Origin of the sequence: Microbacterium sp. 8M (assembly GCF_902506375.1) — a bacterium.
In the GTDB taxonomy this organism is placed as follows: Bacteria; Actinomycetota; Actinomycetes; order Actinomycetales; family Microbacteriaceae; genus Microbacterium.
In genome coordinates this window covers 2,565,814-2,621,377 of the sequence record NZ_LR733284.1, presented here as the reverse complement: position 1 = coordinate 2,621,377, position 55,564 = coordinate 2,565,814, and the positions used below count along the sequence as shown (strand labels likewise).

At 70.7% G+C, this 55,564-nt stretch carries 52 protein-coding genes and 1 tRNA gene (2 of these 53 running past the window's edge); 28 read left to right on the top strand and 25 right to left on the bottom strand.

What is annotated here, in order from left to right; all coding sequences use genetic code 11:
- On the top strand, window positions 1-76 hold the 3' portion of the coding sequence (locus tag AERO9AM_RS12555; RefSeq protein ID WP_159576440.1) for a hemolysin family protein. The gene continues 986 nt to the left of window position 1, outside the view; 76 of the gene's 1,062 nt are visible here — the last part of the coding sequence; its start codon lies off the left edge, out of view; its stop codon occupies window positions 74-76.
- Between the two features lie 90 nt (window positions 77-166).
- Here AERO9AM_RS12555 and AERO9AM_RS12550 read toward each other — a convergent pair whose 3' ends face one another.
- Entirely contained in the window at window positions 167-1,234 is a 1,068-nt protein-coding gene (locus AERO9AM_RS12550; protein ID WP_159576439.1) for an NADH:flavin oxidoreductase/NADH oxidase, read from the bottom strand.
- A 102-nt stretch (window positions 1,235-1,336) separates the two neighbouring features.
- On the opposite strand from AERO9AM_RS12550, the gene AERO9AM_RS12545 reads away from it, so the two are divergent.
- The 5 genes from AERO9AM_RS12545 to AERO9AM_RS12525 are packed head-to-tail and all read left to right on the top strand — an operon-like array spanning window position 1,337 to window position 5,964.
- Complete coding sequence (locus tag AERO9AM_RS12545) at window positions 1,337-2,332, top strand: ADP-dependent NAD(P)H-hydrate dehydratase (RefSeq protein WP_159576438.1); 996 nt, start codon at window positions 1,337-1,339, stop codon at window positions 2,330-2,332.
- Window positions 2,329-3,681, top strand: coding sequence for a hypothetical protein (locus tag AERO9AM_RS12540; protein WP_236602610.1), 1,353 nt, complete (start codon window positions 2,329-2,331; stop codon window positions 3,679-3,681). Before AERO9AM_RS12545 ends, AERO9AM_RS12540 begins: the two co-directional genes overlap by 4 nt.
- The gene (locus tag AERO9AM_RS12535; RefSeq protein WP_159576437.1) at window positions 3,681-4,013 is read left to right on the top strand and encodes a thiamine-binding protein; all 333 of its coding nucleotides are present in this window, start codon (window positions 3,681-3,683) and stop codon (window positions 4,011-4,013) included. The genes AERO9AM_RS12540 and AERO9AM_RS12535 overlap by 1 nt, the downstream gene beginning before the upstream one ends.
- Window positions 4,014-4,022: 9 nt before the next feature.
- On the top strand, window positions 4,023-5,264 hold the full coding sequence (locus tag AERO9AM_RS12530) for an MFS transporter (RefSeq protein ID WP_159576436.1): 1,242 nt from the start codon (window positions 4,023-4,025) through the stop codon (window positions 5,262-5,264).
- A 52-nt stretch (window positions 5,265-5,316) separates the two neighbouring features.
- A complete protein-coding gene (locus AERO9AM_RS12525; RefSeq protein ID WP_159576435.1) occupies window positions 5,317-5,964 on the top strand; it encodes an NUDIX hydrolase in 648 nt (215 codons plus the stop codon).
- A 67-nt stretch (window positions 5,965-6,031) separates the two neighbouring features.
- Here AERO9AM_RS12525 and metX read toward each other — a convergent pair whose 3' ends face one another.
- Complete coding sequence (gene metX, locus AERO9AM_RS12520) at window positions 6,032-7,240, bottom strand: homoserine O-acetyltransferase MetX (RefSeq protein WP_159576434.1); 1,209 nt, start codon at window positions 7,238-7,240, stop codon at window positions 6,032-6,034.
- Between the two features lie 204 nt (window positions 7,241-7,444).
- Here metX and AERO9AM_RS12515 point away from each other — a divergent pair, with 204 nt between their 5' ends.
- Both AERO9AM_RS12515 and AERO9AM_RS12510 read left to right on the top strand, forming a co-directional pair.
- Window positions 7,445-8,941, top strand: a complete 1,497-nt coding sequence (locus tag AERO9AM_RS12515) for an alkaline phosphatase (RefSeq protein WP_159576433.1) — start codon at window positions 7,445-7,447, stop codon at window positions 8,939-8,941.
- Window positions 8,942-9,003: 62 nt separating this feature from the next.
- Window positions 9,004-9,513 (top strand): hypothetical protein, encoded by a 510-nt coding sequence (locus tag AERO9AM_RS12510; RefSeq protein WP_159576432.1) that lies wholly within the window; start codon window positions 9,004-9,006, stop codon window positions 9,511-9,513.
- Window positions 9,514-9,675: 162 nt separating this feature from the next.
- On the opposite strand, the gene AERO9AM_RS12505 is transcribed toward AERO9AM_RS12510, so the two are convergent.
- Together AERO9AM_RS12505 and AERO9AM_RS12500 are read right to left on the bottom strand one after the other, a co-directional pair.
- A complete protein-coding gene (locus tag AERO9AM_RS12505) occupies window positions 9,676-10,536 on the bottom strand; it encodes a hypothetical protein (protein WP_159576431.1) in 861 nt (286 codons plus the stop codon).
- Window positions 10,537-10,944: 408 nt separating this feature from the next.
- Window positions 10,945-12,267 (bottom strand): bifunctional o-acetylhomoserine/o-acetylserine sulfhydrylase, encoded by a 1,323-nt coding sequence (locus tag AERO9AM_RS12500; RefSeq protein WP_159576430.1) that lies wholly within the window; start codon window positions 12,265-12,267, stop codon window positions 10,945-10,947.
- Window positions 12,268-12,434: 167 nt separating this feature from the next.
- On the opposite strand from AERO9AM_RS12500, the gene AERO9AM_RS12495 reads away from it, so the two are divergent.
- From AERO9AM_RS12495 to AERO9AM_RS12480, 4 genes are read left to right on the top strand one after another with little or no spacing between them, the layout of a single operon-like run.
- The gene (locus AERO9AM_RS12495; protein ID WP_201298631.1) at window positions 12,435-13,268 is read left to right on the top strand and encodes an SDR family oxidoreductase; all 834 of its coding nucleotides are present in this window, start codon (window positions 12,435-12,437) and stop codon (window positions 13,266-13,268) included.
- 2 nt (window positions 13,269-13,270) lie between these two features.
- Window positions 13,271-13,990, top strand: coding sequence for a Type 1 glutamine amidotransferase-like domain-containing protein (locus AERO9AM_RS12490; protein ID WP_159576429.1), 720 nt, complete (start codon window positions 13,271-13,273; stop codon window positions 13,988-13,990).
- On the top strand, window positions 13,990-14,679 hold the full coding sequence (locus AERO9AM_RS12485) for a uracil-DNA glycosylase (protein WP_159576428.1): 690 nt from the start codon (window positions 13,990-13,992) through the stop codon (window positions 14,677-14,679). Before AERO9AM_RS12490 ends, AERO9AM_RS12485 begins: the two co-directional genes overlap by 1 nt.
- The gene (locus AERO9AM_RS12480) at window positions 14,676-15,215 is read left to right on the top strand and encodes a GNAT family N-acetyltransferase (RefSeq protein ID WP_159576427.1); all 540 of its coding nucleotides are present in this window, start codon (window positions 14,676-14,678) and stop codon (window positions 15,213-15,215) included. Before AERO9AM_RS12485 ends, AERO9AM_RS12480 begins: the two co-directional genes overlap by 4 nt.
- A 58-nt stretch (window positions 15,216-15,273) precedes the next feature.
- Here AERO9AM_RS12480 and AERO9AM_RS12475 read toward each other — a convergent pair whose 3' ends face one another.
- From AERO9AM_RS12475 to AERO9AM_RS12450, 6 genes are all read right to left on the bottom strand, one after another.
- On the bottom strand, window positions 15,274-16,101 hold the full coding sequence (locus tag AERO9AM_RS12475; protein WP_159576426.1) for an ABC transporter ATP-binding protein: 828 nt from the start codon (window positions 16,099-16,101) through the stop codon (window positions 15,274-15,276).
- Window positions 16,098-16,886 (bottom strand): ABC transporter ATP-binding protein, encoded by a 789-nt coding sequence (locus AERO9AM_RS12470; RefSeq protein WP_159576425.1) that lies wholly within the window; start codon window positions 16,884-16,886, stop codon window positions 16,098-16,100. Before AERO9AM_RS12470 ends, AERO9AM_RS12475 begins: the two co-directional genes overlap by 4 nt.
- Entirely contained in the window at window positions 16,883-17,770 is an 888-nt protein-coding gene (locus AERO9AM_RS12465; protein WP_159576424.1) for an ABC transporter permease, read from the bottom strand. Before AERO9AM_RS12465 ends, AERO9AM_RS12470 begins: the two co-directional genes overlap by 4 nt.
- Window positions 17,767-18,720: an ABC transporter permease gene (locus tag AERO9AM_RS12460; RefSeq protein ID WP_159576423.1), complete on the bottom strand. Its 954-nt coding sequence runs from the start codon at window positions 18,718-18,720 to the stop codon at window positions 17,767-17,769. Before AERO9AM_RS12460 ends, AERO9AM_RS12465 begins: the two co-directional genes overlap by 4 nt.
- Before the next feature lie 10 nt (window positions 18,721-18,730).
- Complete coding sequence (locus AERO9AM_RS12455) at window positions 18,731-20,263, bottom strand: ABC transporter substrate-binding protein (protein WP_159576422.1); 1,533 nt, start codon at window positions 20,261-20,263, stop codon at window positions 18,731-18,733.
- Between the two features lie 114 nt (window positions 20,264-20,377).
- Window positions 20,378-21,319, bottom strand: coding sequence for an alpha/beta fold hydrolase (locus AERO9AM_RS12450; RefSeq protein ID WP_236602609.1), 942 nt, complete (start codon window positions 21,317-21,319; stop codon window positions 20,378-20,380).
- Between the two features lie 243 nt (window positions 21,320-21,562).
- Between AERO9AM_RS12450 and AERO9AM_RS12445 the strand changes: the two genes are divergently transcribed.
- Both AERO9AM_RS12445 and AERO9AM_RS12440 read left to right on the top strand, forming a co-directional pair.
- On the top strand, window positions 21,563-22,267 hold the full coding sequence (locus AERO9AM_RS12445) for a tyrosine-protein phosphatase (RefSeq protein ID WP_159576420.1): 705 nt from the start codon (window positions 21,563-21,565) through the stop codon (window positions 22,265-22,267).
- Between the two features lie 74 nt (window positions 22,268-22,341).
- Complete coding sequence (locus AERO9AM_RS12440; RefSeq protein WP_159576419.1) at window positions 22,342-22,803, top strand: SIP domain-containing protein; 462 nt, start codon at window positions 22,342-22,344, stop codon at window positions 22,801-22,803.
- A 124-nt stretch (window positions 22,804-22,927) separates the two neighbouring features.
- Here AERO9AM_RS12440 and AERO9AM_RS12435 read toward each other — a convergent pair whose 3' ends face one another.
- The 4 genes from AERO9AM_RS12435 to AERO9AM_RS17580 form a co-directional block, all read right to left on the bottom strand.
- On the bottom strand, window positions 22,928-23,383 hold the full coding sequence (locus tag AERO9AM_RS12435) for a Fe-S oxidoreductase (RefSeq protein WP_236602608.1): 456 nt from the start codon (window positions 23,381-23,383) through the stop codon (window positions 22,928-22,930).
- Window positions 23,380-24,192: an arginase family protein gene (locus AERO9AM_RS12430; protein WP_159576418.1), complete on the bottom strand. Its 813-nt coding sequence runs from the start codon at window positions 24,190-24,192 to the stop codon at window positions 23,380-23,382. Before AERO9AM_RS12430 ends, AERO9AM_RS12435 begins: the two co-directional genes overlap by 4 nt.
- Window position 24,193: 1 nt before the next feature.
- The gene (locus AERO9AM_RS12425) at window positions 24,194-24,934 is read right to left on the bottom strand and encodes a PspA/IM30 family protein (protein ID WP_159576417.1); all 741 of its coding nucleotides are present in this window, start codon (window positions 24,932-24,934) and stop codon (window positions 24,194-24,196) included.
- 66 nt (window positions 24,935-25,000) lie between these two features.
- On the bottom strand, window positions 25,001-27,046 hold the full coding sequence (locus AERO9AM_RS17580; protein ID WP_159576416.1) for a TPM domain-containing protein: 2,046 nt from the start codon (window positions 27,044-27,046) through the stop codon (window positions 25,001-25,003).
- A gap of 124 nt (window positions 27,047-27,170) precedes the next feature.
- Here AERO9AM_RS17580 and AERO9AM_RS12415 point away from each other — a divergent pair, with 124 nt between their 5' ends.
- The 3 genes from AERO9AM_RS12415 to AERO9AM_RS12405 all read left to right on the top strand — a co-directional run bounded on the left by AERO9AM_RS12415 (window position 27,171) and on the right by AERO9AM_RS12405 (window position 29,270).
- Entirely contained in the window at window positions 27,171-28,034 is an 864-nt protein-coding gene (locus tag AERO9AM_RS12415) for a DUF3097 domain-containing protein (protein WP_159576415.1), read from the top strand.
- A gap of 95 nt (window positions 28,035-28,129) precedes the next feature.
- A complete protein-coding gene (gene trmB, locus AERO9AM_RS12410) occupies window positions 28,130-28,855 on the top strand; it encodes a tRNA (guanosine(46)-N7)-methyltransferase TrmB (RefSeq protein WP_159576414.1) in 726 nt (241 codons plus the stop codon).
- 28 nt (window positions 28,856-28,883) lie between these two features.
- The gene (locus AERO9AM_RS12405; protein ID WP_159576413.1) at window positions 28,884-29,270 is read left to right on the top strand and encodes a DUF1304 domain-containing protein; all 387 of its coding nucleotides are present in this window, start codon (window positions 28,884-28,886) and stop codon (window positions 29,268-29,270) included.
- Window positions 29,271-29,275: 5 nt separating this feature from the next.
- Here the strand turns inward: AERO9AM_RS12405 and AERO9AM_RS12400 are convergent, their stop codons facing one another.
- A complete protein-coding gene (locus tag AERO9AM_RS12400) occupies window positions 29,276-29,869 on the bottom strand; it encodes a hypothetical protein (RefSeq protein ID WP_159576412.1) in 594 nt (197 codons plus the stop codon).
- Between the two features lie 93 nt (window positions 29,870-29,962).
- Here AERO9AM_RS12400 and AERO9AM_RS12395 point away from each other — a divergent pair.
- A tRNA-Arg gene (locus AERO9AM_RS12395) sits at window positions 29,963-30,035 on the top strand.
- 205 nt (window positions 30,036-30,240) lie between these two features.
- Here the strand turns inward: AERO9AM_RS12395 and AERO9AM_RS12390 are convergent.
- Window positions 30,241-31,344 (bottom strand): LacI family DNA-binding transcriptional regulator, encoded by a 1,104-nt coding sequence (locus AERO9AM_RS12390; protein WP_159576411.1) that lies wholly within the window; start codon window positions 31,342-31,344, stop codon window positions 30,241-30,243.
- A gap of 53 nt (window positions 31,345-31,397) precedes the next feature.
- Window positions 31,398-32,420, bottom strand: a complete 1,023-nt coding sequence (locus tag AERO9AM_RS12385; protein WP_236602607.1) for a hydroxyacid dehydrogenase — start codon at window positions 32,418-32,420, stop codon at window positions 31,398-31,400.
- A 225-nt stretch (window positions 32,421-32,645) separates the two neighbouring features.
- On the opposite strand from AERO9AM_RS12385, the gene AERO9AM_RS12380 reads away from it, so the two are divergent.
- The 6 genes from AERO9AM_RS12380 to AERO9AM_RS12355 all read left to right on the top strand — a co-directional run bounded on the left by AERO9AM_RS12380 (window position 32,646) and on the right by AERO9AM_RS12355 (window position 42,079).
- The gene (locus tag AERO9AM_RS12380; protein ID WP_201298629.1) at window positions 32,646-33,689 is read left to right on the top strand and encodes an ABC transporter permease; all 1,044 of its coding nucleotides are present in this window, start codon (window positions 32,646-32,648) and stop codon (window positions 33,687-33,689) included.
- Window positions 33,679-34,629, top strand: coding sequence for a carbohydrate ABC transporter permease (locus AERO9AM_RS12375; protein WP_236602606.1), 951 nt, complete (start codon window positions 33,679-33,681; stop codon window positions 34,627-34,629). Before AERO9AM_RS12380 ends, AERO9AM_RS12375 begins: the two co-directional genes overlap by 11 nt.
- 53 nt (window positions 34,630-34,682) lie before the next feature.
- Window positions 34,683-36,344, top strand: coding sequence for an extracellular solute-binding protein (locus tag AERO9AM_RS12370; protein WP_159576410.1), 1,662 nt, complete (start codon window positions 34,683-34,685; stop codon window positions 36,342-36,344).
- A gap of 12 nt (window positions 36,345-36,356) precedes the next feature.
- Window positions 36,357-38,405, top strand: coding sequence for a DUF2264 domain-containing protein (locus AERO9AM_RS12365; protein WP_236602605.1), 2,049 nt, complete (start codon window positions 36,357-36,359; stop codon window positions 38,403-38,405).
- On the top strand, window positions 38,402-39,811 hold the full coding sequence (locus AERO9AM_RS12360) for an alpha-L-fucosidase (RefSeq protein ID WP_236602604.1): 1,410 nt from the start codon (window positions 38,402-38,404) through the stop codon (window positions 39,809-39,811). Before AERO9AM_RS12365 ends, AERO9AM_RS12360 begins: the two co-directional genes overlap by 4 nt.
- 102 nt (window positions 39,812-39,913) lie before the next feature.
- A complete protein-coding gene (locus AERO9AM_RS12355; protein ID WP_159576409.1) occupies window positions 39,914-42,079 on the top strand; it encodes a hypothetical protein in 2,166 nt (721 codons plus the stop codon).
- 69 nt (window positions 42,080-42,148) lie between these two features.
- Here AERO9AM_RS12355 and AERO9AM_RS12350 read toward each other — a convergent pair whose 3' ends face one another.
- The 6 genes from AERO9AM_RS12350 to AERO9AM_RS12325 form a co-directional block, all read right to left on the bottom strand.
- Window positions 42,149-43,432 carry an alpha-L-fucosidase gene (locus tag AERO9AM_RS12350; protein WP_236602603.1) on the bottom strand — a complete coding sequence of 428 codons (1,284 nt, stop codon included), beginning with the start codon at window positions 43,430-43,432 and terminating at the stop codon, window positions 42,149-42,151.
- Between the two features lie 90 nt (window positions 43,433-43,522).
- Window positions 43,523-44,425: a carbohydrate ABC transporter permease gene (locus AERO9AM_RS12345; RefSeq protein ID WP_159576408.1), complete on the bottom strand. Its 903-nt coding sequence runs from the start codon at window positions 44,423-44,425 to the stop codon at window positions 43,523-43,525.
- Complete coding sequence (locus AERO9AM_RS12340; RefSeq protein WP_236602602.1) at window positions 44,422-45,396, bottom strand: carbohydrate ABC transporter permease; 975 nt, start codon at window positions 45,394-45,396, stop codon at window positions 44,422-44,424. The genes AERO9AM_RS12345 and AERO9AM_RS12340 overlap by 4 nt, the downstream gene beginning before the upstream one ends.
- Before the next feature lie 50 nt (window positions 45,397-45,446).
- Window positions 45,447-46,865, bottom strand: coding sequence for an N-acetylglucosamine/diacetylchitobiose ABC transporter substrate-binding protein (gene ngcE, locus AERO9AM_RS12335; RefSeq protein ID WP_159576406.1), 1,419 nt, complete (start codon window positions 46,863-46,865; stop codon window positions 45,447-45,449).
- Window positions 46,866-46,923: 58 nt separating this feature from the next.
- Window positions 46,924-47,676, bottom strand: a complete 753-nt coding sequence (locus AERO9AM_RS12330; RefSeq protein ID WP_159576405.1) for a sugar isomerase domain-containing protein — start codon at window positions 47,674-47,676, stop codon at window positions 46,924-46,926.
- Window positions 47,673-48,605 (bottom strand): MurR/RpiR family transcriptional regulator, encoded by a 933-nt coding sequence (locus tag AERO9AM_RS12325; RefSeq protein ID WP_159576404.1) that lies wholly within the window; start codon window positions 48,603-48,605, stop codon window positions 47,673-47,675. The genes AERO9AM_RS12330 and AERO9AM_RS12325 overlap by 4 nt, the downstream gene beginning before the upstream one ends.
- Window positions 48,606-48,715: 110 nt before the next feature.
- On the opposite strand from AERO9AM_RS12325, the gene AERO9AM_RS12320 reads away from it, so the two are divergent.
- The 3 genes from AERO9AM_RS12320 to AERO9AM_RS12310 all read left to right on the top strand — a co-directional run bounded on the left by AERO9AM_RS12320 (window position 48,716) and on the right by AERO9AM_RS12310 (window position 52,354).
- Window positions 48,716-49,699 (top strand): N-acetylglucosamine kinase, encoded by a 984-nt coding sequence (locus tag AERO9AM_RS12320; RefSeq protein WP_159576403.1) that lies wholly within the window; start codon window positions 48,716-48,718, stop codon window positions 49,697-49,699.
- Window positions 49,700-49,764: 65 nt separating this feature from the next.
- On the top strand, window positions 49,765-51,432 hold the full coding sequence (argS, locus tag AERO9AM_RS12315) for an arginine--tRNA ligase (protein WP_159576402.1): 1,668 nt from the start codon (window positions 49,765-49,767) through the stop codon (window positions 51,430-51,432).
- A 1-nt stretch (window position 51,433) separates the two neighbouring features.
- Window positions 51,434-52,354, top strand: a complete 921-nt coding sequence (locus AERO9AM_RS12310; RefSeq protein ID WP_159576401.1) for an LmeA family phospholipid-binding protein — start codon at window positions 51,434-51,436, stop codon at window positions 52,352-52,354.
- Window positions 52,355-52,448: 94 nt separating this feature from the next.
- Here the strand turns inward: AERO9AM_RS12310 and AERO9AM_RS12305 are convergent, their stop codons facing one another.
- Window positions 52,449-53,576, bottom strand: a complete 1,128-nt coding sequence (locus AERO9AM_RS12305; protein WP_159576400.1) for a YihY/virulence factor BrkB family protein — start codon at window positions 53,574-53,576, stop codon at window positions 52,449-52,451.
- Window positions 53,577-53,786: 210 nt separating this feature from the next.
- On the opposite strand from AERO9AM_RS12305, the gene AERO9AM_RS12300 reads away from it, so the two are divergent.
- A complete protein-coding gene (locus AERO9AM_RS12300; RefSeq protein WP_159576399.1) occupies window positions 53,787-55,274 on the top strand; it encodes an HNH endonuclease in 1,488 nt (495 codons plus the stop codon).
- Between the two features lie 35 nt (window positions 55,275-55,309).
- Here the strand turns inward: AERO9AM_RS12300 and AERO9AM_RS12295 are convergent, their stop codons facing one another.
- A protein-coding gene (locus AERO9AM_RS12295; RefSeq protein ID WP_159576398.1) for a VOC family protein crosses the window boundary here: on the bottom strand, window positions 55,310-55,564 show its 3' portion. 138 nt of this gene lie beyond the right edge of the window; only the last 255 of its 393 coding nucleotides appear in the window; its start codon lies off the right edge, out of view — the gene reads right to left on this strand; the stop codon is at window positions 55,310-55,312.

The window sequence follows — 55,564 nt, the reverse complement described above, 5'->3', positions numbered from 1 at the left end:
CCTGTTCCTGGAGGACATCATCGAGGAGCTCGTCGGAGAGGTGCGCGACATCACGCGGCGCGGCTTCGGCCGCTGAACCGGGGCCCTTCGTCCCGCCTTCCGGCTCCTGAGCGAGCCGAAGGCGGGACGAAGGCGGGACGAAGGACGCTCAGGGGCCGGCCGGGACTCAGCGCCAGCGGGCGCGGAGGTACTGGTCGGGCCAGGCGATCACGTCGCCGAGCTCGTGCGCGGCCCGCAGGCCGAAGTGCGGGTCGCGCAGCCACTCCCGTCCGGCGAAGATCGCGTCGGCGGCGCCCTCGGCGAGCACGCTCTCGGCCTGGGCGCCGCTGGTCAGCAGGCCCACCGCGGAGGACGGGATCCGCCCGCCCCGGCGCACGGCCGCGGCGAGCGGCACCTGGTAGCCGGGATGCACGTCGATGCGCTGGTGGGCGACGAGACCGCCGCTGGACACGTCGATGAGGTCCGCACCGCGCGCCACCGCCCACTCGCCGACCTGCGCGGCCTCCTCGGCAGCGAAGCCGCCGGGGGCGTGGTCGGTCGCCGAGATGCGCACGAACAGCGGCACGTCCTCGCCCGCGACCGCGCGCACCGCCTCGGTGACCTCGAGCAGCAGGCGCGCCCGGTTCTCGAGCGAGCCGCCGTAGGCGTCGTCGCGGTGGTTGCTCAGCGGCGAGAGGAACTCGTGCAGCAGGTAGCCGTGCGCGCCGTGGATCTCCAGCACGTCGAATCCCGCGTCCAGGGCGCGGCGGGCGGCGGAGGCGAACCCCTCGACCACGGCGGCGATGCCGGCCGCGTCCAGGGCTGCGGGCTCGGCGAACCCCTCGAACGCGATCGCCGACGGCGCGACCGTGGGCCAGCCGCCCTCCGAGACGGGGACGGAGCCCTGCTCCGGCGCCCAGGGCCACCACGTCGACGCCTTGCGGCCCGCGTGCGCGAGCTGCACGCCGATGTGCGCGCCGCGCGCGTGCACGGCCGCGACGATCGGCGCCCACGCATCGCGCTGCGCGTCGTTCCACAGGCCGGTGTCGCGCGGGCTGATCCGCCCCTCGGGCAGCACCGCCGTGGCTTCGGCGATGATGAGCCCGGCTCCGCCGGACGCGAACTGGGCGAGGTGCGTGTGGTGCCATTCCTGCGGCACGCCGTCGACGGCGCTGTACATGCACATGGGGGAGACCCAGAGCCGGTTGCGCAGGACGAGGGAGCGGAGGGGCAGCGGGGAGAAGAGAAGGCTCACGCCACGACGCTACCGGCCGCGGAGCGCGTGGGGACGCGCGGAGACAGGATCCGGTCTCGCACCGGGCCGCAACCACAGGCTCGGCCCAGTACCGTTGATCCCATGCCTTCTCCGTCCGCCGGTGTGCTCGACGCGCACGGCCGTGTCGCGTGGACGCGCCATGACGTCCGCCGGCTGCTGCGTGTGCCCGGCCGGTCCGACGACAAGCGCACCCGCGGCACCGTCGCCCTGCGCACGGGCTCCCACGCGTACCCCGGAGCCGCGGTGCTGGGCGTGGAGGCGGCCTGGCGCGCCGGCGCGGGGTACGTGCGCTACCTCGGCCCGCGGCGACCCGCCGACCTCGTGCTGGGCCGCCGGCCCGAGACGGTCGTGGCCGAGCCCCTGCCCGCCGCCGAGGTCCGCGCCGACGCCTGGGTGATCGGCTCGGGCACCGATCCGGCGCTGCGCACGCCGGAGGAGACGGACGGGCTGCGGCGCCTGCTCGCGGGCGCGGTGCCGGTCGTCGTCGACGCGGGCGCCCTCGACCTGCTGCCGGCCCGCGCGCCGGTGATCGCCACCCCGCATGCGGGCGAGTTCGCTCGGCTGCGCACGGCGCTCGGACTGACGTCGGTCGGGACCGAGGCGCTGGACGACCCCGCGCGGCGCGCGGCCGCCGCCCTCGAGACCGCGGCGGCGCTCGGCGGGACCGTGCTGCTGAAGGGCGCGACCACGCTCGTCGCGGCACCCGGATCCGCCCACGCGATCGCCGTGGACGCGGGCACCGGCTGGCTCGCCGCGGCGGGCACCGGCGACGTGCTCGCCGGCGTGATCGGCGCCCTCGTGGCGGCCGACCGTGCCGGCGGCGGGGGTGCGCCGCTCTCCGAGCTCGCCGCAGCGGCAGCGTGGCTGCACGGCCGTGCCGGCCGGATCGCCGCCGGCGTCGCCGCCGGAGCGCCGGGGCATCCCGTCGTCGCCCTGGACGTCGCGGAGGCGCTGCCTGCCGCGTTCGCCGAGGCTCTCGCCGAAGGAGGTGCGGTCCCCGACGACCGCGCTCCCGTCCCGGACGGCGCACGCGTCGACGACCCCGAAGACCACCGGATCGAGGAGGACCACGCGTGAGCGGTGCCGAGCCGACGGGCGCGACCCGCGCCGCACAGACCCGGGCCGCCGCCGGACCGACGCCGGTGCGCCGTGCCGGGCTGCCGCTCGCCGTGCTGTGGGCCGCCTTCGTCCTGGCTCACCTCTACGTCGCGACGGTCGGCTGGTGGATGCCGGCGCTGCCGATGGGCGACACCGTGTTCGTGTACGAGCCGTGGTCGCGCAATGCGCTCGGGGGCGGCGCGGTCGTCGGGATCACCGAGAGCTGGGTGTACCCGCAGCTGGCCCTGCTGCCGATGCTCCTCGCCCAGGGGATCTCGCAGCTGCTGCATCCGCTCATCCCGGGCGCGTACGCGGTCGGATCCGCGAGCTACGTCGTCGCCTGGTCGATCCTGATCACGATCCTCGACGCCGTCGGGTTCGCCTTCCTGCTCCGCGGGCGGCGGGCCGCCCGCAGTCGGATCCGCCGCGGCGCGGCCCTGTTCTGGATGGCGGCGCTGGTCGCGCTCGGGCCGATCGCGATGTTCCGGATCGACGCGGTCACGGTGCCGCTGGCGCTGATCGGGGGGCTGTGGCTGTTCTCCCGTCCCGCGGTCGCGAGTGCGCTGTTCACGGTGGGCGCCTGGATCAAGATCTGGCCGGGCGCGCTGTTCGTCGCCGCCCTCGCGCTGCTGCGCGGGCGGATCCGGATGATCGTCTCGGCGGCGATCGTCACCTTCGTCGTGGTGCTCGGACTCGTGCTCCTGGGCGGCGGGAGGAACCTCCTCGGCTTCCTCAGTCAGATGAGCGGGCGCGGACTGCAGATCGAGGCGGTCGGGGCGACTCCGCTGCTGTGGCTCACCCAGACCGGCGTGACGCGCATCGAGTACGACCGGCAGATCCTCACGTTCCAGCTCGCCGGCCCTGGCGTCGATCTCGCAGCGGCCGTGCTCACCCCGCTCATGGCCCTGGCCGTGCTCGCGATCGCCGGGCTCGCGCTGTGGAAGCTGCGGTCCGGGGCGTCCGCGCGCCGGCTGCTGCCGGCGACGGCGCTCGCCCTCGTCGCCGTGCTGATCGCGTGCAACAAGGTCGGATCCCCGCAGTTCCAGGTGTGGATGCTCGCCCCGATCCTGCTGTGGTGGCTGTTCGACGGCCCGCGCGTGCGTGTCCCCGCGGTGCTCGTCCTCGTCGACTACCTGTTCACCCAGGCGGTCTACCCTGTCGTGTACGACGGTCTGCTGCGCGCAGAGGCGTTGCCGATCGCGCTGTTGAGCGTCCGCAACATCCTCGTCGTGGTCATCTGCGTGATCGCGATCCGCGCGATCGTGCGCACGCCGGTGCGCCGCGCTGCGGCCCCCGCCCGTGAAGTCCCCGAAACCCGGAGGTCCTGATGCTCGTCGCCTTCTCCGTCGCTCCCAGCGGATCCGCCCCCGACCGTCCGGAGAGCGCCGACGCCTCAGTGCACGACGCGGTCGCCGCCGCGGTGGCCGTGGTCCGCGCCTCCGGTCTCGCGCATCGCACCACGAGCATGTTCACGGAGGTCGAGGGACCGGACTGGGACACCGTCATGGACGTCGTCAAGCGCGCGACCGAGGCCGTGATGCCGTTCGGCTCCCGGGTGTCGCTCGTGCTGAAGGCCGATATCAGGCCCGGGTACACGGGCGAGATCGACGGCAAGATCGAGCGCCTGGAGCGTGCGATCGGCGAGTCCGGCACCCTCTAGGCTGGAGGGATGAAACCCTCGAGCCTCTCGAGGGGTGCGGCGACGCGGGCGCTCCTCTCTCTCGCCATCGGCAGCTTCGGCATCGGCATGACCGAGTTCGTCGCCATGGGCCTGCTGCCCGACATCGCCCAGGATCTGCTCCCTGGCCTGTGGGCGCAGAACCCCGACGAGGCGATCGGCCGCGCCGGTATCCTCGTCTCGCTGTACGCCCTCGGCGTCGTCCTCGGCGCGCCCACGATCGCGGGTCTCGTGGCGCGCTTCCCGCGGCACCGGGTGATGCTCGGCCTCGCGATCGCGCTCACGCTCGGCAACGGGCTCGCGGTCGTCCTGCCGACCTTCGAGACCGTCGGGCTCGCCCGCTTCATCGCCGGGCTGCCGCACGGGGCCTACTTCGGGATCGGCGCGCTGGTCGCCGCCGACGTGCTCGGCCCCGGCAAGCGCGCGAAGGGCGTCGCCTTCATCCTCACCGGACTCACGATCGCCAACGTGGTCGGCGTCCCGCTCGGCACATTCCTGGGGCAGCACTTCGGCTGGCGCATCGCCTTCCTGCTGGTCACGATCGTCTTCGCGCTCGCGAGCGTGTGCATCGCGTTCTTCGTGCCGCAGCACGCCGGGGATCCCGGGCGCACGTTCCGCGCGGAGCTGCGCGTGTTCCGGCGGCCGCAGGTGTGGTTCGCGCTCGCGACCGGCGCGATCGGGTTCGGCGGGTTCTTCGCCCTGTACAGCTACGTCGCGCCGCTCGTCACCGATCGCGCGGGAGCGCCGCAGTGGATGGTGCCGATCACGCTCGTGGTGTTCGGACTGGGGATGACCCTGGGCAACCTGCTCGCCGGTCACTTCGCCGACCGCAATCTGCGGCTCACCCTGCTCTACGGGATGGGCGGGCTGGCGGTGCTGCTCGCGCTGCTGGCCGTGCTGTCGTTCTCGATCTGGCTGCTCGTCCCGCTGGCGTTCCTGATGGCGGCGCTCTCGTCGGTCCTCGGCGTCTCGATCCAGACCCGGCTGATGGAGGTCGCGGGCGACAACCAGTCCATCGCTGCGGCGCTGAACCACTCCTCGCTCAACATCGGCAACAGCCTCGGCGCCTTCCTCGGCGGCCTGGTGATCGCCTGGGGCTGGGGCTTCGCGGCGCCGTCCTGGGTCGGTGCGGGCCTGGCGGTCATCGGGCTCGGCATCGCGCTCGCGTCCTACGCGGTGCAGCGCCGGTTCCACACCGAGACCGGATCCGTGCGGGTGCGCGACCTGGTCTGAGGTCGCCCGCCGCCTCGACGCGGCGACCGGCCGCGCGCCCTACGATGGGCTGATGAGCTCCGCCGAGTCCGACGACCTGCCCGTCGCGGGCACCGCGGTGGTCCTGCGCGACGCGCCCGGCGGCATCGAGGCGCTGCTGCTGCGCCGACCCGACCGGGGCTCGTTCGCGGGCGCCTGGGTGTTCCCCGGCGGCATGGTCGAACCCGGCGATCGCGTCGACGGCGCCGGGGAGCAGGAGGACGCGGGGCGTGCCGCGGTGCGCGAGACCGCCGAGGAGGCAGGCCTCGAGCTCGAGCGGCTCGTGCCCCTGTCGTGCTGGGTGCCGCCGGCGGGGATCCCGAAGCGCGTGCGCACCTGGTTCTTCCTCGCCGCTGATCCGGGCGGAGCGCTCCGCCCTGCGCCCGACGAGGTGGTCGAGGCGCGGTGGTTCGCACCGGAGTCGGCGCTCGCCGCCCGCGATGCGGGGGAGATCGTGCTCATGCCGCCGACCTGGCGCACGCTGCATGCGCTGCGGGGTGCGGCCGGCGTCGAGGACGCGCTGGCGCGCACCGGGGATCCCGCGGTCTTCCGCACCCGGATGCAGGCCACCACGACGGGCACGCTCTTCTTCTGGGACGGCGACGAGCTGGCGGGAGCCGCAGCCGGCGCCCGGGAGCGCCTGGTCGCCGAGGCTCCGGCCTGGCGGTTCGAGGGCTCCTGACCGCCCGCCCTTGTCGTCGCCGGTGAGGGGCGCCGCGCGCGCCGACGCCGGTGAGGGGCGCGCGGGCTCAGGATCCGAGGAGGCGCTCCAGGTGCATGCCGACGGCGTCGGTCTCGATGAGGAAGCCGTCGTGGCCGAAGTCGCTGGCGAGCACCACGGCCTCGTTCCCGTCGAGGGTGTTCGGGATGCCGCGGGCGATGCGGTGCTGGCCGTCCACCGGGAACAGCCGATCGGTGTCGATCCCGAGCACGAGCGTCGTCGCCGTCACCTGCTTGAGGGCGTCCTCGACGCCGCCGCGATCGCGGCCGATGTCGTGCGAGTTCATCGCCTCCACGAGCGTCAGATAGCTGTTGGCGTCGAAGCGGCGCGTGAACTTGTTGCCGTGGAAGTCGAGGTAGCTCTCCACGGCGTACCGCCCGCCGTGGCCGAGCGGCGACACGTCGGACTGCCAGGAGCGCTGGAAGCGCTGGTTCAGCTCGATCGGGCTGCGGTAGTTCAGCAGCGCCATGCGCCGGGCCAGGGCGAGGCCGCGGTGCGGGCCCTCGCCGACCGGGGCGTCGTAGTACTCCCCGCCCGCGAAGCGCGGATCCATCCGCACCGTCTCCAGCTGCACGAAGTTCAGCGCGAGCTGGTCGGCGGTGGTCACCGGGGGAGAGGACAGCACGGCGAGCCGCTCGACCCGTTCGGGATACCCGACGGCCCACTCCAGGGCGTGCATGCCGCCCATGGATCCGCCGATCACGGCACCCCAGCGCGCGATGCCGAGCGCGTCGGCGAGCAGCACCTGAGCGGCGACCTGGTCGCGGATCGTGAGGTACGGGAAGCGCGACGCCCATTCGTAGCCGTCCGGTGCGATGCTCGCCGGCCCGGTGGAGCCCTGGCAGCCGCCGAGCATGTTCGGGGCGACCACGAACCACCGGTCGGTGTCGATCGCACGGCCGGGGCCGACGATGTCGCCCCACCACCCGCTCGTCGCGTGCCCGCGGCCGGCCTCGCCGACCACGTGGCTGTCGCCGGTGAGGGCGTGCAGGACCAGCACCGCGTTGTCGCGCGCTGCGTTCAGCGTCCCCCAGGACTCGTAGGCGAGGCGGATCAGCGGCAGCTCCTCGCCACCCTCCGTGCGGAACGGCCCGAACGCCTCGAACAGCCGATCGCCGGCCGGATCCCCGTCCCGCCAGGCGCCGGTGGCGGGCGGACGGGCGCGCAGCAGGCGGGCGTCCGCCTCCGAGACGCGCGCCGAGGGCACGGTGTCCTCCGAGGTGGTCTGCCAGTCCATGGATCCATTCTCCCGGGTGGACTGCCGGGGCGGCGGCAGGTTACGGACGGATCCCGTCGACCCCGCTCCGTTCACCGTCCGGTCACCCGTCGTTCGCGTCCTGCTCTCGTCGGACCCATAGTTTCTGTTCATCCGACTCATAGATTCGCGATCGGCGCGCCCCGGTGAAGCCGATCGCCCCTGGACGCCCCTCAAGGAGCACTCATGAAACGCAGCATGGCAGCGCTGGCCTCGGCCGGCGCGATCGCGGCGGTCGTCGCGTCGATGATCGCCGGTGCGGCGGCCCCCGCCGTGGCCGCGCCGAAGTCCGGCGACGAGGGCCGGATCAAGAACGTCATCTACCTGCTCGGCGACGGCATGGGGCGCACGCACGTCACCGCCGGCCGGGAGCGCTTCTACGGCGCGGCGGGACGGCTGAACATGGAGACGATGCCCGCGCAGGGCTACGTGCAGACCTACGCGATCCAGAAGAATTCCGGCCAGCCGGGGCAGCCGGACTTCGTGCCCAACCTGGTCACCGACTCGGCGTCTGCGGCCACCGCGTGGTCGTCGGGCGTGAAGACCTACAACGCGGCCCTCGGCGTCGACGGCAAGGGTCAGGTCGTGCCCACGGTGATGGAGCTGGCCAAGAAGGCGGGCTACCGCACCGGCAACGTCAGCACCGCGGAGATCACGGATGCGACGCCGGCCGGCCAGATGACCCATCTGCTCGCCCGCGGATGCCAGGGCCCGGTGTACTCGGCCAAGTCCTGCCAGGACACGCAGATCACCGGATCCGAGCTTCCCACCAGCGACATTCGCGTGGTCCCCGCGGCCAAGCAGATCGCCCGCAACGGCACCGCCGACGTCATCTTCGGCGGCGGGCTGAGCCGCTTCGACGCCGCCGACGAGCAGGCGCTCAAGGACCAGGGGTACCAGGTGCTCGGATCCGCGGCATCGCAGACGGTCGCCTCGGCCGACGAGCTGCAGGCGGCCTCCGGGGACAAGGTGTTCGGCCTGTTCAACAAGGGCAACCTGACCGTCGAGAAGGCCAAGCAGGACCACCCCGACACTGCCGAGGCGAAGGAGCCGAAGCTCGCCGAGCTCACGCAGAAGGCGATCTCGCTGCTGGACGGCAAGGGCGCGAAGGGCAACGGCTTCTACCTGCAGGTCGAGGGGGCGCTCATCGACAAGCGCTCGCACGCCAATGACGCGGCGCAGACCCTGGAGGAGATCAAGGCGTTCGACGACGCCGTCAAGGTCGCTCTGGACTTCGCGAAGGCTGACGGTCACACGCTCGTCATCGTCACGGCCGACCACGAGTGCGCCGGATTCAACATCATCGAGAAGGGCAGCTTCACGAACGCCGAGGCGGCCAACCCGCCGGTGAACGTGGACAGCGGCAACCCGGCCAACAACTCGACTCCGTCCCGCCCCGGCGGCAACACGAAGGATCCGTCGCGCTCGACGGGCATCGTCAACGGCGCAGGTTCCGCCGACCCGCACAACTTCGCGCCGGCGACGTTCCGCACCCCGGACGACGCCGCCGACGTCGCCGACGGCAGCCCGGAAGCGAGCCTGTGGCTGACCTACCTGTCCGGGAACCACACGGGTGCCGACGTGCCGATCTACGCGTACGGATCCGGATCCGACAAGGTCCAGGGCACCATCGAGAACACCGATCTGTTCGGCATCGTCGCGGACGCGCTGCGCCTGCGTTGACCGAGTCTCTGGTGCGGGGGCGTCCGTGGGGCGCCCCCGCACCCTCGTCTTGCGGAGCCATCATGAGACCACTCCTGCCCGCCCTCCTCGCCGTCGCCGTCGCCGTGCTCGCGCTTGCCGGCTGCACGCCCGCACCCGCACCCGGCACGCCGAGCGCGCAGAGCGGCGTCGCGGCCACGACCCTGCCCGGGCTGGCGACCCCCACGGGCGAACCCGACCTCGCGTCGCTGCACGGCGTGCACCCCGAGCCCGGTCAGGCGGTGACCGCTGCGGGCCCGTTCGACGACCGCTTCGTCGTGCACGATCTCGCCTTCGACGGCTCCGCGGTGACCGGCACGATCGAGATCACCTCCGACGTCAGCGACGTGCTCGAACTCATGGTCGTCGCAGGGTTCTACGATGCGCAGGGCGCCCTCCTCGGCACCGCGCGGTTCGAGCGGCACGGCGAGGATCACGAGGTCCACGCCGGCCCTCCATCCGAGGCGACCGCCTTCCGCGTCGACGTGCCGGACGCCCTGCGCGGCACGGCCGCGTCGGCAGCCATCGGCGTGCCGGTGCTCGTCAACGAATAGGGGTGCGGCGCGCCGCGGCGAACCGTCGACGCCCCCTCGCGCCGTCCACGCCCCCTCGCGCCATCCACGCCCCCTCGTACCGTCGTGGTCGAGAGGGGGCACGGACGAGGGGAGGGGGCGAGGATGCGTTCTTCGCCGAGGGGGATCCACTGGTCGCGCAGGTCAGCCAGGTGGGTGGACGCCGAACGCGGCCAGCCGCTTGCCGAGCGTGTCCGCAGACGAGATGTGACGGTCTTCCCAGCGAGCGAACCGCCATCCGGTGACGCCGCGGACGTCGTCCTCACGCCGCTTCTCGTCGAGGACGACCTGTTCCACCGTTCGATCGCCGCGCAGCTCCTCGTCCGCGTATTTGCCCTGGCCATCGAACTCGCCGAATGTCCGGGATCTCGGAAAGCCGAAGTCGAGCCAGTAGTTCCGTCCTTCTGCTCCAGTGACCGGCACCTGCAGGAGCACCTCGCGGAAGCCGAGCTGATGCAGCAGGAAGCGACTGACGCTCTCACCCGGCAGCTGTGCCCGACCGTCGGCGAACTCGAGAATCCAGCGCGCGCGACGGATGCCACGTACTCTGCTCCGGTCGGCGCGCGCTGCCATTCGGGCGTGCCAGAGCATCGCTCTCTCCGAATCCTGTCGGTGCCCTCTGACGGACTCGCGGCCGAGGGCCGCATCTGCGGCGGAGAGCGCCGTCGTCGCAGGAGTTGAGCAAGCCAGGTCGAGAAGGGTCCGGTCCAGCGAGGTGCACCGGATTCCCTCGATTTCGACGATGTCCTCGGCTGGTACGTCGACGTTGTGCTGCATTGTGCCGGCGCGGGTGCGCCCATGGCGTGCACCGAGGATCGCGGTGTGCACATGTGCCGGCGTGAGCCGGTACAGCGGGAGGCCGTGCAGCACGGCGGCGGACGGACCCCAGAACACGGGCCGTTGTGGCCCGGAGTTCATCTGCAGGGCGGCGATCTGGATCAGATGGCGTCCCTCGTTCCAGAGCGCGAGGTTCTCCGCGGTATCGATGTAGCGGTTGCGTCGCACGCGTGTGAGTCGCTGCGAGGCGACGAGGGCCTCGATGTCTCGTTCCGTGCACCCGAGTGCGAGGAGGTCTTCGCGCGAACGCAGCAGACGACGTGCGCCCCAGATGTCTATCGACTTCATCCCGAGAGCATCGCGGCGGCGGAATGCGAGAGACGGCCCGATCGCGGGACCGGTGGACTCCTCGCATCGCCTGGCGAGTGTGCAGGGCGACGGGATCCCCGGAGTGCATCTCTGGTCGTCGCCCCCTCGTGACGCCGAGGCGCCCTCTCCGCCACGCGACTGAGAGGGGGCCTCGGCGCTCTGAGGGGGCCTCGACGCGGTGCGCTGTGGACGCCGCATCCGCCGCGCACACACGGAACCGCCCCGGATCGACTGGTCCGGGGCGGTTCCGTCTCTGAGGAGGAGTCGTCAGGCGCGGGCGGCCTCGGAGACCTTGCGCGCGGCGGCGAGGGCCTGGTCCAGGTCCGCCTTCAGGTCCTCGATGTTCTCGAGGCCCACCGACAGGCGCACCAGTCCCGGGGTGACGCCCGTGGTCAGCTGCTGCTCCGGGGTGAGCTGGGCGTGCGTGGTCGAGGCGGGGTGGATGACCAGCGAGCGCACGTCGCCGATGTTGGCGAGGTGGCTGAACAGGGTCAGGCTGTTCACGAACTCGCGGCCGGCGTCCACGCCGCCCTTCAGCTCGAACGAGAGCACGGCACCGACGCCCTTGGGCGCGTAGGTGTTCGCCGCGGCGTACCAGGGCGACGTGGGCAGGCCGGAGTAGTTCACGCTGGCCACGTCGTCGCGGGCGTCCAGCCACTCGGCGATCTCCTGCGCGTTCTGCACGTGGCGCTCGATGCGCAGCGACAGCGTCTCGATGCCCTGGATGAGGTTCCAGGCGCTCTGCGGGGCGATGGCGGAGCCGAGGTCGCGGAGCAGCTGGACGCGCGCCTTGATGATGTAGGCGAGGCCGTCGCCGACCGCGGTGGTGTAGCTGGCGCCGTGGTAGGACGGGTCCGGCTCGGTCAGGCCCGGGAACTTCTCCACGTGCTGCGACCACGCGAACTTCCCGCCGTCGATGATCGCGCCGCCGATGGTGGTGCCGTGGCCGCCGAGGAACTTGGTGACGGAGTGCACGACGATGTCGGCTCCGTGCTCGAACGGGCGGATGAGGTACGGGGTGGCGATCGTGTTGTCGACGATGAGCGGAAGGCCGGCCTCGTGCGCGACATCGGCGACGCCGCGGATGTCGAGGACGTTGATCTGCGGGTTGCCGATGGTCTCCGCGAAGAACAGCTTCGTGTTCGGGCGGACGGCGCGGCGCCACTCCTCGAGGTCGTCCTGGTTCTCGACGAACGTGACCTCGATGCCGAGCTTGGCGAGCGTGTACTTGAAGAGGTTGTAGGTGCCGCCGTAGATCGACGAGCTGGAGACGAAGTGGTCGCCGGCCTGGGCGATGTTCAGGATCGCGAACGTCGAGGCCGCCTGGCCGCTGGAGAGAACCAGCGCGCCGGTTCCGCCCTCGAGCGCGGCGAGACGCTGCTCGAGCACGTCCTGGGTGGGGTTCTGGATGCGGGTGTAGATGTTTCCGAACTCGGCGAGGGCGAACAGGTTCGCGGCGTGGTCGGCGTTGTCGAACACGTACGACGTGGTCTGGTAGATCGGCGTCGCGCGGGCCTTCGTGACCGGGTCGGGAGCGGCGCCCGCATGGATCTGCTTGGTCTCGAAGCGCCAGTTCTCGGCAGCGGTCATGATGTCTCCTTCATGGATGCGCGACACCGAACCGCGTCGCAGGGTAGGTGGGCCGCTCCTCGACCGGCTCGAGGACCGCGGCACTGCATCGAGAGTACGAAGTCGCGGTCGCTGTCAACAAGGCGCGGGACATGTGACGTAACAGGCGGATCCCGTAGCGTTGAGGCATGGCGACGAGCATTTCCACGGCCGGGTCCATCTCCGGCGATCCTGCGGCAGAACAGCACCGGCGAGCGGTGGTGACCGGGGCGAGCACCGGTATCGGCGAGGCGACGGTGCGCGCGCTGCGCGCCACCGGCTGGGACATCGTCGGCGTCGCGCGCCGTGAGGACCGGCTGCAGGCGCTCGCGGCGGAGACCGGATCCACGGCGTACGCCGCCGATCTCACCGACTCCGAGCAGATCGCCGGCCTCGCCGCGCACCTCGCGGAGACGGGGCCGCTGCACGCCGTGGTCCACGTCGCGGGCGGCGCCCGGGGCACGGAGCGCGTGGAGGACGGATCCGCCGAGAAGTGGCGGTGGATGTTCGAGGCGAACGTGCTCGCCGTGCAGCAGCTCACCGCGGCGCTGCTGCCCCAGCTGCGTGCGGCAGCGGCCGGCGGCGGCCACGCGGACCTGCTGTTCCTGACGTCCACGGCGGCCCGGCAGGGGTACCCGGGCGGATCCGGCTACAACGCCGCGAAGGCCGCGGAGTCGATGATCCCGCAGGTGCTGCGCCAGGAGCTGAACGGCGAGCCGATCCGGGTGACCGAGATCGCGCCGGGTCTCGTGCACACCGAGGAGTTCGCGCTGCGGCGGCTCGGTGGCGACGAGGTGGCGGCCGAGGCGGTCTACGCGGGCGTGGAGGCGCCGCTCGTCGCCGAGGACGTGGCCGATCTCATCGCGTACGCGCTGAACGCCCCTGGACACGTCAACCTCGACCTCGTCGTCATCCGCCCCGTCGCGCAGGCCGCCGCGCACCTGCTCGCGCGCGGGCCGCTGCGCCCGCGCGGGGAGGACTGAGCGTGGGCGTGCACCTCATCGGCGGCGGGTTCGGCCGCGCCGCCTTCGCGCCCTTCGCGGCGGAGGCGCAGGCCGTCGCCGCCGCGAAAGGCGTCGCGACACCGCGCGTGACCGTGGTGACCGTCCGCGAGGACGCGGATCCGCGCCACGCCGGCGATCTCGTCGCGGCACTCACCGCTGACGGAGCGATCGACCTGGAGACCCGCGTGACGACCGTCGGTCTGACGGACGTCGTGGATCCGGCGGTGTTCGACGACGTCGACGCCGTCGTCATCGGCGGCGGGCTCACCCCGGCGTATCACACGGCCCTCGAGCGCTGCTACGACCGCATCCGGACCGCGGTGCAGGGCGGCACGCCCTACCTCGGCTTCTCGGCGGGCGCGATGATCGCCGCCGAGCGTGCGATCCTCGGCGGCTGGCGGATCGGTGGCGTCGCGATCGCCCCCGAGGAGACCGCGGAGGACCTCGACGAGATCACGGTCGTGCCGGGCATCGGGCTCGTCGACGTGTCCGTCGATGTGCACGTCGCGCAGTGGGGCACCCTGTCCCGGCTGATCGCCGCCACCGAGGCGGGTGCGGTCGACGGCGGCGTCGGCATCGACGAGAGCACCGTGCTCATCGCGGATGCCGAGGGCCTGCGCATCGCCGGCGCAGGCAGCGTGTGGCGGGTCTTCGCGGGCTCCGACGGCGTGACCGTCTCGAGCGACCGGGCAGCGCTCTGATGCCGAAGTCGCTCGCTGAGCTCGCCGCCGACGGGCAGCTGGACCCGGGCTGGGCCGAGGCGCTGGCCCCCGTCGCACCGCTGGTCGCCGAGCTCGGCGACCGCCTGCGTGCCGAGAACGCCGCGGGACGCGGCTACCTGCCGGCGGGGCAGAACGTGCTGCGGGCCTTCTCCCGTCCGCTCGCCGACGTCAAGGTGCTCATCGTCGGGCAGGATCCGTATCCGACCCCGGGGCACCCCATCGGCCTGTCGTTCGCCGTGGACAGGGCGGTGCGGCCGCTGCCGCGCAGTCTGGCGAACATCTACCGCGAGCTGGAGACCGACCTCGGGATCCCGCCGGCCCCGCACGGCGACCTCTCGAGCTGGAGCGACCAGGGCGTGATGCTGCTGAACCGCGTGCTCACGGTCCGCCCCGGCACGCCTGCGTCCCACCGCGGCTGGGGGTGGGAAAAGGTCACCGAGCTGGCGATCCGCGCCCTCGTCGCCCGTGATGCGCCGCTCGTCGCCGTGCTGTGGGGCAGGGACGCGGAAGGGCTGCGGCCCATGCTCGGAGACACCCCGGTGATCGCTTCGGCGCACCCGTCCCCGCTGTCCGCGAGCCGCGGCTTCTTCGGATCCCGCCCGTTCTCCCGCGCCAACGCGCTGCTCGAGGAGCAGGGCGCGGCGCCCGTCGACTGGAGGATCGCGTGAGCGACGACCCCACCGCGGCCACCACCGGCTCCGACGATGCCTTCCGGATCCGCCCCGCCCGGCGCGAAGACCTCGCGGCCATCCGGGACATCTACAACCACTACGTGCGCACCAGCACGGTGACCTTCGACGAGGAGGAGACCGAACTGGCGGTGTGGGAGCACAAGCACGAGGTGCTCTCCGCAACGGGCCTGCCGTTCCTCACGGCCGAGGCCGCCGGGGGAGCGGTGCTGGGGTTCGCCTATGCGCAGCACTGGCGCGCCAAGTCGGCGTATCGCTTCAGCGCCGAGAACACGATCTACCTGCGGCCGGAGGCTGCCGGGAGGGGTCTGGGCGCGGCGCTGCTGCAGGAGCTGCTGGACGCGAGCGCCGAGGCGGGGCTGCGCGAGATCATCGCGGTGATCGAGCCGACCGCGGCTGCCGCCTCCATCGCGCTGCACCGGCGATTCGGTTTCGTCGACGCAGGCCACTTGCGCAATGTCGGCGTCAAGTTCGGCCGCTCACTGGACGTGGTGTTCCTGCAGCGCACGCTGTAGGTGCGGCGCACCGGATCACGTCAGCCGCCGCGTCGACGGTCTCTGAGCGGTGTCCGGCTCAGCGTCCCGGGATCACCGGGATCGCTGCCAGCAGCCGGCGCGTGTACTCGTGTGCGGGGTGGCGCAGCACCTGCGCCGTCGGCCCGTGCTCGACGATCCTGCCGTCTGTCATCACCGCGACGTCGTCGCAGAGGTTCTGCACCACCCCGATGTCGTGCGAGACCAGCACGAGCGTCATGCCGTCGGCGCTCAGCTCCCGGAGCAGGTCGAGGATCTGCGCGCGTACGGTGACATCGAGCGCAGACATCGGCTCGTCGCCGACGAGGATCCGCGGCCGATGCGCGATCGCGCGGGCCAGTGCCACCCGCTGGCGCTGGCCGCCGGAGAACTCGTGCGGGTACCGGCCGGCCATCTCCGGATCCAGTCCCACCCGGGTGAGCACCTCGGCGACCCGCGCGCGGTGATCGTTCTCGATGCCGAGGGCCCGCAGCGGCTCGGAGACGATCCGGCCGACCGACTGCCTCGGGTCCAGCGACGCGTACGGATCCTGGAAGACGAGGCCGGTCTCGCGGCGCAGCCAGTGCAGTGCGCGGGCCGGGGCCGACGCGTCCACCGCGCGCCCGTCGATCGTCACCGTGCCGGCGGTCGGCCGGTCGAGCGCGAGCAGCAGCCGGATGAGGGTGGACTTCCCGGATCCGGACTCGCCGATGATGCCGAGCGCCCGCCCCGCCGTGACATCGAGGTCGACGTCGTCCAGCGCGACCATCCGGGCGCGGCGCGCGAACGGCTCCTTGCGCGGACCGAGGTACTCGCGGCGCAGTCCGCGGGCGCGGATGAGCGGCTCCGGGGGTGCGGAGTCCGCGCGCGGTTCGGTCGTGTCGCTCATCCCTCATCCTCCCCGCGCCACAGCGTCGCGGTCGCGTCGCGCAGCAGGCCCTGCGTGATCGGCGACGTCGGGGCCGTCAGCAGCGTGCCGAGGGGACCGGACTCCACGACGCGGCCGTCGGCGAGCACCACGGCCTCCGTGGCGACCTGAGCGAGGACGGCGAGGTCGTGCGTGATGAACACGAGCGACATCCCGTCCGACTCCACGAGCGACAGCAGCAGCCGCAGCACTCCTGCCTGGATCGTCACGTCCAGCGCGGTCGTGGGCTCGTCGGCGACGAGCAGGCGAGGCCGGGCGGCGAGGGCGATCGCGATCGCGGCGCGCTGTCGCTGCCCGCCGCTGAGCTGGTGCGGGTAGCGGTCGACGATCCGCTCCGGGTCGGGCAGGGCCACGCGCGCGGCCTCGGCCACGGCACGGGTCCGCGCCTCGCGCCGGTCGATGCGCTCGTGGATCCGGATGGTCTCCGCGATCTGCCGGCCGATCGTGCGGATCGGGTTGAGCGCGGTGCGCGGCTCCTGGAACACCATCCCGATCTCGTCGCCGCGGATGCCGGCGATCTCGCGGTCCGCAAGCCCGAGGATCTCGCGCCCGTTCCAGCGCACGCTGCCCGAGGCGGTGGCACCCTCGGGCAGCAGCCCCATGAGCGCGAGGGCCGTGAGCGACTTGCCGGATCCGGATTCGCCGATGAGTCCGACGCGCGCTCCATCGGGCACGGCGAAGGAGACCCCGTCGACGACGCGCCGGCCGTCGATCTCCACGACGAGATCGGTCACCTCGAGGCTCATGCCGTCACCCCCGGAAGCGGAGCGGGGCCGGGGCGGGCCTGCCGGGGACGGCGTGCGGCCGTGCGCAGCGTGGGGTCCGTGGCGTCGCGCAGCGCATCCCCGAGCAGGTTGAACGCGAGCACCGTGAGCGTGATCGCGAGGCCCGGCCACACCACGGAGAGCGGGTGGACCTGGATGTAGCGCTGCAGATCGGCGAGCAGGATGCCCCAGGACGGATCCACGACCGAGGCACCGAACCCGAGGTAGGACAGCCCGGCTTCCGCGAGGACAGCGGTCGCCATCGCCCAGCTCAGCTGCACGATGAACACCGGGGCGATGTTGGGCAGCAGGTGCTGCACGAGATTCTGCAGCGGCGTCAGCCCGGACGCCCTTCCGGCGACGACGAAGTCGCTGTGCTGCACGCGACGCAGCTCGGGCCGGGTGACGCGGGCCACGTTCACGCCGAAGCCGATTCCGACGGCCCAGATCACGACCCAGAGGGATCCGCCGTGCACGGTGGAGATGAGCATCGCGATGATCAGCACGGGGAAGGCGATCAGGATGTCGACGAGCACCGCCACGGTCTCGCGCATCCAGCGGGCGGTGAGCGCACCGAGAGCGCCGAGCGCGACGCCGATCAGCGTGGCCACGACGCCTGCTCCGACCGCGACGACCACGGTCGTGCGGGAGCCCGCCATGATGAGGCTGAGGATGTCGCGGCCGGTGAGGTCGGTGCCGAGCAGATGCGGCCACCCCGGCGGCCGCCAGCGTGCCGTCACGTCGGTGGCGCGCGGGTCGAACGGCGTCCAGAACAGCGACACCAGTGCGGTGACGAGGATCACGCCCACGACGATCACGCCGAACAGGCCGGCGGCCGAGGAGCAGAGGCGGCGCAGGACGCTCATTCGTCGGCCTCCCGCTGCCTCGGATCGAGCGCCCGGTGCACCAGATCCACCACGAAGCCGATGATCAGCACCATGCCGGTGAGCACCAGCAGCTCTCCCTGCACCTTCACGAGATCGCGCGTGCCCACATCGGCCACGAGCATGCGCCCGATCCCGGGCAGGGTGAACAGCTGCTCGACCACGACGGACCCGACGATGATCCCCGCGACCTGGATCCCGAGCACGGTGATCACCGACAGCCCGACCGCCGGGAGGCCATGCTGGATGAGGGCGCGGTTGCGAGTGAGGCCCTTCGCGGCGGCCGTGCGCACGAAGTCCTGAGACGCGGCCTGCAGGGTCGCGCTGCGCACGAACCGCAGCAGCAGGGCGCCCTCGATCACGCCGATGGTCAGGGCGGGGAGCGTGAGCGCCTGCATCGCCTGCCCGGGATCGGCCCAGCCGTCCCTGGGGAACCCCTGCGCGGGCAGCCACCCCAGCCACACGGCGAAGACCACCACGAGCATCATGCCCGCCCAGACGACCGGGACCGCCGCGACGGCCTGGGCGGCCACGTTCAGCGCCGTGCCCGTCGCCCGGCCGCGGAGCATCGCGGACCCGATGCCGAGCGGCACGGCGATCAGCAGCGCGATCAGCAGCGCGAGCGCGGCAAGGGGCACGGTGACCTGCGCCTTCTGCGCGAGCTCGGCGGCCACGGAGGCACCGTTCAGCTGCGAGGTGCCGAGATCGCCCCGCAGCACGCCGCCGATCCAGCCGAGGTACTGCAGGACGAGGGGCTGGTCGAGGCCGAGCGCCCGACGGATCTGGGCGACCTGCTCCGGCGTGGCCTTGTCGCCGGCGAGCAGCTGGGCCACATCGCCGGGGAACACCCGCAGTGCGAGGAAGATGAGGGCGCTCGCGACGAGGAGCCCTGCGATGAGCAGGGCTCCTCGGACGAGCGCGTAGCGGAGCACAGACCAGACGCTACTGGGTGACCGTCACGCCGCGCAGGTCGAGCCGCGAGTTGATCGAGTCCTTCGGGAAGCCGTGCACACCGGGGCGGACGGCGGTCAGCGTCTGATCCTCGTACAGCCAGTCGGCGGCCGCGTCCTTGGCGACGATCTCGGCGGCCTGCGAGAGCAGCTGCGCAGACTTCTTCGCGTCGAGCTCGGTCTGCGACTGCGCGTACAGCTTCTGCACCTCGGGGTTGTCGTAGCCGAAGTAGTAGTCCGGGTTGGCGAAGTTTCCGAAGTCGCGCGGCTCGACGTGCAGCACGAAGCTCAGGTCGTAGTCGTGCTTGGTGTACACCGAGTCCAGCCAGGCCGGGAACTCCACCGAGTTGACGGTGAGCTTGACGCCGACCTTCTTGAAATCGCTGGTGAGCAGCTGCGGCACGGTGGATCCGTAGAACGAGGGGATGGTGAGGGTCAGGGACAGGTTCTCCTGGCCTGCCTCCTTCAGCAGGGCCTTCGCCTTCTCGGGGTCGTACGGCGCGGTACCGGACAGGTCCTGGTACCCGGGGTCGAGCTGGGGGATCGGCCCGTACAGCGTCGTTCCGATGCCGCGCGCCTCGATGATGCCCTTGTGGTCGATGGCGAGGCGCAGCGCCTCGCGCACGCGCTTGTCGTTGAGCGGCGCCTTGGCGTTGTTGAACGCGAGCGTGCCCTTGTCGGTGGTGCGGCCCTTGGTGACCGTGAACTTCTTGTCCAGCTGCGGCGCGAGGTTCGCGTCGACGGCCGTGAGCACGTCGAGCGTGCCGCTCTGCGCCGCGTTCACGCCGGCGGTGAAGTCGGGGATGTAGTCGAACACGACGCTCTTGACGCCCGCCTTCTTGCCCCAGTACGCGTCGTTGCGGGCGAAGGCGAGCGAGTCGCCCTTCTTCCACTGCGTCAGGGTGAACGGACCGGTGCCGTTCTCCGCGGACTGCAGGTCGGTGGTGTCGCCCTTCTGGAACACCAGTCCCGCGGTGCCGGTCAGGCTGAACAGGAAGTTCTGACTCGGCTGGGTGAGGGTGATCACCACGGTCTTGTCATCGGGGGCGGCGATGGATGCGACGCCCGCGAGATCGGCGTGACCCTGCACGGTCTTGTCGTCCTTCGCGGTCTGCAGCGAGGAGACGACATCGGCGGACGTGAGCTTCGCGCCGTTGTGGAACGTGATGCCCTCGTTCAGCACGAACGTGTACGTGAGCCCGTCCGCGGAGATCTCGTGGCTCTTGGCGAGGCGGTCGACGATCTTGTTGTCCTGAGTGCGGCTGACCAGCCCCTCATAGATGTTGTCGACGAGCACCTGCTCGAGGGCGGCGCCCGCGGTGTGCCGGATGTCGAGGCTGGAAGGCTCGAGCACGAGGCCGACGGCGAGGGAGGCGTTCGGGTCCGCGGCTCCGGTCGCGCCGCTCTTCGAGGGCGAGGACGAACCGGAGCAGGCGGTGAGCAGCAGGGCGGCCGCGGTGAGGCCGGCGAGCAGGGCGGCGCCGGTGCGGCGGCGCCGGGGGAGAGCAGCGCGGGTGCGGTGCATGACGGGATCCTCTCGGGGGTGCTGTGGATGCTGTGTGCGGGCTGTGCTGTCGAGCCTAGGCGGGCGCGGGGTCACGGCAGACGCGGTGCGGAATGCAGCGTCACAAACCCGCCCTCAGGGTGCCGCGGGACCGGTGTCGATGGCGGTGCGGATGAGGTCGGCGAGGGCGGAGGGCGCGGTCTCCTGCAGGTTGTGGCTCCCGTCCAGCCGCTGCACGCGGGCGGCGGGGAGGCGCGTGCGGAACTCGCCTTCTGCGTCATCGGAGACGAAGCCGTGCGAGGCCCGCACCAGCGTCACCGGGGCGGCGACCGCATCCAGGTCCGCCCAGCCGTGCTCGCCGAGGATGCCGGCTCGGGCCGAGGCCCCGGCGTCGGCGGCCGGCGCCGCCAGCAGCTGCGCGGCGATGTGCGCGAAATGGTGCTTCCACTCGACTCGGCCGTCGGGCCGCACGCGCGTGTTCAGGAAGACGCCGCGGACGGTGTCCTCGCGGGAGCCGCCGAAGCCGAACTGCTGGGCGCGGTCGACGAGCTCGTCGCGGGACGCTCCGTCCACCACGCGGTAGAACTCGCGCAGGGCGGCGGGCCCCACGCTCTGGTCGACCCCGGGGGTGATGTCGACGACGATGAGGTCGCGGACGAGCTCGGGCGCCCGGGCGGCCACGGCGGCGGCGGTGAGGCCGCCGAGCGACTGCCCGACGAGCACCTGGGGGCGATCGGTCCACGCGCGCAGCGCCTCGACGACGTCGGGCGCGAGGGTGCGCCCGGTGTAGTCCGCGTCGTCGCGCCACGAGGAGTCGCCGTGCCCGGCGAGGTCGATCGCGAGCGCGGGCCGGCCGAGCGCCAGCACGGTGGTGTCCCACGTGTGCGCGTTGAGGCCCGCGCCGTGCAGCAGGGTCACCTCGATCGGATCCTCGCCGTAGCGCAGGGCGCTGAGCTCGCGGCCGTCGGGGAGCGGCAGTGAGAGGCGCTGGACCGCCGGGAGCGTGGCGCCGAGAGCGCGTGCCTGCCCGGGGAGGAAGGAGAACTCGGTGGTCTCTTCTGGTGTGACGTGGGACACGCCTTCATTGTGCTCCCCGCACGTCTTTGTGGCGAAATGCGGGATCGATATGCCCAGCCTTTCTCGACACATGGGGAAAGAATCTGTAACAGATGTCCACATATCGGGTGCAGAATGCTCCCACACCGAACGCGAACCCGCCTCGCGTTCAGGAGAACGACGTATTACGCCCCGCGATCCCGGCGCAGCGGCCAGACTCTAGGCTGGAGCCATGGTCGGGAGGCGAAGGGAGCGGGTGCGCGGATGACGGTGCTGACCGTGCCCGGGATCACGAATCTGCGCGACGTCGGGGGCATCCCGGTGGGCACGTCGCGGATCCGCGAGGGGATGCTGTTCCGTTCCGGCAATCTCGCGCACGTCGGACCCGAGGCCCAGGACTTCCTCACCACACGGGTCGCCCGTGTGGTCGATCTCCGCGACGACAGCGAGGTCAGCGCGGAGCCGTGCGCCCTGCCGGGGCTGCGCATCGACCACATCCCGCTGTTCGCGGGCTCCGTCGCGTCCTTCCTGCTGGGCAACGTGAGCCTCACGGGCCTGTACCGGCACATCGTGGAGGGCGGCGCCGATCGCGTCGTGCGCGTCGTGCGGATCCTGTCCGAGGGGGAGCCGACGCTCGTGCACTGCACTCTCGGCAAGGATCGCACCGGGGTGAGCGTCGCGCTGGCACTGGCCGCCGTCGGCGCCGATCGCGACGCGATCGTGGAGGACTACGCGCTGACCGCGTCGCAGCTGCCGGAATCCCGCAATCGTGCGATCGCGAAGTGGCTGGAGGAGCGTCTTCCGATCGCGCATGACGCGATCGCCGTCGCCACCCAGTCGCCCGCACCGGTGATGCGCGAGCTGCTCGCGGGCATCGACGACGAATACGGCTCGGTGGCGGACTACCTGCTGGCCTCCGGGCTCACCAGGCAGGAGCTGGAAGCACTCGGATCCGCCCTGGTCGCTTAGCGGAAGCAGGGGAGTCCTGCCGGCCGGTAGCGTAGGTTAGGCAACCCTTCATCCGGTGATATCGTGGAGTCATCATGACCACCGCGACCCGCACCACCGCGCGCGCTGAGCGCCGTGCGCTGCGCCGCTCCACGAAGGCGCAGCACCTCATCGTCGCCGACGAGGCGTCGCTCGCCGAGCTGGAGACGGTGCTGGCGACGCTGCCGCTGTGCGCCACGGGCCGGGTGTTCATCGAGGTGCCGGACGCCGCGTCCGCCTCGGACATGGCGGCGCCGCCGCGGATGACGGTCACGTGGCTGCCGCGCGCCTCGCGTGCCGGAGCCGGCCACGGACGCCGCTGCGCTCCCGGGGAGGCGGCAGCCCGCGCGGCGATCGCCTGGGCCGACGAGATGCTCTGCGACGGCGCCGATGACCGCACATCGGTGACGCTGCTCGGCGGCTTCCTCGGCACCGCCGACATCGCCGAGCACCTCACCGAGCGGCTGGGCATCGCCGCCGAGCGGATCACCGCTCCGGAGCGCTTCGGCCTGCTCTGAGCCGCGGTCCCCGCCCTTCGGCACGCTGGGCCCCTTCGACGGGCTCAGGGACCGGGGAGGCCAGGTCCCTCGACGGGCTCGGGGACCGGGGAGGCCAGGTCCCTGGACGGGCTCGGGGATCGGATCAGCGGCGCGGGAGGTAGTGCCCGTCCGCCAGACCCGCCTCGATCTCGAAGCGGTTGCGCAGCGGATCCCGTCCCGCGAGCAGGTACAGGACCGGCATGAGCAACCCATAGCGCAGCCACTGCTGCTTGTGCACGGCCTCGTGCCGCAGCACCCGGTCGTCCGGCACGTCATCGCCGGTGAGGTAGCAGCCGGCGACGCACACGCCGCCGCGGGCGAACGTCCACGCGGGCATGCCCCGGAAGATCCACAGCCCTTCGCGCCGCTCGACGGGACCCGTGCTCCACAGGCCGCCCCAGATCCAGCCGACGGCCATGCCCCAGGCATATCCGAGCCGGCTGATCGGGGAGCGCAGCAGCACGCCGGGCAGGCGCAGGTCCCGCCGTCGGCCGCGCTCCAGGATCCTCGCGGCCTCGGCCTCGATGGCGGCGATCCGGGCGGCGTCGCCGGCCGTCACGCCAGGGCGCCGATCAGGCGCAGGATCGCGCCCAGGTCCTGCACCGCGTCGGCGGGGGAGCGCGGCGCGAAGCCCGCGATGGTCGCACCGACCAGCGGCAGGCGCTCGCGGAGCGCACGCACGGCGCTGACGACCTCGGCGGTGCGCAGGCCGAACGGCACGGCCGAGGAGACGCCGATGAGCTCGGACGGGTCCAGCACGTCGACGTCGACGTGCACGTACACGCGCGCGGCGCCTGTGGCCGCGACCGCATCGGCGAGCGCCTGCGGGTCGTCGAGCCCGTCGAGGCGGACGATGCCGGAGGAGGCGAGGTATTCGGTCTCCGCGTCGTCCTCGGACCGGGCGCCGACGAGCACGGTGCGCTCGGGGCTGAGGCCGGCTGGCCCGTCGATCGGGAAGTCCCCGTCGCCGATGAGCGCGCGCAGCGCCATCCCCGCGTAGGCGCCGGAGGACGACGAGTCCGGGGTGTGCAGATCGGGGTGCGCGTCGAACCACACGATCGCGACGTCGTGGAGGGCGCCCGGGAGGGCGGCGACCGCGGCGACGCTGACGCCGCAGTCACCGCCCACAACGAGCGTGGGCTCGGCGTGCGCCGTGATCGCTTCCTCGATGAGCTCCCTGGTGCGGCGCAGGCTGCTGAGCCTGTGCACGCCCGTGCCCTCGGCGTCTCCTGCCTCCAGCGGGACCTCCAGCACGGTCGTGCGCGCGCTGGGGAGGTCGCCGGCGATGGCCGACGCCCCCTCGGTGAGCAGCATCGCCCGCGGGGCAGGGGAGCCCTGCCACTGCGGGACGACGAGGAAGCGGGTCATCTCAGCCCTCGAGCGCTTCCTGGGGCTTCGCGGATCCGGCCTTCAGCTCCGCGAGACGGGCCTCGACCTCGGTCAGCTGGCCGATGTCCTCGAGGCTCTCGAACTGCGCGTCCAGGCTGGAGGCGGCGAGCTCCGCCTTGCCCTGGGCGAGCGCCTCCTGGCGGCGCACCTTGTCCTCGAAGCGCCCCAGCTCGCTGGTCGGGTCGAGCACGTTGATCGACGAGACCGCGTCCTGCACCTTGGTCTGTGCCTCGGCGACCTTGGCGCGGGCGAGCAGCTCGCTGCGCTTGTTCTTCAGCTCGGTCAGCTTGTCCTTCATGCCGTTCAGGCCGACCTTGAGCTTGTCGACGATCTCGGTCTGGGCGGCGATCTGCGGCTCCGCCGTCTTCGCCTCCTGCTCCGAGCTGATCTGGCGCTGCAGGGCGACCTTGGCGAGGTTGTCGAACTTGTCGGCGTCGGCGGTGTTGCCCGCGGCGCGCAGCTCGTCGGCCTTGCGGCTGGCGGCGAGGGCCTTGTTCCCCCACTCCGCCGCGGCCTGCACGTCCTCCTGGTGGTCGCGCTCCAGCAGCCGCAGGTTTCCGATCGTCTCGGCGATGGCCGACTCCGCGTCCGCGATGTTGTTGGTGTAGTCGCGGACGAGCTGGTCGATCATCTTCTGCGGATCCTCGGCGGAGTCGAGGAGGGCGTTGATGTTGGCCTTCACCAGGGTGGAGATGCGGCCGAAGATGGACTGCTTGGTCATGGGATGTCCTTTCCAGATTTCCGGTCGATGTGGTCGTGTACGTGGAAGATGCTCAGGATCCTGCTGTCAGAAGCGACCGCCCGATCCGCCGCGGCCGCCTCCCCCGAAGCTGGAGGGGCTGAATCCGCCGCCTCCGCCGCTGGAGCGCCAGCCGCCGCCTCCTCCGCCGCCCCAGCCTCCGCTGCTCCTGCCGCCGCCACCGCCGGACAGGATGCCGCCGATGATGCCGCCGAGGATCGCGTCACCCATGCCGCTGCGGTTCCCGCCGCCCCAGCCGCCGCCCCAGCCGCTGCCGCCGCCCCAACCGCCGCCGTTGCCCCAGGCATCGATGGAGCCGGCGGCGAGCTGAGTGGCTTCGCGGGCCAGGGCGATCGCACGCTGGGCGTGCTGCAGAGCCGCGTTCGGGTCGGCGACGCGAGCGGCCTCGGCCTGGTCGTACTCCGCCGAGGCCTGGGCCGCCCTGGTGCGCGCGTCGGGTCCGATCGCACCGCGGTGCGTCGTGATGTAGCTGTTGGCCGTGGAGATCTCCGCGCGCGCCTGGGTGAGGGTCTGCTCGAGAACCTGCTGGGCGCGCTCGGCCTGCTGCTGGGCGTTGCGGATCGCGTCGACCGTGCTGTCGATGCGCGTGTTCGCGGCGGTGAGCGACTCGAGCACCGCCTGCGGACGACGTCCGGTGCCGGTCGCATCCGTGCGCGCCTGATCCAGCGCGGCGCGGGTGGCGGCGACGGCCGCGTTCAGCTCGGGGGACGCCGGAAGCGCCGCGGCGCCGGCCAGATCCTGTTCCAGATTCGCGATGAGCGCCTGCGCCTGGCTCTCGGCCGTCGCCAGGTCGGTCTGCAGGGTCGTGATCGCCGCAGCGAGTTGGGACGCCTGGAGCACCGCCTCCTCGCCCGTCCGGATCGCGAAGGCGGCCTCGCCGCGCTTGCCCTGGGCGATGAGCTCGCCGGCCTGCGCGATGTTCGTGTCGGCGAGCTCCAGGCGGCTCGCGGCCTCGGCCGGGTTGCCGGCCACGGTCTGCAGCGCCGACGCGTCGTACACCGCCGCGAGCGACTGCAGCGCGGCGGGCGCGGCGGCGACGGCACGGGCAGCGGCCTCACGGTGCGCCTTCAGCTGCGCGAGCGCATCCTCGGCGTTCTGCTCCAGCTTGCGGAGCTCGTCGAAGGCGGCCACGTTGGCGTCGAGCGCAGTGTCGGCGCTCTCGCACAGCCGGATGATCTGCAGGTACCAGTCGCGACGCTGCTGATCGGAATCGGGCACTTCGTCGTCGAGCTTCTGCTTGAGGGAGAAGGCCTCGTCGAGCTTGGCCTTGGCCTTGGCGACGACCTCGGTGAAGGCGCTCGTCGCCGTATCGCCGAATTGGGCTGTGGCGAAGCCGAGGTCCTCGGTGGAGGAGGTGATGGCGTCGTCGGTGTGCACGAGGGCGAGCCCTGCGCGCTTCGCCAGCTCCTCGTCGCTGATGGCGTCGAGCGGGTCGCCGGTCGCGGTCGGGGTCGCCTGCCTGACGCGCGCGGCCGCGCGGCGGCGCATCACCACCAGCACGATGATCGCAGCGACCACGGCGAGGACGCAGAGCACGACCAGCAGGATCCCGCCGAGATCGGAGGAACCGGATCCCGAGAAGCCTTCTGCGGCGGTGCGGACGGCGCCCGCCCAGTCGTCCGCATGCAGGTCGTTGACCAGCGACTGCGAGATCTGATCGACGCGGGACAGCGGGACGGGGCCCGCCTTGTCCGCGGACAGGTAGTACTGCCGGGACTGCGTCGCGATGGCGAGGAGGTACTGCGTCTGCCCGAGCCCGTTGTCGACCGCGACCTGGTTGGTCCACTGCTGGCTGTTGTCCGGGTTCGAGAACGTGTCGACGAAGACGACGAACAACTGGATGTTCTGGGTCTGGCTGAGCTTCTCGAGGCGGCTGTTCAGCTCCTCGGTCTCGGAGGTGCCGAGAGCGCCGACCAGGTCCGTGATGAACCCATTGCCGAGCGTCACCGGAGCGGCCGCGGGGACGGAGGCCTCAGGCGACGCGGCCGGAGCGGCGACCGCGGGAACGGCGGCGGACGACATGCCGAGCACACCCAGGATCACGGCCACGACGACAGCCCAGCGTGCGCGCATCTTCGCTCCTCCCGGGACCCCGAAAGCCCCCAGGAGCGAGTCTAGGGTGTGTCACGTTGTGTTTCTCCTGCACCTGCGGTCCGGGCTCGTCGGCCGCGGCCGCGCCCTCGCTAGGCTGATCACGATGGACGACAGGTACGGATCCGATGTGCTCGCCGAAGGCTGGCGGGAGCGTGGCGCGAAGGTCGCGGTGGACGTGCCCGCCGAACGCGATCTCGTGGTCGAGGTCGCCGTCGACGGGTTCTGCGGCGCGGTGACCCGGATCGAGGGCGGCCAGGTCGAGCTGGAGGACTACAAGGGCCGTCGCCGGCTGTTCCCCCTCGGCGCGGGCTACATGATCGACGGCGAACCGGTGCGGCTGGTGCACCCGTCGAAGGCCGGCGGCGGGGCCGCGAAGCGGACGGCGTCCGGCTCCTTCGCGGTCGCCGACGCCCGCGCTCGCACCGCCCTGCCCAGCCGGATCCTCGTCGAAGGACGTCACGACGCCGAGTTGGTGGAGAAGGTGTGGGGCGACGATCTGCGGGTCGAGGGCGTGGTCGTGGAGTACCTGCAGGGCGTCGATCTGCTGGAGGAGCTCCTGGCGGAGGCGCCGCCGCGCCGCGATCGCCGTTACGGGGTGCTCGTCGACCATCTCGTTCCCGGATCGAAGGAGACGCGGATCGTCGAGCAGATCCTGCGCGGACCCCACGGCCCCCATCTGCGGATCGTCGGACACCCGTACATCGATGTGTGGCAGTGCGTGACCCCGGCGGCCATGGGCATCCGCGCCTGGCCGCAGATCCCGCGCGGAACGGACTGGAAGACCGGGATCTGCCGGGCGCTGGGCTGGCCCGCCGAGACGCAGGCCGACATCGCCCACGCCTGGAAGCGCATCCTCTCCCGCGTGCACAGCTACCGCGATCTGGAGCCGTCGCTGCTCGGGCGTGTGGAGGAGCTGATCGACTTCGTGACCGAGCCGGTGTCCGGTTCCGCCGGCGCGCGGCGATGAGCGGCCGCTCCGCCCGCGCCGCGGGCAGGGCCGTGCTCCCGGGGCCCGCTGCGACGGCGCCCGCCGAGGGGCCGGACGGCGGATACCCTGGAGGGATGCCCGAACCCCGCACCTTCCGTGACGAACCGGTCTCCTTCGTGCGCCGCAGCGGCCGCATGTCGGAGGCGCAGGAGCGGGCCTTCGCCGAGCTCGCCGACTTCTATGTGCTCGACGTGCCCCGCGACGTGGCCTGGACCTCGGTGCACCCCGAGGCGCGGCTCGACCCCGCGGCGGCCTACGGGCGGGTGGCGCCGCTGACCGTGGAGGTCGGCTCCGGGCAGGGGCACGCGATCGTGGCCGCCGCCGCCGCGCACCCGGAGCGCGATTTCCTCGCCGTCGAGGTGTTCCGGGCCGGCCTCGCGCGCACCATGCTGGACGCGGACCGCGAGGGCGTGCGCAACCTCCGGCTGGTCGAGGCCAACGCGCCGGAGGTCCTCGCGACGTACCTCCCGGCGGGCTCCGCCGACGAGGTCTGGATCTTCTTCCCCGACCCGTGGCACAAGAAGCGGCACACCAAGCGCCGGCTGGTGCGGCCGGGCTTCGGCGCCACCGCGGGTGCGGCGATCCGTGACGGCGGCCTGCTGCGACTGGCCACCGACTGGGAGGACTACGCGCTGCAGATGCGTGAGGTGCTCGACGAGGCGCCCGAGTTCGAGCGCGCCTTCGAGGGGGAGTGGGCCGAGCGCTTCGACGGGCGGGTGATGACCGCGTTCGAGCGCAAGGGGATCGCGAAGGGCCGCGACATCCGCGACCTCGCGTACCGCCGCGTCGCGCGCGGCTGAGACCCGCCCGGTGCGGGACAATCGCACCATGCTCCTGCTGATCGGATCCGTCTTCGCCGGCCTGGCCGCGCTGATCCACGTGTACATCTTCGTGCTGGAATCGGTGCGCTGGACGCACGCGTCGACCCGGCGCATCTTCGGGACCTCCGCGGAGGATGCCGAAGCCACCCGGCCGCTCGCATTCAACCAGGGCTTCTACAACCTGTTCCTCGCGATCGTCGCCGTGACCGGCATCGTGATCGCTGCAGCCGGATCGGATCCGGTCGGCATCGCACTCATGCTGGCGGGGACGGGATCCATGCTCGGCGCGGCCCTGGTGCTGATCCTCTCCGATCGGTCCAAGGCGCGCGCCGCTGCCGTGCAGGGGCTGTTCCCGCTGCTCGCCGTCGTTCTGCTGGTCGTCGCCCTGATCTGACGGCTTCAGGCGACAGTGCCGAGGCCCGAGCGCATCGCGTCGAACATCGCCCAGACGAGCCAGAACGACCATCCGAGGCTCAGCAGGACGTTCGCCGCGATCGCGGCGATCGCGATCCACATCGTGGCCGATCCCGATCCCGCCTGCCGCCGCACGACGACCGCACGCCCGATCGGATACACCGGCGAGAGGAAGCTCCACGCCCAGTGGAAGCGCTTCGAGTAGCCGAGTCGGCCGAGCTGCACGTAGTCGCGGTAACCCGCGACGACGGCGAGCGCGTAGAGCGCCCAGCCCAGGACCGTGCTGATGACCGACGCCGTCAGCATCCCCGGCATCATGTCGAGCATGATCGCGAGCACTTCGCCGGGCGGCACTCGCGATCCTGTGGCGGTCGCGCTGCTCAGCTCGGCGACCTGCCGCGCGTAGGTGAGCATCGGCTCCGTCATCAGCCACATCGAGACGGCGGAGACGGCGACCGCGGCGACGGCTGTCCCCGCGGCGACCCACCCCCACGCGGTGTACACCGGAGTCCCGGAAGGGACGCGCGGCTCTTCCACCGGGGCGTGGGGCCAGGGTGACGGGGGAACGGCAGCACTCATCTGGTCCTCATCGATCGGTCGGCTCTTCGCGACACTACCGGCATCCGCAGCGGTCGGAGAGGAGGCGGATCCGATGCTAGGCTCGTTCGGTACGCCTCCGTAGCTCAGCGGATAGAGCGCCGGTTTCCGGTACCGTAGGTCGCAGGTTCGATTCCTGTCGGGGGCACGAATACGACGAAGGGCCGTCCCGCAGGGGCGGCCTTCGTCGTATCCTCACCACACGGTCGGCGAGGCTCCAGCGCAGAGGCTCCGCGCGTCGCGGATGCGACGTGCGGAGGAGCGTCTGGAGATGCGGGGGCACGAATACGACGAAGGGCCGTCCCGCAGGGGCGGCCTTCGTCGTATCCTCACCACACGGTCGTCGTTTCGGATCAGTGCCCTGGCCGCCACGGCGTCGACCGCGGGGCGGCGACCGAGTCCCGCACGATGAGGCGGGTGCCCACGATGATCTCGCCCTCGGCGTGGCGTCCGAACGCGTCGTCGTCCTGAGTGAGAGCGAGGCGGACGCTCTCCCGTCCCATCTCCTCGAGCGGCACATGCACGGTGGTCAGCTTGGGGGTGAGCTCGTTGGACTGCGGGATGTCGTCGTACCCGACGAGTGACATGTCCTCCGGCACGCGCACGCCCGCCGCGGTCATCGCATCCAGCGCACCCGCGGCGACGAGGTCGTTCGCCGCGAACACCGCGGTCACGTCGAGCTTGGATGCGAGGATCTCGCTCATCGCGGAGTGGCCGAAGCGCCGGCCGAACGCGCCCTGGTGGACCAGTTCCGGCGGTGCGTCCACGCCGCGCGACTGCATGGCGCGACGATACCCTGCCAGGCGCGCCACGCTCGTGGAGAGCCCGACGGGCCCGCCCAGATACAGGATGCGCCGGTGCCCCAGCGAGAGCAGATGCTCGGTGACGGCGAAGGCCCCGCCCTCGTTGTCGTAGCCGACGATCTTTGTCGGCACGTTGTCCCCGACCGGGGGGCGCCCGCAGAGCACCAGGGTGGATCCCATCCCTGCCAAGGTGCGGGCGCGCTCGGCCATCCGGCGCCGGGCTCCCGCGTCGTCGTAGGCACCGCCGACCACGATCACGGCGTCGGTGCGCTGGCTGATCATCCGGTCGATGAGCTCGATCTCACGGCCCACGTCGCCCTGCGACGCCGCGACGATGCAGAGCCGGCCGGTCGTCGCGGCCTCCTGCTCCACGCCGCGCACGATGTAGGAGAAGAAGGGATCCACCAGGTCGTTCACGATGATCCCGACACTGTGCGTGGATGCGCTCGCGAGCGCCCTGGCATGCGCGTTGGCCGTGTAGCCGAGGTCGTCGATGGCGCGCTTGACGGCATCCTTGGTGGCCTGCGCGACGGGGTAGTTGCCGTTCAGCACGCGCGACACCGTGGCCGTGGACACCCCGGCCCGCTCGGCGACGTCAGTCATCGTCACGCTGTGGCCCGGGCGCGCCGAGGGACGCTCGTTCTGCGTCGTCATCCCAACCTCCGTTCGTGGACCGAGTGATCCGCTCGCATCGCGCTCTCAGCCGATCATGCCGTGTACGCGAGCTCCTCGGCGCGGAGCTCGTGGGCGAGGACCCCACGACCAAGGTACTGTTCCACCTCCCGTACGGCGGAGTCGCCCAGCCGGTGTATCTCATTGCCCAGTGCTCCGGCGATGTGCGGCGTCAGCACCACGTTCGGCAGCGTGTACAAGGGAGAGTCGTGGGGGAGCGGTTCGGGTTCGGTCACGTCCAGGTACGCGTCCAGGCGTCCGGAGAGGAGCTCCGCGGTGAGTGCGTCGGTGTCGATGAGGGCGCCGCGGGCGGTGTTCACGACGAGTGCGCCGTCGTGCAACAGGGCCAGTTCCGGCGCGCCGATGATGTGCCGGGTGGCGGGCGTGCTCGGGGCATGCAGCGTCAGCACATCGCACTGCCGGCACATCTCGTCCAGGCTGACGACTTCGACGCCGAGACGCTCGGCGCCTTCGGCCGTCAGGTAGGGGTCGCAGACGAGGATGCGCGCCTGCAGGCGGGACACCAGACGGATCACCTCCCGGCCCACGCGCGAGGCGCCGAGGATGCCGATCGTCACGCCGTTGGTCCCGAGAGGCGGAACGCCGGCCACCGAACGTCGTCGCCGCGTCGTGCGCAGCTGATGAGCGAAGCGACTTGCGCGCTTGAGGCCGAAGACGATCGCGGCGAACGTGAACTCCGCTACCGGGGTCGCGTTGGCCGCCGCGGCGGTGCTCACCCGGATGCCGCGGCGGAAGGCCTCCGCGTCGAGGAAGGTCTTGACCGTGCCCGCGGTGTGCACGACCGCCTCCAGCTGCGGCGCCAGGTCGAGCACGGCGGCATCGATGCGCGGCGCCCCCCAGCCCGTCAGCATGATGCGCGCACAGCGCAGGGCATCCCTGCTCGCCGGCGTGGCGAACCCGGTGATCGGCAACGGCCCCACGATCTCGACGGCGCTCTGCAGTCGGGCGAGCGCGTCGGCGGAGAAGACCTCCCGGAAGGACTCCTCCGTCATGACGACCACGGCGGAGGGGCGGGAGGACGGGGCGTTGTGATCCACGAAGGTCCTTTCGTTCTGCGAACCAAATAGTAAGCGCATACTGTCAGGTTCGTCCAGCGTTGCGCTGACGCTTGAGCTGTTGTCCCGCTTAAAACCAAGGATTCTCGGCAAATCGAGCCTGGCCGTTGACACCGCTGGATCCGTCGGGTACGTTCGCAGCACAGCAAGCGCTTTCTAGCTCTTGCGAAGAACGAAGATGTTTCCCGTCGCAGGTCGAGGTCGAAGATGAGCACTTACAGCGAGCCGCTCGTGCAGAGCACGACGACTCCCGCGGAGGACGCGGGGGCGAAGCCCCGGCGCGCAGCGAAGACCCGTGGCCGGACTCCCGCCGTCGACGGCGTCCCCGCGCATCGCAAGCGCACGCTGTGGGCGCGCATCAAGCGCGACCGCGTGATGCTGCTGCTGATCGCGCCGGGCTTCCTCTACTTCGTGATCTTCCACTGGCTGCCGCTGCCGGGCAACATCGTCGCGTTCGAGGACTACCAGCCCTACCTCGGCTTCATCGACAGCGTGTGGATCGGGCTCGACAACTTCGTGAAGATCTTCGGGGATCCGACGTTCTGGCAGGCGCTGCGCAACACCCTCGTGATCACCGGCCTCCAGCTCGTGCTCTTCTTCCCGGTCCCGATCATCCTCGCGCTGCTGCTGAACAGCATCATGTCGGGACGGATCCGCAAGTTCGTGCAGAGTGTCGTCTACCTTCCGCACTTCCTGGGCTGGGTCATCATCGTCTCGATCTTCGGCCAGGTGCTCGGCGCCACCGGCGTCGTGCCGCATCTCATGGAAGCACTCGGGATGAAGCCGTTCCAGGCGATGACGACCCCGTGGTTCTTCCCCTTCCTGGTTTCGATCCAGTCGGCCTGGAAGGACGCGGGATGGGGCACGATCATCTTCCTCGCGGCACTGATGAACATCGATCAGGAGCTGTACGAGGCTGCGGCGGTCGACGGAGCCGGCCCATGGCAGCGCATGCGCACGATCACGATTCCCGGGATCATGCCCGTGATCATCCTGCTGCTCATCCTGAACCTCGGCAGCATCCTCTCCGTGGGATTCGAGCAGATCGTGCTGCAGCGCGACAACGTCGGCGCCGGTGCGGGCGAAGTGCTCGACACCTGGGTCTATTACAACGGCATCCAGAACGGGCAGTGGGGTCCCGCCGCCGCCGTCGGGCTGGTGAAGGGCGTCGTCGGGCTCGCACTCGTGCTCGGCGCCAACAAGGTCGCTCATCTGTTCGGCCAGGAAGGTGTGTACTCCAGTGGCAAGTGATCTGCAGCTGACGACGCGGGCGCTCGTCACCCCCAAGGACAGGCGGCAGGCGCGCCGGGCCGAGTCTCTCCGACCGGCATGGATGGAGAAGCCCACGGTGCTCGGCCGCGCCGGCAAGGCGATCGCGATCACGATCATCTGCATCGTGACGATCTATCCGTTCCTCACCGTGCTCTCCACGAGCTTGTCCGACAGCACCGACATCGCCAACGCGAACGGCCTGGTCCTGTTCCCCCTGCACCCCACCTTCGCCGCGTACGAGACGATCTTCGCCGGCGGGGTGGTCACCGCTGCGCTGGTGCGTTCGATCCTCATCACCGTCATCGGCACGCTGTGCTCCCTCGCCGCGACGGTGGGAATGGCGTACGGACTGTCCCGCCGAGACCTCGCCTTCGGCAAGTTCATCCTGCTCACCGCGTTGTTCACGATGCTGTTCACGCCCGGCATCATCCCGAGCTTCCTCATGGTCAAGCAGCTGGGCCTGATCGGCAGCTATGCGGCGCTCGTGCTGCCCGTGCTGGTATCGGCGTTCAACCTCGTCGTCGTCCGCTCGTTCTTCATGGGCCTGCCGCAGGAGCTTTTCGAGGCCGCGCGGATCGACGGCGCCGGCGACTTCCGGATCCTCGTGAAGATCGTGCTCCCGCTCTCGAAGGGCGTGCTGGCCGTGGTCGGCCTGTTCTACGCCGTCGCCTACTGGAACGCGTTCTTCAACGCGATGCTGTACCTCAAAGCCGACCAGTGGCCGCTTTCGATGATCCTGCGCCAGTACGTGCTGCTGGGATCCCCGCTGGACACGGCCTCTGTCGGCGAGATCGCGGCACCGTCGCAGGCGATCCAAATGGCTGTCGTCGTGATCAGCGTCGTTCCGATCCTCCTCGTCTACCCGTTCCTGCAGAAGTACTTCACCAAGGGCGTCCTCACCGGCGCCGTAAAGGGCTGAGGCCCGCACCACCAGATCGAACCACCCCTCCACCCCACAGAAAGGAGCCCACCGTGGCTCTTGAGACGAACCGGCGGACCTTCCTGTCCTACGCCGCCCTCAGTGCGCTGGCCGTCGTGGCCTCCGGCAGCCTGGCCGGCTGCGGCACGCAGACCAAGCTGACGGCATCGGCGGCGTCGAGCTCGGTGCTGCCGAAGTACATCCCCCTCAAGGGCGTGACCCCGGACCTCGCCGGTACCGCGGAGGGCGTCCCCGCCGCCTTCTTCAACTACCCCGCCAAGCCGTTCCGCTCCGTCCCCTCTGCCTTCATGAAGGGGAAGAAGGTCACCGCGATCACGAACATCTTCGGTCCGCCGCCTACCGCCGCCGACAGCAATCCCGCGACCCAGGCGATCTTCAAGCGCCTCGGTGGCACCGTGGACATCACCGCCGTGTCCAGCGACGACTACGACACCAAGCTGAACACCGTGATCGCGGGCGGCGACCTGCCCGACCTCATGCTCAACGACGGCACGGCCATCCCCGACATCATCGGCTTCCTCCAGTCGTCCTGCGAGGACCTCACCCCGTTCCTCGCGGGCGACAAGGTCAGGGATTACCCCAACCTCGCGAACATCCCGCAGGCGTTCTGGAAGCCGACGGTGCAGAACGGCAAGCTCTATGGGATCCCGATCCCTCGCGCGATGACCGGCGGATCCGGGTTCATCAACCAGACGTTCTTCGAAGAGGCCGGCGTCACCGACACCTCGACGATCAAGAACGCGGACGACTACCTCGCCCTCGCCAAGCAGCTCACCGGAGGCAGCCGCTGGGCTCTGGGCAGCACGAAGTTCGGACTGCTGCCGTTCCACCACATCTTCCACGTGCCGTACAACTGGACGATGAAGAACGGCAAGCTCATCAAGGACATCGAGACGGCCGAGTACCTCGAGTCGATCAGCTTCGTGCAGAAGCTCTACGCCGCCGGCTGCTACGCCCCCGGCAGCGAGGGCTGGACCAAGTCGCAGATGTCGAATGCCTTCATCTCGGGCCAGGTGGCGCAGATCTACGACGGGCTGCCCGCCTTCGGCAAGCCCGGCGGCTACCAGCAGACGGTGCCTGCCGCGAACCCCGCCAACAAGGTCGCGCCGTTCCTGCCGTTCAGCGCCAAGGGCGGCAAGGCGATGGTCTGGCTCGACAACATCGACTTCGCATGGACGATGGTCAAGAAGGGCAGCGCCGACCACATCAAACTCGTGCTGCAGGTCGCGAACTTCCTCGCCGCCCCCTTCGGCAGCGAGGAGTATCTCCTGATGAACTACGGCGCCGAGGGCGCGGACTACACCCGCGATGACAAGGGCAACCCGATCCCGACTCCGGCCGCGGCCCTGGACACGGCTGTGCCCTGGAGATACCTGGCCGCAGGGCCCAACACGCTGTATTCGCCGCAGTTCCCGGACGCCATCAAGGTGTTGCACGACGCGTACACCAAGCTCGTCCCGATCGGCGTCGCGGATCCGACGCAGGGGCTCTTCAGCCCGACGCAGGCGAAGCAGGGCCTCACGATCATGAAGCCCGTGACCGATGCCGTCACCAACTTCATCGCCGGGCGCGGCTCACTCGACGACGTGAAGAGCGCGATCGCCAACTGGAAGAGCGCGGGCGGAGACACCATCCGCGCCGAATACCAGAAGGCTCTCAGCGGCGCGACGGCCAGCCCGTCCCCGAGCGCCTGAGACGCAGGATCCGTGAACGCGGGAGAGGACCACGGGGGAGAGGGAACCGTGCAGGAAGACGTCTCGACGACGATCGCGATGGATCCGGTCCTCTCCCCGTCCACGGGCTGGGGCAGGGCGCAATGGGAGGCGGTGGCGGACGGCTGGCTCAGCGAGGTGCGTCGCCACGCCAGCCCGGAGGGCGCCCTGCCGCGGCTGCCAGGTCGCATCACCGGGGACGGCGTGCGGCGCGAGGGGATGGAGGCCGTTGGCCGGTCGTTCCTGCTGGCCGCGCCGCGGATCGCGGGCGCGCCCGATGCCGGTGATCCCGCCGTTCAGCAGCACTTGGAGTACTACTCGCGAGCGCTGCTGGCCGGAACGAGGCCAGGCGGGGCGGAGGAGTGGCCACGCGGCGTGAGCTGTCGGCTGCCGTTGACCGGGATCACGAACTCCATCGTCGAGGCCGCGAACATCGCGTTCTCCCTGCACGTCAGCCGCGATCGGCTGTGGGCGGGGCTGACGCGGCCGGAGCAGCTCCAGATCGCCGACTGGCTGCGCCATCACGCCCGCTGCGAGGTATGGCAGAACAACTGGCAGCTGTTCCCGGCGATGGCGGAGGGTTTCCTTCGCGCGGTGGATGAAGACGTGCGCGGCCTGCACGCGGAGCGCAACGTGGCGCGGGTGGAGAGCTGGTACCTCGGTGACGGGTGGTACACGGACGGGCCGGAGCACGCCGTCGACTACTACAACGCCTGGGCGATCCACCCCTACCTGTGGGCCTGGTACCGCATGACGGACACCGTGCACACCCCGGAGGGGCAGCGCCACCTCGAGCGCCTCCATGACTTCACCGCGTCCCAGGCGCACATGATCGCCGCCGACGGCGCGCTCCTGCACCAGGGCCGCTCGCTGACCTACCGCACGGCCGCGCTCGCCGCATTCTGGTGCGCGGACGCGTCGGGCGCGAGCGCGCTCACGCCCGGACAGACGCGAAGGATCGCCTCGGGCGTGCTCTCGCGCTTCGTCGCCCAGGGGGTCGGCGTGGACGGGCCCCTGAGACTCGGGTGGTACACCGAGTTCGAACCGATGTGTCAGGACTACAGCGGATTCGGGTCTCCGTACCTGGCGGGGATCGGATTCCTCGGGCTTGCGCAGCCTCCGACCGCTCCCGTGTGGGTCGCTGTCGAGGAGGCCCAGCCCTCCGATCACGGGCCGTTCACCGCCCCGATCGAACCCGTGGGCTGGGTGCTCCGAGCTGCGGCGGACGGGATCGTGCGCATGGCGAATCACGGTTCGGATCACGCCACGCTGCCCGTCGGCGAGGATGAGGACCGGGACGACCCGCACTACGCGAAGTTCGCGTACTCGACCCACACCGCGCCCGGCACGGGGCCCGCCTGGCGCGACGCGATCGACTCGCATTTCGCGCTCCTCGATGAGGGAGGGACCGCCAGTCGGCGCAGCACGCTGCGCGCCACGCACGTCGACGGCGGACTCTCCGGATCCGTGCATGTGCCGCAGCTGCATCGTCGCGCGCTTCCCGGCACGGCGGTGACGACCGTCACCGCAGGCGAGGGCCCCGCGGAGGTGCGCGCGCACCTCGTGCAGACGGATCGTTCCTGGCCCATGCGGGAGGGCGGCTGGGCGATCGCCGACGACATCGAGCTCGAGACCGGCGTGTTCGAGGACGGGGCGTGGGTGCGCGGACGCGACGGCCTGGTCGCCGCGATCGTCGGCCTCCACGGATGGAGCGCGATCGCCGCTGCCGAGCAGGGGCTCGGACCGGCGGCCGCCCGCGTCTTCGCCTATCGCGACGCGAACGCGATGGGAGCGCACTCGGCGACGCCCGCCCTGGAGGGACACACCGGCGTGAGTCGCACCGTCGTGCTCACCCTGCACGTGCTGGAGCGCGGGGGAGAGGTGGATCCGCAGAAGTGGCGGGACCGGGTGCAGCCGCACGTCGACGGCACCCGGGTGCATCTGGAGTGGGCGTCGGGCGCGACATCGGAGTTCGACCTCGCCACGTTCGTGCCCTGGGACGGGCACCCGGGGCTGACCGGCCCACGAGAGGAGGCTCTGTGATCGCGCTGCGCTACGGGGCCGGATCGCAGGTCCGACGCGACGACCCGGCCATGCGCGCCTTCCGCGCCGACCGGTTCGGCCAGTTCGTGCACTGGGGGCTGTACGCCCTGCCGGCCGGCACCTGGAAGGGGCGGACGATCGATTTCGCCGCCGAGTTCCTCATGCATTCGGCCCACGTCAGCCGCAAGGACTGGGCCGCGCTCGCCGCCGAGTTCACGCTCGAGGGCTTCGACCCGGTCGAGTGGGCGCGCACCGCGAAGGCGATGGGCGCCCGCTACGTCACGGTCACGACCAAGCACCACGACGGGTTCTGCCTGTGGCCGAGCGCCTACAGCGACTTCACCGTCGCGGCGACGCCCTCGGGCCGCGACGTGCTGGGAGAGATCATCGAGGCGTATCAGGCCGAGGGCCTCGCCGTGCACCTGTACTACTCGGTGCTCGACTGGCACCACCCCGACTGGCGGTACGCGCTCGAGACGGACGACGACCGCGCCGCCTTCGACCGGTACCTCGAGTTCGCCACCGACCAGCTCGTCGAGTTGGCAGAGCGGTACCCGCAGGTGCGCGGATTCTGGTTCGACGGCACGTGGGACGCATCCGTGAAGGCGAACGGCCGGTGGACGTGCGAGATCGAGCGGATCCTCAAGGAGCGGATCCCGGGAGCGATCGTGAACAGCCGACTCCGCGCGGACGACCTCGGGGCGCGCCACTTCGACTCCAACGGCGCACTCATGGGCGACTACGAGAGCGGATACGAGCGGCGTCTGCCCGCACCGTGGGATCTGTCCGTGACGGCGCACGACTGGGAGGCGTGCGCGACGATCACGCAGGCCACCTGGGGCTTCCACGACTCGGCGTGGGCCGACAGCGGCCGCAAGAGCCCGGCGCAGATCGTCGAGCAGCTCGCGCAGACCGTGAGCCTCGGCGGCAACCTGCTGCTGAACTTCGGTCCGCGCGGCGACGGCTCGCTCGTGCCCGCCGAGGTCGAGCTCGCCCGCGAGGTCGGCGCCTGGATGGACGTGAACTCCGCGGCGGTGCACGCATCGGGCCCCGCGAACGGCTGGGAGTACCCGGGCTGGGGTTTCTACACGGCACCCCTCGAGCCGGCCGACGCCTCCGACACCCCGGCTGAGCCCGCGCACGGGGCCGGCGTCGTGCACGCGGTCGTCACCCGCATCCCGGTGTCCGGGGTGCTCCCGGTGGAGCTCCCCCCTGGTGTCGAGGTGCGGTCGATCCGCGCGCTCGCGGACGGCGCCGATGTGCCGTTCACGGTCCTCGACGGGCGTTCCCTCCGCATTCCGGCGCCCGCGTCCGCAGGCATGCCGGTCGTGTTCGCCCTCGAACTCGGGGCGGCCGGCGACGACCCGGCCCTGCGCGAACCCAACCCCGACGTCGCGCTCGTGTGAATCCTGCATGAGCGGGCGCCTTCCCGTTCCGCGCTTGAGACCGAGGAACGGGAAGGACCACCCAACCCACCGCTTCGAAGACGAACAGGAAAGGGCAACACCATGAAACAACACCGCACGGCGCAGCGCAAAGCGCGCTGGCGACGGCTGACCCCGGCTCTCGCGATGGGGGCTGTCGCGGCCCTCGCTGTGCCGGCCGTCGCCCAGGCCGACACCACCCCCACGCCGCCGCAATACGCGGCGGCGGGCGTCACCACGCTCAAGGGCGGCCTGACCAGCGACATCGCGGGCTCCGCCTATCTCGGCAAGGACGGCCGGTTCCATTGGAGCAACGCCCTGACGTCCTACAACACGAACCCCGGGAACGCGTGGGCCCGCACCTTCACGAACACCGACATGGGCACGGTGTCGTCCGGGATGGGAACGACCACGCAGCGGGTGCAGGCGCCCGCCTACTATGCCGACGCCGGCACGATCTGCTACCAGCTCGACAAGGATCCGACCTTCCCGATTCCGTCGCCGCAGCAGGACGACCACTGCGACGTCATCGGCGTCTGGGTGGACGGGGAAGGCGTCTGGCACGCGCTGCTGAACGACGAGTATCAGTTCGATCCGTGGCAGACCAAGGGCGCGACCGCGACGATCGACGAGAAGATCTCCACCGGGCATCACAACAACCGGATCCTGCTCGCGACCTCGAAGGACGAGGGCGCGTCGTGGCAGTACGCGGGCCCGGCGCTCACCTCCGCGTGGGATGACGACCAGGTCATCGACGCGACGGCGTCGCCCGGCCAGTCGTACCCGTTCGGCAACTCCGGCTGCCGCCTGTTCATCGACTACTCGACCGGCTACTTCTACATCACGTACAACGTGAAGATCTACAAGAAGCCGGCGTCATCGACCCTTGCCAGCTGGACCGAGATGGCGCGCGCGCCGATCAGCGGCGGCATGGCCAGCGGCACCTGGCAGAAGTGGTACAACGGATCCTGGTCGCAGCCGGGAATCGGCGGCATCGACGGCAATGTCAACTCCGTCGGCGGCCTGAACGTGTCGTACGAGCCCGCCACGGACACCATCGCCTGGAAGGGGTCCGGCGCCGACGCGTCGGCCTCGTACGAGGCGGCCAAGGTGCTGGCCGACCACCTCATCGTGTTCTCGGACGCCTCCGGCAACACCTACACGGCGAACACCCTCGCGCACACGATCGTGGATAACGCCACCGGGCAGTCCGCGCCGAACCGCACGGTCAGCTACCACGATCCGGTGACCGGCCAGGATATGACGCTCAAGGCCGTCGACGACAAGTACGAGAATGGCGTCAAGGTCGTCACGGGCGGCATCTACGTCACGCAGACCGACCCGGTCTCCGGTGCGTCGCAGACCGTGGATCTCATCACGAACAGCGCGTACTACAAGGATCCGGTCACGAATCACCTGTACCTGCCGTCGGCGAACAACGAGTCGGCGATCTCGTACAACGCGTTCTCGGGGCTGTATCGCATCGTCGGCTACGACGGCAACGTCTACGAGACCGCGGACCTCGGCGACCCGAACTCATGGAAGGTCGTCGGTCTCATGCCCTCCGGATCCAACGGCGGGTACCTGACGTCGCTCGACAACGGCAGCCTGACGAACCAGAACGTCACGGGCCGCTCGTTCCTGACGATCTCGGACCTCACCGCGAAGGTCTACGACATCGAGCAGACCTCCGGCACGAGCGCCGCCGCGGTGAGCGCCGAGTACGTGCCGCAGGACACGGCGGGCGACGCCGTCGGCCCGGACTCGTCGTACGTGCTGCGCGTCGGCGGGAAGGCGGTCACGGCGAACCGCGGGCCGGGGCTCGACGGCGGCGACGGAGCGGCGACCGGCGTCTCGACCTGGAAGCTGGTCCCGGTGAAGGATCCGCGTTCTGCGAACGGCGACAACAGCGGCTTCTTCCGCGTGGTCGATTCCGTCACCGGCAAGACGTTGCAGGTGTCCGGCAGCACCCCGGCCGAGAAGCGCGCGGTGGACGCGGTCGTGACCGTCGGCGATCAGGAACCGGACGCCACGCCCCTGAGCTCGACCAACCTCGGCGCCCCGGGCGGCAGCGATCAGTGGTACCTGCAGCGCGTCGCGACGACCGGCACCTCGCTGGAGGGCTCCACGACGTACCGCCTCGTCAACCGCAACAGCGGTCTGTCCCTGCAGTACGTGAACGACCGGATGCGGCTCGAGCAGCAGGCGCCGGGCGACGTCTCGCAGTACGTCACGGTGACCGCACGCTAGGGGCCACACGGTGCCGGGTCGGGGTGCTCCGTTCCGACCCGGCACCGTCACGATCGTGCGGATGGCGGATCACATGAGGATCATGTCGCCGTCGCCGGCGCGGTACTCCTCGACAGGCGGCGGGACCGGGATGCTCTCCGCTCCGGTGCGGAAGCCGCATACGGACGAGAGCACCGGAGCAGGACCGGTCGCCTCGATCTCGATCGTGCTCACCGTGCGCTCCGGGAACGCGTGCAGCCGGCGAGATCCGATGCTCAGGCCTGCGCAGATCTCCTCCCCGGAGACCAGCACGCGATGCTCCGCCACGCGCTGACCGTCGTCCAGGTGCTCGGCGAGCTCGAGGTGATCTATGCGGACGCCGGCTCCGAAGTCCGCCTTCCATCGCCCCGGAGCCAGAAGCGTGAGCGTCGCAGGCAGCGGTGCACCGAAGCGGCGCGTCCGTTCCTCGGCGTAGTCCTGCAGCCGCGCCATGTCCGCCTCGTCGATGAGTCCTTCGCGGTTCGGGGGGATGTTCAGGAGCAGGTTGGCTCCCAGCCCGACGGAGCGGTAGTGGATGGCCAGCAGGTGTTCGAGACTCTTCGGGGCATCATCGGGATGCCAGAACCAGCTGTGTCGCAGGGAGACGTCGCACTCCGGAGGCAGATAGCGCGCGCCGAAACCGAGCATCTCGTCGGTGTGCACATCGTTGCGCGTGACGTCGACGACGTACTCGACGGGATCCGCGGCGAGCCCGTCTTCGTTGCCGACCCAGCGGATGTCGGGGTCGCCCATGTTGAAGATCACGGCCTGGGGCTGGTGAGTGCGCACGACGTCGACGATGCGTTCCCAGTCGTACTTCCGGCCGGCGGAGCCCGCGCCGTCGAACCAGACTTCGACCAGCTCGCCGTACCGGGTGCACAGCTCGGTCAACTGCGCGCAGTAGAAGTCGTCGTAGGCGGCGGGGTCCGAGTAGCGCGGTTCATGGCGGTCCCACGGAGACAGGTAGAGGCCGAGGCCCATTCCGGCGTCGGCGCAGGCGTCGGCGAGCTCGCGGACGACGTCGCCCGTGCCGTCCCGCCAGGGGCTCGAGGCCACCGAGTAGTCCGTCGTGGAGGTGGGCCACAGGCAGAAGCCGTCGTGGTGCTTCGCGGTGAGCACGACATAGGCCGCACCCGCGACCTTCGCCGCGGCGACCCACTGTCGCGCATCGAGATGAACCGGGTTGAAGGCCGACGCAGGCAGCGTCCCATCGCTCCACTCGACGCCGGCGAACGTGTTGAGACCGAAATGCAGGAAGACACCGACCCCGGCCCGCTGCCAGTGCAGCTGCGTCGGGGTCGGGTGGTGCATCGCGCTCTGCGCCGTGATGGACATCGTGCTCCAGGAGTGCGGGCCCGCGGATCCTCCGGGTCGCGGGCGGCAGAAGAAGGGCGGGAGGGGCCGAGACCCCCTCCCGCCCGAGGATCACTTCGAGGTGCCCTGCGACACCGAGCCCTGCAGCTGGCGCTGGAACAGGATGTACACGATCAGCACCGGGACGATCGTGATGATCACCGCGGCGAACATCGCGCCGAAGTCGACCTGGTAGCCGGCCGACGAGGCGAACGACGCCATGCCCTGCGACAGCACGTAGTTGTCCTGGTTCGTGTTCAGCGAGATGGGCAGCAGGAACTGGTTCCACAGGCCGAGGAAGTTCATGATGGCCACCGCCGCCAGTCCGGGCTTCGCCATCGGCAGCATCACCTGGAAGAACGTGCGCCACTCGCTCGCTCCGTCCACGTAGGCCGCCTCCTGGATCTCGTACGGCAGCGACTTGAAGAACGAGAACAGGAAGAAGACCGTGAACGGCAGCGCGAACGCGACGTAGGTGATGATCAGTCCCGGCAGCGTGTTCAGCAGCCCCATGCCCTGCAGGATGAAGAACAACGGGACGATCGCGAGGAACGGCGGGAACGTGAGCCCGGCGAGCATCAGGTAGTAGATCACCCGGCTGCCGGGGACCGAGAACCGCGCCAGCACGTACGCGCACATGGCGCCGAGCAGCATCACCAGGATGAGCGCGCAGCCGACCACGATGACCGTGTTCAGGAACATCGGGCCGAAATTGTTCTTCACCCAGGCGTTGACGTAGTTGTCGAAGTTCCAGTTCGCGGGAAGCCCGAACGGGGACTTGAAGATCTCCTTCGTCGTCTTGAACGAGCCGAGCAGCGTCCACAGCATCGGCAGGATCACGATCAGCGACCAGATGGCCAGCACGACGTGAGAGATGCCGCCGACGACCTTGTCCGAGTTCGTCGACTTCGTGGTGGGGGTGCGCTTGGCGGCCTTCGGGTCGACCGTCACCGCGGCGCGCGTGTCCAGGCTCATGCGCGTCCTCCTTCGTCCTTGCCGCCGATGAGGCGGAACGCGCCGATGACGAGACCGGCGAAGATCAGGGTCACGGCGGCGAGCACGACGCCCATGGCCGTGGCGAGGCCGAACTGGCCCTTCTCGAACGCGGTGCGGAACAGGTACTGGCTCATCACCAGGGTGCTGTTGTTCGGGCCGCCGGACGCGTTCAGGCCCGCCATGTACACGAAGGCGTCCAACGCCATGATCCCCAGATAGATGTATGCGGTCTGCACGTTGTCGCGGATCTGCGGCAGCAGGATCGAGACCACGGTGCGGAACCGCCCGGCGCCGTCGATGCGCGCCGCCTCGAGCGTCTCCGCGGGGATCCCCTTGATCGCCGCGATGAACAGCACCATGTAGAAGCCGACCATGCTCCACACGATCACGAAGATGGTCGCTCCCATGGCCGTGCGCTGGTCGCCCAGCCAGTCGACCATGTCGGTCATGCCGAGAGCCCGGAGCACGCCGTTGAGAAGGCCGTTCGAGGGCTGGTAGATCATGCTCCACAGGATCGCGATGACGATCGCAGGGATCACGTACGGGAAGAACGACACCACGCGGTAGAAGCTCGACCCGGTCAGGCCGCGGACCTGGCCGTGGCTGGGTCCGCCGACCGTGATCATGCTCGCGAAGATGAGCGCGATGACGATCGTGATGAGCGGGACGACGATCGCGAGCAGGGCGTTGTTCGCCATCGCGTGCAGGAACGTCGGATCCTGGAAGAGCTTCACGAAGTTGTCCACCCCGACGAAGCTCATGTTCGGCGAGAAGCCGGTCCAGTTCGTCATCGAGTAGTAGACGGCCTGGACGAACGGCGAGATCACGAACACGAGGAACAGTGCCACTGGCAGCACGAGGAACACCAGGAGGAACGACACGTAGTCGAGCGTCAACCGGCGCTGCCCCAGACGGGGGGCCTTGCGGCCCCCCGTGCGAGCAGCAGTCACGGCGACGGTGTCCAGTCCACCGCCGTATCCTCCCGGACCGCTGGCGGACATTACTTGATCTCGATCTTCTTGATGGAGCTGTCGTTGCGGATCTTGTCGGTCAGATCCTGCAGCGCCTTGGTGAGATCGGCGACCGTCATCTTGCCGTCAAGGAACGAGTTCCACAGCGGCAGCTGGTCGGAGTTCATGCCGTAGAGGCCGAACGCCTTGATGGTGAAGACGTTGTCGCCCGCCTTGTCCAGGAGCTCCTTCTGCGACACCAGAGCGGTGGAGCCGAAGCCGTCGTCGGGGACGATGCCCTTGACGATGGTCGGGGCCAGCTTGCTCTTGGCGAACGCGGTTGCGGACTCCTTGGACAGCATCGTGCGCAGCAGCTCCTTGCCGCCGGCGGGGTTCTTCGCCTTCGACGGAACGATGAACGGCTCGCCGGCCTCGGCGCGCAGGGTGCCCTTCGGCGTCTTCTGGTTGCCGTCGAGCGGCAGCTCGCCGATGCCCTTCATGACGAAGTTGTCGGCGGTCTGCTTCTTCATCTCGTTCTCGATCCACGAGCCCGAGGGGTAGAGCAGCGCAGCCTGGTCCAGGCTCCACTGCGACTGGGCCTGGGTGAACTGCGTGCCGGCGCCGCCGGGCTTCATGTAGCCGGCCTGGATCAGCTCGTAGAAGATGTTGAGGATGTCCTGGATGATCGGGTGCGACCAGCAGTTCTCCTTCAGGTTCTCGAGCGGGAGGCGCACGTCGTCGCCGCCCTGGATGACCGCCGAGTCGACGACGAGCGTCTGGTAGTACGTCGCCGCCTCCTTGCCCCAGACGAAGAGGTACTTGCCCTTGGCCTTCGCGGCCTCGCCGAGCGCCTTCAGGTCCTGCCAGCTCGTCGGAACGGTGAAGCCGTTGTCCTTGAACAGCGTCTCGGAGTACCAGATGCCGTAGACCGTCATGACGTAGTTCAGCGCCTTGAACTTGCCGTCGAAGGTGCCGGGACCCTTGACGCCGCCGTAGAGCGTGTCGCTGATCTTGGTGCCCTCGAGGTTGTTCGACTCCAGGACGTCGTCGAGCTCCTCGAGCTGGTCGAGGATCGTGTTCCAGCCGATCTGGTTGGCGCCCGAGTTGTCGATGAGGTCCGGCGGGTTGCCGCCGACGAAGCGCGGCTGCAGCTCCTGGGCGATCTTCGTCGAGGCGGAGACCTTGACGGTCGCGCCGCCGAGCTTCTTGTTGCCCTCCATGATCTTCGCCGCGTTCTCGACGTAGTCCACGCCGTAGCCGCCGTTGAAGATCACCGCGTCGACCTTGGAGTTCGCCGCGACGCCGAACGGGTTGTCGGCCGACTTCGTGCCGCCGGCGGCGCCGCCGCCGCCACCGCCGCCCGGAGCCGCGCAGGACGCCAGGCTGACGCCGAGGGGCACCATGACGGCAGCGAGCGCCGCGCCGCGCAGCAGTGAGCGCCGGCTGATGGAAGCATCTCTGGTTTCCATGTGATTCTTGCCTTCCTAGTGGGTGGTGAGGGAGAGGAGAGGATGAGTCTGTGGGGGCTCAGGCGCCGCGGCGGAGCCGGTCGAGGTAGCGGGCCTCGAGCGCGGAGTTGTGCTCGTCGCCGCCGGGGATGTTCGCGGAGATGTACATCGGGGGCACCTCGCCGGCCTCGGCGAGGGTGCGCGCGACGCCCAGGGTGAGCAGCTGGGCGATGAAGGCGGCCGTGATCGACGAGATGGCGCCCGCCGAGATCGTGTCGGTGACCTGCAGCGTGGAGTCGCCGTACGGCGCGAGGTTGTCGATCACGACGTCGGCGATCTCGCTCAGGCGCTTGCCGCTGGGGTGCTTGGGCTCGACACGGGCGGTGTGCTCGAGGCTGGTCACCGCGATGACGTTGTGCCCATGCTCCTTGGCCCACAGCGCGACGCCCACGATGGAGCCGTTCACACCCGAGTTCGACGCGATCACGAACACGTCGTTCTCCGTCACCGGGGACACTGCCATGAGCTCGTCGACGACCCACGGCTCGCGCTCGAGCGAGCCGGTCAGCACGTCGGCGGTGCGCTCGCCGTGCAGCACGATGTCGCGCAGGGCGATGCGGTTGGTGGGGATGAGCCCGCCCGCCCGTCCGGCGATCTCCATCGCGAACGCCTCGGAGTGCCCCGTGCCGAACGCCTGGATGACGCCTCCATCGCGCAATGACCCGACGAGCAGGTCGATCGCGGGATCGAGCGCGCCGTTCTCGGCGTCGTCGGCGAGACGCTCGAGGCGCGTCTCGGCTTCGCGGAGCAGGTCCTTGGGGGAAGCGCTCATCGGGTGGACTCCTTCTGGCGGGTCGTGCCACGTGCGTCCGGAGCGGACGGCGTGCGGCGGTGGCTGGACACGGCCATGGCGCTGGCCGCGAGGCGGGTGGCGGCCTGGCCGAGCGTGCGCTGGGCCACGAGCACGTAGAGCAGGTCGATGACGAGCAGCTGCGAGTGCTTGATGGAGAGGTCGTCGGGACGCTGCGCGGGGTTCTCCGAGGCCGTGATCAGCGCGACGTCCGCACTGGAGGCGAGCCAGGAGTCCGCGTCGGTGGTGATCGCGACCGTCAGCGCGCCCGCGGCCCGCGCGTGAGACAGCATCTCGATGGTCTCCTCGGTGCGGCCGGTGTTCGAGATGCCGACGGCCACGGAGGACGCGTCCTGGAGGACGGCGCTGGTGAGGCCGTCATGCACGTCGGACCAGGAGTGCGCGTTCACGCCGATCCGGTAGAGCCGGCCGCGGAACTCGTCGGCGATGACCCCGCTGCCGCCGACGCCGTAGATGTCCACGTGTCGCGCCTCGGCGATGGCGCGGGCCACGAGCTGCACGTCGTCGAGGTCGAGCAGGCTCGTGGTGGTCTCCATGCTGCGCGTGTGCAGTCCCAGCAGGGTCAGCAGCACGCGGTCGGCCGGGTCGTCCTGGCCGATGTCCTCGGCGATGTCGGTGCGCCAGGTGGTGCCGGTGTCGCCGCGACCGGACTCGGCGGCCACGCCGACGCGGAACTGCGTGTAGCCCTCGAAGCCGATCGCGCGGCAGAACCGGGTGACGGTGGCGGCGGAGGTGCCGGCCTGATCGGCCAGCTCGGTGATGGTGAGCTCGACGGGCGCGGTGGGGTGCGCCGTGATCACGTCGGCGATCTTGGCCATGGCCTTGGGCATCGCGGGACGGCGCAGTGAGATGCGCTGCGCGATCGACAACTCGTTGCCGACGTCCTGCATGAGTGGCACCATAGCCTCCGGTGAAAACGGGTCCCGGTTTGGGTGAAAAACATTCTCATCGCGTCTCGTCGGAAAAATCAAGTAGGACAGATAACAAATTGGGGTGCAACATGCTCGTGATGGGTGTCGACGCCGGTGGGACGTCCACCAGGGCGGTGCTCGCCACGGCCGCAGGCGAGTGTGCCGGGTTCGGTCGCGGCGGTCGTGGAAACCCCACTTCATCGGGCATTCCCACGGCCCTCGCCGGCGTGCGCGGCGCGATCTCCGGTGCCTTGGAGGACAGCGGAGCGACCCTTGCGGATGTCGCGGGCATCGTGATCGCGATGGCCGGTCACGATGCCCGCGGAGGCCGGTCGGACTGGATCCTGGATCCTCTGCGCGAGGAGGGTTTCACGGGAACCCTGACGTTCGAGTCCGATCTGCTCGCCATGTACTCGAGCGGCGCCGTCGCTCCCGTGGGCTACGGCGTGGTGTGCGGCACCGGGGCGAGCGCGGTGCGCGTGGAGGGCGGCCGCATCGTCGCCACAGCGGACGGTCTGGGCTGGCTGCTCGGCGACCGGGGCAGCGGATTCTGGATCGGCCGCAGCGCCGCAGCGGCGGCGGTCGACGAACTCGACGGACTCGGGCCGGAGACCGCGCTGACGCCGCTGGTGCTGCAGGCGGCCGGCGTCGCCGCGCACCGTTCCGACCGCAGCGCGGAGGGACGCCCCGCCGCGCTCGAGCAGCTCGTCCGCGTGCTCTACGCGCAGGCCCCGGTGCAGCTCGCGGCGTTCGCGCCGCTCGTCTTCGATGCAGCGGAAGACGAGGATCCGGTGGCGGTGCGGATCCTGAACGCGGCGGGGGAGCAGCTGGTGCGCACGCTCGAGCTGGTCGGCGCGGAGCCGGGGCCGGTCGTCGCCGGGGGCAGCATCGTCTCCCGCGACGGTGCGCCGCAGCGACTGCTGCGCGAGCACCTCGCCGCGGCGTTCGGCGACCAGCCGTTCGTGCTGGTGGACAGCGGAGCGGCCGGGGCGACCACGCTCGCCCTGCGGCACGCGGGCGTCGACGTGGACGAGTCCGTGCTCGCGCGGCTGCGCGCCGGGATCCCGGTCTGACGCGGCGCACCGTGCCGCTCGCCGCGGCGGCTCGCGGGGAGCGCACGCCGTAGAATCGGAACCCTATGAATCCCGAAGCCCTCGCCGCAGCGATCCTGTCCGTCCTCGCCCCGATCGCGGACGAGCGACGACCGGGAGAGCCGTTCGAGCTCGACGTCGCCGACATCGTTCTCGAGCGTCCGCGCAACCGCGATCACGGCGACTGGGCGACCAATGTCGCCATGCGACTGGCCAAGCAGCTCGGCACGAACCCGCGTGAGCTCGCCCGGCAGATCGCCGACGGCCTCGCCGCGGTGGACGGCATCGCCTCCGCCGAGGTCGCCGGCCCCGGATTCCTCAACGTGCGGCTCGAGGCGGGAGCTGCGGGCGCCCTCGCCAAGGTGATCGTCGACGCGGGCGAGGCCTACGGCCGCAACGACTCCCAGGCGGGCCGATCGATCAACGTCGAGTTCGTCTCGGCGAACCCCACCGGACCGCTGCACATCGGGCACACCCGCTGGGCCGCGCTCGGCGACGCCATCGCGCGCCTCCTCGACGCGAGCGGCGCGACGGTCGCGCGCGAGTTCTACATCAACGACGCCGGCGCGCAGATGGAGCGGTTCGCCGGATCCATCGTCGCGGCGGCGAAGGGCGAGCCGACCCCCGAGGGCGGCTACGCCGGCAGCTACATCGCCGACATCGCACAGCGCGTGCTCGCGGAGCGGCCCGATTTCCTCAGCCTCGACGAGGCCGAGCAGCTGCTCGTCGCCCGTGAGCTCGGCTACCGGTATCAGCTCGCCGAGCAGAAGGAATCGCTCGCGAAGTTCAACGTGGTCTTCGACGTCTGGTTCTCGGAGCGGATCCTGCACGCGAAGGGTGAGGACGGCGGACCGAGCCTGGTCGACCAGGCCGTAGACCGGTTGCGCGCGCAGGGGCACGTCTTCGACCAGGACGACGCGGTGTGGGTGCGCACGACCGATTTCGGCGACGACAAGGATCGCGTGATCCGCCGCTCCAACGGCGAGTACACCTACTTCGCCGCCGACGCCGCCTATTACCTGAACAAGGGCGACCGCGGCTTCGAGCACAAGATCTACCTGCTCGGCGCGGATCACCACGGCTATGTTCACCGCCTCAAGGCGCTCGCGGGCGCCGCCGGCGACGATCCCGAGAAGGACGTCGAGGTGCTCATCGGCCAGCTCGTGTCGGTGGGCGGAGCGCGGCTCAGCAAGCGCGCGGGGAACATCATCGAGATGGACGACCTGCGCGAATGGCTCGGCACCGACGCGCTGCGGTACTCGCTGGAGCGCTCGCCGGCGGACTCGCCGCTCTCCCTGGATCCGGAGCTGCTGCAGAAGCGCACCAACGACAACCCCGTCTTCTACGTGCAGTACGCACATGCCCGCACGCACAACGTGGCGCGCAACGCCGCGGACTCCGGTGTGGACCGTTCGGCGTTCGCGCCGGAGCTGCTCACGCACGAGACCGAGTCGGCGCTGCTGGGCGCCCTGCAGGAGTTCCCCCGGATCGTGGCGTTCGCCGCCGAGGTGCGCGAGCCGCACCGCGTCGCGCGCTATCTGGAGGAGCTCGCGGGGCTCTACCACCGTTGGTACGACAACTGCCGCGTGATCCCCCAGGGCGACGACCCGGTGGAGGACGTCCACCGCACGCGCCTGTGGCTGAACGACGCCACCGGTCAGGTGCTGCGCAACGGCCTCGGTCTGCTCGGGGTGTCGGCACCGGAGCGGATGTGACATGAGCGGCGCGGGGGAGGGCACGCACCCGACCGAGCCGTATCCGCGGGATCTCGGTTCGGAGCACCCGACCGTGCCCCTGCCGACGGAGACCGGGAACGGAGCCGCCGTCGTCCCGCCGCGCCCGCCGCTTCCCTCCGCCCCGACCGCGGTGCCGCCGCCGCGTCGTCGCCGGCGCTGGCCGTGGGTGCTCGGCATCCTCGTGGTCGTGCTCGCCGCCCTCGTGGTCGGCGGTGAGTTCGTCGCGCGGGCCGTGGTGGCGCAGCAGATCCGCGCGCAGGTCATCACGGCACTGAAGCTCCCGGCGGATCAGCAGCTGGACGTCGCCGTCGACGGCATCGTGCTGCCCCAGCTCGTGGCGGGGCGGCTGGACGACGTGCATCTGTCCACGAAGAGTGTCGCGATCGGACCCATCACGAGTGCCGTCCAGGTCGATGCCACGGGCGTCCCCCTCCGCGGCGGTGCCCTCGGCAGCGCCACCGGCACGTTCCGCATCACGGCGGATCAGCTGCAGGCTGCGGTCAAGGCCGCCGCGGGGGAGTCGGCGCCGATCGACGCCGTCACGATCGCGGGCTCGGATGTGAAGGCGACCGGATCCGTGGAGCTGTTCGGGGCGACGGTCCCGCTCGCGCTGTCGCTCACCCCTGGCGCGGAGGGCGGCGAGCTCACGTTCACGCCGACGTCGGCCTCGATCGGCGCGCTCACCGTCGACCCCGATACCGTCGCGTCGTCGCCGTTCGGCGCGGCGCTGAAACCACTGTTCGCCACCCAGAAGGTGTGCATCGCAGACCGTCTGCCCGCGGGGGTTCACCTCGGCGGTCTGCGGGTGAAGGACGGCGTGCTGGTCGCCACGTTCACGGCGGACAGCGCGATCACGACGGATCCGGCCCTGCTCGAGAACGGCACCTGCCCCGCGTCCTGACCGTGCTCGGTCGGGCCGCGCATCGCTCGGCTGCACCGCCGCCCGGTCCGCCGCGGCGGTACAGCAGTCGCCCGGTCAGCGGCAGCGCATCCGGTCAGCTGCGGCGGTGCAGCAGGCGCCGATACCAGGGCAGGTGCCGCGGCTCCTCCTCCTGGGGCGCGCGCAGGGCCTCGTGCTCTGCCAGGATCTCCGGATTCTCCCGGCCGAGCTGGTCGCGTGCGGCATCGCGTTCTGCCGTGGTCGCGGCGAGCAGCCGTTCGGCGCGATCGAGCCGGCGCTCGGCGAACGAGCGCGGGCGGCCGATCGCGCGGTCCTCTGCGTCCTCGACGCCGGTGATGATCCAGGCGCTCGCGAGGAGCACCACCTGCGCCGACAGATTGAGCCACAGCATCAGAGCGACGAGGGCGGCGAACGACGCCAAGAGCGGGTTCGCCGCGGCGCCCCGCACGAACAGGGCGGACAGCTGCTGCAGCACGAGCAGGCCCGCGCCGCCGAGTGCGGCTCCGGCCCACAGGTTCCTCGCGTCGGCGCGCACGCCGGACAGCACGGCGAACAGCGCCGCCACGACCGCCATGTCCAGGGCGAAGACGACCACCACGGACACGATCCGCTCCGTTAACGCAGCGGCCAGGGAGTGCTCCGCCCCGAAGAGTGCGGCGATCGAGTCCACCCCGACCGAGCCGAGCACCGTGGCGGCGGCCGACAGCGCGAATCCGATGCCGATCCCCGCGGCGAGTCCGAGGTTGCGCAGGATCACCCAGTACCACTGCACATCGTCGGCGAGCCGGCCGGCGAGCGTGCGCAGGGCGATGCGCAGGGATCCGATCGCGCCGAGCGCGGCGCCGATGAGGCCGACGAGCGAGAATGCGCCGGCGATGGAGAGGCCTGTCGGCGCCGTGAGCGTCGCGATGCTGATCAGGCCGTCCTGCCCGATGAGGCCGGGAACGGCTGCATCGACGGCGTCGATGAGCGCGGTGAGCGCCGGCCGGTTTCCCGACAGCCACAGGCCAGCGACGGAGAAGCCCAGCAGCACCGCCGCGAACACGCTGAACAGGGCGCGGTAGGTGATGCCGTCGGCGAGCGCCGGTCCGTGCTTCTCGGAGTACAGCAGCCATGTGCGCGCCAGTCTCCAGCGCAGCACGCGCGCCACCACGGCGTCGATCCTGCGCTGGAGCCGCGACTTCTCGGCGGGCGGCTGCTCGGCATCGGTACGGGTGCCCATGGTCCGAGCGTAGCGAGCGACGCAAGCGCGGTGCGCGGGCTTGACGCGAGGCCCGGGCGCATGCGATTCGACGGCTTCGGGTGCTGAGCGGCTCCTGAGTTCATCCCCGGAAGGGGCATCTGCTTCGTGATCTGATTGTGATCTTTTCTGGATCCGATCAGGCACTTTCCGGCCGCGGGAATGTCGGTGGCCCCGGGTTGGATAGGGGGTATGACGAACACGGTCGGCGCGGTTCAGGGTCCCGGGGTGGACCCGGTGGATCCGGTCGCGGTGCTGGCCATGGTGACATCCGGGCTCGCGGTGACGGAGGCGTCCATCGTCCGGTTGCAGGCGGTGCGGGACGCGCACCTGGCCGTCGCCCAGCGTCTCGCGGAACACCTCGCTGCGGCCGGCGGCACTTCCGCGGTGCGGGGTGAGGCGGTGGACCTCGCCGCGCGCAGCGTGGCGGCGGAGCTGGCGGCGGTGTTGCACATGTCGGACCGGGTGGTGCAGGGGCGGATGTCGCGGGCGGCGGAGTTGATGACCCGGTACCCGACCACGATGCAGGCGTTCACGGACGCGCGGATCAACGCGGCGCATGTCCGGCTGATCCAGGACACCGGGGCGCGTCTCGACGACGAGGTGCGGGCGGAGTTCGAACGGGCGGCGGTCGCGGCATGTTCGGGTGAGACTCCGCATCGGGCGAAGCGGATCGTGGAACGCATCGCGGAACGCCTCGCCCCGCGGTCGTTGACGCAGCGGCACCGCGCCGCGCAGGAGAAGCGGGCCGTGTGGCGGGAAGAACTCCCCGACGGACAGAAACAGCTCGGCCTCATCCACTCCGCTGCGGTGATCGACGGGATCTTCGACCGGCTCACCCAGCAAGCCCACCTCATCAAGGCCGCGAACGCGAAGGCCGTGAAAGAAGCGGCCTCGGGAATCGCCCCGGATGCGGATGGCATCGGCGACCCTGCCGATGACCGCACCCTCGACCAGCTGCGTGCGGACCTGTGCGCGGACACGCTCCTCACCGGTTCTCCGTCCGGACACGACACCGCAGTCGGGCTGCTGTCGGCGATTCAGGCGCGGGTGGAGGTGACGGTGCCCGCGTTCACGGCCATGGCACCCGACCAGGCTCCGCACCGCGGATCCCCCACGCGCCCGGGAACTGCGTTCGGGGTGCACACCACCCAGCGGGACGAGCAGCCGCGTGAGCACGCCGACCAGTGGGCCGCCTTCCGCGTCCGTACCGAGCTGCCCGCGGAGCTCGCCGGCGGGCAGCCGATCGACACGGACACCGCCCGGATCCTCGCCGGCGGCGCCACCGCGTGGGAACGGGTGCTGACTCATCCGGTCACCGGGGCGATCCTCGCCGTCGACCACTACCGCCCCAACGCCGACCTGCGCCGGCTCCTGCACGCCCGCGACTCACGCTGCCGGTTCCTCACCTGCGGGCTCCCACCCCGAGCCCAAGACCTCGACCACACAGTGGACGCCGCCCACGGCGGCCCCACCGAAGAAGGAAACCTCGGCGGACTCTGCCGACGCCACCACGTCCTGAAACACCACACCGCGTGGAAAGTGAAACAACTCGGCGCCGGGATCCTGGAATGGACCAGCCCCACCGGCGCGAGCTACATCGACAAACCACCCCCACCCGTCACCTTCACCATCCACCAACCGGACCCGCCACCCGACGACGAATCGGCCCCGTTCTGACTACCCCACCTCGGCGGCAGGGGCGCCGGTGCGCCTCAGGCCTGCGTCGCGACGACCTCGGCCTTGAACCCCTCGCCGTTATCCAGCCACCCTGCGTAGTGGTCGGGCCCGCCCGCGTGCGGGTACCGTTCGCTGTACAGAGCCTTCCAGCCGTGCTCCCGCGCCTCGGCCATGAGCCGGTCGACGTCGCTGCGCGAACCACCGTGGAAAGCGAGGTGGTTGAGTCCGGGGAGCCGCCGGTCGTGTCGCGAGCCTTGCACTCCGGGCGGCACGCAGATCGTCAGATACGC

Bases quoted from the DNA above. Each gene is read 5' to 3' on its own strand.
- AERO9AM_RS12305 (WP_159576400.1), bottom strand. From the start codon at position 53,576: ATGGGCACCCGTACCGATGCCGAGCAGCCGCCCGCCGAGAAGTCGCGG.
- AERO9AM_RS12415 (WP_159576415.1), top strand. From the start codon at position 27,171: ATGGACGACAGGTACGGATCCGATGTGCTCGCCGAAGGCTGGCGGGAG.
- argS (WP_159576402.1), top strand. From the start codon at position 49,765: ATGAATCCCGAAGCCCTCGCCGCAGCGATCCTGTCCGTCCTCGCCCCG.
- AERO9AM_RS12455 (WP_159576422.1), bottom strand. From the start codon at position 20,263: ATGCACCGCACCCGCGCTGCTCTCCCCCGGCGCCGCCGCACCGGCGCC.
- AERO9AM_RS12475 (WP_159576426.1), bottom strand. From the start codon at position 16,101: ATGAGCGACACGACCGAACCGCGCGCGGACTCCGCACCCCCGGAGCCG.
- AERO9AM_RS12430 (WP_159576418.1), bottom strand. From the start codon at position 24,192: ATGACCCGCTTCCTCGTCGTCCCGCAGTGGCAGGGCTCCCCTGCCCCG.
- AERO9AM_RS17580 (WP_159576416.1), bottom strand. From the start codon at position 27,046: ATGCGCGCACGCTGGGCTGTCGTCGTGGCCGTGATCCTGGGTGTGCTC.
- AERO9AM_RS12495 (WP_201298631.1), top strand. From the start codon at position 12,435: ATGGCGACGAGCATTTCCACGGCCGGGTCCATCTCCGGCGATCCTGCG.
- AERO9AM_RS12515 (WP_159576433.1), top strand. From the start codon at position 7,445: ATGAAACGCAGCATGGCAGCGCTGGCCTCGGCCGGCGCGATCGCGGCG.
- AERO9AM_RS12485 (WP_159576428.1), top strand. From the start codon at position 13,990: ATGCCGAAGTCGCTCGCTGAGCTCGCCGCCGACGGGCAGCTGGACCCG.
- AERO9AM_RS12465 (WP_159576424.1), bottom strand. From the start codon at position 17,770: ATGAGCGTCCTGCGCCGCCTCTGCTCCTCGGCCGCCGGCCTGTTCGGC.
- AERO9AM_RS12530 (WP_159576436.1), top strand. From the start codon at position 4,023: ATGAAACCCTCGAGCCTCTCGAGGGGTGCGGCGACGCGGGCGCTCCTC.
- AERO9AM_RS12445 (WP_159576420.1), top strand. From the start codon at position 21,563: ATGACGGTGCTGACCGTGCCCGGGATCACGAATCTGCGCGACGTCGGG.
- trmB (WP_159576414.1), top strand. From the start codon at position 28,130: ATGCCCGAACCCCGCACCTTCCGTGACGAACCGGTCTCCTTCGTGCGC.
- AERO9AM_RS12325 (WP_159576404.1), bottom strand. From the start codon at position 48,605: ATGCAGGACGTCGGCAACGAGTTGTCGATCGCGCAGCGCATCTCACTG.
- metX (WP_159576434.1), bottom strand. From the start codon at position 7,240: ATGGACTGGCAGACCACCTCGGAGGACACCGTGCCCTCGGCGCGCGTC.
- AERO9AM_RS12535 (WP_159576437.1), top strand. From the start codon at position 3,681: ATGCTCGTCGCCTTCTCCGTCGCTCCCAGCGGATCCGCCCCCGACCGT.
- AERO9AM_RS12345 (WP_159576408.1), bottom strand. From the start codon at position 44,425: ATGAGCCTGGACACGCGCGCCGCGGTGACGGTCGACCCGAAGGCCGCC.
- AERO9AM_RS12380 (WP_201298629.1), top strand. From the start codon at position 32,646: ATGAGCACTTACAGCGAGCCGCTCGTGCAGAGCACGACGACTCCCGCG.
- ngcE (WP_159576406.1), bottom strand. From the start codon at position 46,865: ATGGAAACCAGAGATGCTTCCATCAGCCGGCGCTCACTGCTGCGCGGC.
- AERO9AM_RS12425 (WP_159576417.1), bottom strand. From the start codon at position 24,934: ATGACCAAGCAGTCCATCTTCGGCCGCATCTCCACCCTGGTGAAGGCC.
- AERO9AM_RS12300 (WP_159576399.1), top strand. From the start codon at position 53,787: ATGACGAACACGGTCGGCGCGGTTCAGGGTCCCGGGGTGGACCCGGTG.
- AERO9AM_RS12350 (WP_236602603.1), bottom strand. From the start codon at position 43,432: ATGTCCATCACGGCGCAGAGCGCGATGCACCACCCGACCCCGACGCAG.
- AERO9AM_RS12510 (WP_159576432.1), top strand. From the start codon at position 9,004: ATGAGACCACTCCTGCCCGCCCTCCTCGCCGTCGCCGTCGCCGTGCTC.
- AERO9AM_RS12525 (WP_159576435.1), top strand. From the start codon at position 5,317: ATGAGCTCCGCCGAGTCCGACGACCTGCCCGTCGCGGGCACCGCGGTG.
- AERO9AM_RS12500 (WP_159576430.1), bottom strand. From the start codon at position 12,267: ATGACCGCTGCCGAGAACTGGCGCTTCGAGACCAAGCAGATCCATGCG.
- AERO9AM_RS12440 (WP_159576419.1), top strand. From the start codon at position 22,342: ATGACCACCGCGACCCGCACCACCGCGCGCGCTGAGCGCCGTGCGCTG.
- AERO9AM_RS12400 (WP_159576412.1), bottom strand. From the start codon at position 29,869: ATGAGTGCTGCCGTTCCCCCGTCACCCTGGCCCCACGCCCCGGTGGAA.
- AERO9AM_RS12545 (WP_159576438.1), top strand. From the start codon at position 1,337: ATGCCTTCTCCGTCCGCCGGTGTGCTCGACGCGCACGGCCGTGTCGCG.
- AERO9AM_RS12470 (WP_159576425.1), bottom strand. From the start codon at position 16,886: ATGAGCCTCGAGGTGACCGATCTCGTCGTGGAGATCGACGGCCGGCGC.
- AERO9AM_RS12320 (WP_159576403.1), top strand. From the start codon at position 48,716: ATGCTCGTGATGGGTGTCGACGCCGGTGGGACGTCCACCAGGGCGGTG.
- AERO9AM_RS12330 (WP_159576405.1), bottom strand. From the start codon at position 47,676: ATGAGCGCTTCCCCCAAGGACCTGCTCCGCGAAGCCGAGACGCGCCTC.
- AERO9AM_RS12310 (WP_159576401.1), top strand. From the start codon at position 51,434: ATGAGCGGCGCGGGGGAGGGCACGCACCCGACCGAGCCGTATCCGCGG.
- AERO9AM_RS12405 (WP_159576413.1), top strand. From the start codon at position 28,884: ATGCTCCTGCTGATCGGATCCGTCTTCGCCGGCCTGGCCGCGCTGATC.
- AERO9AM_RS12355 (WP_159576409.1), top strand. From the start codon at position 39,914: ATGAAACAACACCGCACGGCGCAGCGCAAAGCGCGCTGGCGACGGCTG.
- AERO9AM_RS12390 (WP_159576411.1), bottom strand. From the start codon at position 31,344: ATGACGACGCAGAACGAGCGTCCCTCGGCGCGCCCGGGCCACAGCGTG.